Origin of the sequence: Streptomyces sp. NBC_00249 (assembly GCF_026342355.1) — a bacterium.
In the GTDB taxonomy this organism is placed as follows: Bacteria; Actinomycetota; Actinomycetes; order Streptomycetales; family Streptomycetaceae; genus Streptomyces.
The window spans coordinates 341,140-398,810 of sequence record NZ_JAPEMV010000003.1; the positions used below are offsets into that span (position 1 = coordinate 341,140).

Genomic DNA, 57,671 nt, shown 5'->3' on the forward strand with positions numbered 1-57,671 from the left:
CGGTGGTACGGAGATCACGGCCGTGGCCAATGCCGACGGCCGGATCGAGGTCTTCGGGACCAATCCCACCGGGGTCTACCACCGCTGGCAGACCGGCCTCTCCACCTGGTCCCAGTGGGGCTGGCTCAAGGACACCGCCGGACCGGCGATCAACTGAGGAGAAGGCAGATGAGAGCCACTCAGCGCGCTCGAAGAGCGCCCCATCGCATCATTCTGTCCGCGTTCGTCTCCCTGTGTGTGGCGGCGGGAATCATGGTCGGCGTCACACAGCCGGCCTCCGCCGCCGGGAGCGACCTGTGTGCGGAGGTCGGGTACAACGCGGGCTTCCGGGGCGAGAGCCTGGTAACCGCCGTCGCCGTCGCCCTGGCGGAGTCCAGCTGCAATCCGCAGGCGTCCAACGTCACGAACAACAGGCCCCCGTCCACCGACCGTGGTCTGTGGCAGATCAACGACTACTGGCACGCCGAAGTCAGCGACGCCTGTGCCTACGACGCGCAGTGCAATGCGAAAGAGACCTTCCGGATATCCTCCGGGGGCACGGACTGGAGCCCTTGGTCCACCTACAACCAGGGCCACCATCAGCGGCACATGGACACGGCGCGCGCCGCCGTGGACCGTCTTGGCCACCCCGGGCCTGGTCCCGCGCCGTTGGTGTATCCCGCGGAGTCGGGTCGTGTGGTGTCGGCGCGGTCGGGGGACGGGCGTCTTGAGGTGTTCGCGGCCGGGGCTGATGGTGTGCACCATGCCTGGCAGGAGAGCGTCAACGGGGCTTGGTCGGCGTGGGAGTTCGTCGCGGGGCCCAAGGGTGCGGAGTTGGCGATCGGGCCGAACGCCGATGGCCGGCTGGAGGTGTTCGCGATCAATGGCCAGGTTCTTCAGCACCGTTACCAGAACCAGCCCTCGGGTGGCTGGTCGGGCTGGGAGGACTTCGGTGAGGGTGGCCGTGATGTCGCTGTGGGCTCCAATGGTGACGGCCGGCTCGAGGTGTTCGCTTCCGGCCCGGAGAAGGTGTTCCACCGGTTCCAGACGGCCCCCAATGGTGGCTGGTCGGGCTGGGAGGGGACTGGTGGTGGTCCGGGGGAGAGCCGTATCGAGCTGGCGAAGGCGCCGGACGGCCGGCTTGAGGTGTTCGCCCTGAGTGGCGAGGTCTTCCGGCATCTGTATCAGGAGTCCGTGAATGGTGGTTGGTCCTCCTGGGAGGACTTCGGTATCGGTGGTCATGACTTGACGGTCGATCACAATCTGGACGGTCGGCTCGAGGTGTTCGCTTCAGGGCCCGTCGGTGTCTTCCACCGGTATCAGACCGGTCCGACCAGTTGGTCGGGCTGGGAGGAGACGGGTGGTCTGGCGAACTCGCAGTTGACGAGTCAGCGCACTGTGGACGGGCGGGTCGAGGTGTTCGCGATCAACGGCAGTGATGCCCAGCACATGTGGCAGACCGGGGTGAACACCCCCTACAGCCCGTGGGAGTCCTTCGGTGCCGGTGGTACGGAGATCACCGCCGTGGCCAACGCCGACGGCCGGATCGAGGTCTTCGGGACCAATCCCACCGGGGTCTACCACCGCTGGCAGACCGGCTTCTCCACCTGGTCCCAGTGGGGCTGGCTCAAGGACACCGCCGGACCCGCGATCAACTGACAGCAAACGTTCCTCTGGAGCCTTCTCGTGCATCCGTTCAGCAGGCGCCACCTGCTGCGCGCGGCCGGAGCGGGAGCCCTTGCGCTCCCGCTCACGGGCCGTGCCGCAGCGGCGACCTCCGTCCCAGGTCCGGCGTCCCAGTGGGTGGGCGCCGGTTCCTTCACCCACGTCTACGACCCCTCCACGCCAGGCCGGCGCCGCTACCTCAACGACCACGCCCTGATCCGGGCGAACGGCCGGTGGCACCTGTTCAGCATCGTCGGTGACAGCGCGGCGCCCGGCGAGGCACCGGACAGTGCCGCGGAGGTCTCCTTCGCGCACGCCTCCGCGCCCGCCCCGTACGGCCCCTGGACCACCCACGCCGACGCGCTGACCGTCGACCCGGGCTACCACGGCGAGGAGCACCTGTGGGCCCCGCATGTCATCGAGGCCGGCGGCAGGTTCTGGATGTTCTACGCGGGCGGCGGCGCGAGCGGCGCCGCGATCAGCCTCGCCACGTCGGACGATCTGTTCACCTGGACGCGCGAGCCGTCCGGCCCGCTGTTCCGCGGGATCGCGGCCCGCGACCCGATGGTGCTGCGGGCCGACGGCGAGTGGGTCATGTACTACACGGAACTCTCGAGCCCGGGCGGCCGGCACGTCGTGGCCCACAGGCGCTCCACCGACCTGGTGCACTGGAGCGAGCCGGGCGTCGCGTTCACCGACCCGACCACGCACGCGACCGTCTCGGTCACCGAGTCGCCGTACGTCGTCGAACGGGACGGTTGGTACTACCTGTTCATCGGTCCGAGGGGCGGCTACGAGGGTACGGACGTGCTGGTGTCCCGGGATCCCTTCCACTTCGACCTCGCCGGGTACGCGGGCCACGTGGCCGGTCACGCCGTGGAGGTGATCGCCGACGGGGAGGCCTGGTACGCCGCCGCCGCGGGCTGGTTCCGCCACGGGCTGCACGTGGCGCCCCTCCAGTGGCGGGACACACCACCGCCGTGGCAGAGCGCGGACAACCCGGTGGCCGGACTCGACGCCGCCGGCCGCCTCACGGTGTTCGCGCTCGACGCCTCCGACCACTCGATGCTCCGGCGCGTCCAGCTCGACCCGGACGCCGACACCTGGTCGCCGTGGGAGAGGTTCGGCGGGCCGGCCGGTGCGGTGCCCACGCTCGGCCGCAACGCCGGCGGCGCGCTCGAGGTGTTCTCGCTCGCCCCGGAGGGAGTCAACCTGCACCACCGGGTCCAGCGGCCGGACGGCGGCTGGTACGACTGGGAGGAGTTCGGCGGGCCGGCCGGCGCCGCCCCCGCCGTCGCCCGTGACGCCGACGGCAGGCTGGAGGCGTTCGCCCTGAGCCCCGGCGGCGCGTCCGTCGCCCGGCGGCGGCAAGCGGCACCGGGATCCCGGGCCTGGGACCCGTGGGAGGCGGGCTTCGGCGGCGCCGCGGGCGCGCCACCGGTGGTCGCGGCCAACGCCGACGGCCGCCTCGAGGTCTTCGCCCTCGCTCCCGGCGGCGCCGGGATCTTCCACCGGTGGCAGGAGACCCCGGGCGGCGCCTGGACTCCCGCGTGGCAGCGTTTCGGCACCGCGTCCGGTGCCGCGCCGCGCGTGGCCGGGGACGGCAGCGGCCGGCTCACCGTCGCAGCGATCGGACCGTCGGGCGTGGGAACCTTCAGCCGGCGGCAGTCCGTTCCGAACGGAGGCTGGGACGAATGGCTGCCCATGTTCGGCTGGAGCGCCGCCGCCCCGGCGTTCGCCGCCAACGCCGACGGCCGCCTCGAGGCGTTCTCGCTCACGCCCGGTGGCGCCCGGCTCGGCCACCGCCGGCAGACCGTCCCCGGTGGAAGCTGGGATTCCGGCGGGGAGTTCGGGGAGCCCGGTATCAGGCTCGCCGCCACGCCCGCCGCCGCGTCCGATGCCACCGGGCGCACGCACGTCTTCGCCGTCACCACCGAAGGCGGGATGCGCACCCGCGTCCAGCAGCGGCCGGGCGGCGGGTGGCGGCCGTGGACGGCCTTCGGCGACCGGACGGTCGCACCCGTCGTATCGGGCCGTCCCGCACTCTGAACCCGGAGTGCGGATCGCGCCAAGTGAAAGGGGCGAAAGGGCGGCTCCGCGGGGCCGTGACCGCCCCCGGGCACGGTGACCTTCCCCACCCCGGCAGGTCCCGTCTGCGACGTCCCGCGACCGGGGGCGCAAGGGCCGATCCCGCACGGCCGCCCGCGGTGTCGGTATGCCGCGCTCGCCCGCCGCGGCACGACAACTTCCCCCGAACCGCTCGCCAGAGAGTCGAAAACGACCCCAAACCGCCATCGCCGCAGGAGGGCCGGAGTGACCGGGGACACAGGCGGAGCCGCCCGCGAGGAGAGGGCCGGCGAGCCTCCCGGCAAGGGGCTCGGAGAGCCTCCCGGGGCAGCCGTTGCGGGCTGTCCGACCCGTCGGGCCGTCCCGGCCGAAGTGGCTGAAGTGCGCCGATGAACTCCCTTGAGAGATGAGTATTGTTCCACTCGTCGGTCCGGCACGACGCGTGGAACGGGGGGAGCGGTGAGCGGGGTAGTCGTCCATTTGCCGCAGGGGTGCAGTGGCGCCGACGACGGCGAACCGTACGGCGATGCGGTGACGTTACGGCTCGGACCGGGCGAAGTCGCCCGCTTCGGACGCGGATCCGCGCAGATCCCCGTGGAGCTCCGCCTCGCCGACGCGGCGATTTCCCGGCTCGCCGGGGAGATCCGCGTGACCGACGACCACTGGCAGTTGACGAACCACAGCACCACCCACAGCTACCTCGTGGAGAACCCGGAGGGCGCCGGGGAGTACCTGAGGGTCCCGCCCCGCCGGGTCGGGGCACCCGTCCCGTTCGAGTTCTCGCGCGTCGTGCTGCCCACCCGCAGCGACGTCCCCGTCTCCTTCCAGGTGTTCGCTCCCGATCACGTCTACCTGGACCCGGAGGCCATGGGCGCCCCCTGGGGCCGCCTCACGGTCACCGCCTACTCGCTGGACGAGACGGCCACCTACTTCCTCGTCCTCCTCGCGCTCTGCGAACCGCGCCTGCGCGACCAGTCCCGCGTCGCGGTCCCCACCACGCCACAGATCGTCGAACGGCTCAGGGGCCACGTCGCCTGCGCCACCCTGACCGCGCGAGCGGTCAGCTCGCACATCGACTACCTCGCCGAGGAGAAGCTGCGCATCGGCGCCTCGGACCCGCGCGAACCCGGCAAGGGCGACCGCCGCAACGGCAAGCGGGAGGAGATCGTCGGGCTCGCCCTGCGGTTCGGGCTCGTGCGCGAGGAGCACCTGACGCTGCTGCCACCCCTGACGGGGGCCGGCGGGCGGGAGCGGCAGACCACGCGATGACGACGCCCCACACCCTGCGCGACATCACGGAATGCGACGGTACGGACCTGCTCCCGCCCGGCCACCGGGTGCGGGGCTGGACGATCACCGACCTGATCGGGGCCGGAGGCTGGTCCACGGTCTACGCCGCACAGCCCGCCGACAGGTACCCGGACCGGACCGGCCGGGCCCCCGCGCACCCGTCCGCGGCACCCGCCGACATCGCTCTCAAAATCATGCCGACCGCCGGGTACGCCCCGCGCCAGACGCGCAGGATCGTGGAGTCCGCCCGCCGGGAGGTCGAACTGGGACGCGGGGCCGGGCACGCACGGCTGATCCGCCTGCTGGACTCCTTCGTCCTCGAGGCACCGGACCGCCCCGCCCTGGACGGCGCGATCGTGCTGGTCATGGAGCGGGCCGCGGGCAGCCTGCGGGAACTCCTCGACGCCGGGGTGGCCGAGGCCGACCGCGCCCGGCTGATCGCGGGGATCTGCGAGGGACTCGCCCACCTCCACCGGTCGGGTTGGGTCCACGCCGACCTCAAACCGGAGAACGTCCTGCTGGACGGCGGCCGTCGCGTGAAGCTCTCGGACTTCGGGCTCGCCACCCAGATGACGGGAACGTACGGGTACGCGCCCCCCATGGGCACCTTGGACTACCTTCCGCCCGAGCGCTGGCGGGCACCCCTCGGGGAGCTGGGCGTGAAGGTCCGGCCGAGTGCCGACATCTGGGCCCTGGGGATCATCATCCACGAGGTGTTCGGCTCCGGCGCCTCCCCGTTCTCCGGCGCCACGCCCATGGCGCGCGGCGCCGCCGTCCAGGAGTACGGCGAAGGGCGCGCGCCGCTGCGCATGGACCAGGCCGTGCCGCCGTTCTGGCGCGAGCTCGCCGCCGACTGCCTCGCCCCGACCCACGCGGCGCGTGCCCCGCACACCGCCGAGAGCCTGCTCGCCCGCATCACCGCCGAACAGGAGGCGCGCGGGAGGGGCGCGGGACGGCTGTGGGGCCGGGCCCGCGCCGCGATCCTCACCACCGCGCTCTGCGGGATCGCCGGTATGACCCTGTGGTCGGACGCGGCACGGTCGAGCGCCTCCGCACAGGACGGCCTGAAGGGCGCGGCGACCGGCACGATCCGGGTGTTCAATGCGGAGAAGGGCTGCCAGGAGCGGGCCGACCGGGACCCGCAGTGCAGTCTGGGCCTGGCGATCGACCCGATGCGCCAGTACACCGCGGACAACGTCGTACGGTCCCGGGTGTGGCACGGCGACGTCCTCGCGGTCGACTGCCAGCTGCCCGACGGCCGGGCCATCATCGACGAGGCGGACCTGCAGTCCACCCGCTGGTTCCACGTCCGCCTCCCGCCCGGCTCCACACCCCCCACGGCGTGGCTCCCCGCCGTCCGCACGAAGGACCGCCCGGCGCTGCAGGGGTGCCCGCACCCCGCGACCGGGCGCTGACGCTCCCGGCCCGTACCGTCACGCAAGCACGACCGAGTGAACTCTGGCGGGACCTTTCCTCCCGGCCCCCCGGGTACCGGCGTCGGGGACCGGCTGGTCTCCCTCGCTTACCGCGAAGGACCGCGCAGCAACTGGATCGGCCTGGAGCTCCTGGACGACCGCTACTGGCGGATCGGCCCGATGCCGGCCGACCTGGCCGACGGGTACACCGGACCGGCCCTGTTCCTGGCCCAGTTGGCGGCGCTCACCGGGGCCGGACACTACGCGGAGGTGGCCCGTACGGCCCTGGCGCCGGTGCCCGGGCTGCTCGACGCGCTGCGCGCCCGGCCCGCGGACCTCGGCGCGGTGGGCTCGGGGGCCTTCTCCGGACTGGGCGGCATCGCGTACGCGCTCGCCGAGACGGCACGGCTGCTGGACGATCCGGAGGTCGGCTCATGGGCGTTCGCCATGCTGCGGCTGGCGGGCGAGGCGGCTCTGTCCGAGAGGGAGCACGGGGTGGGCGCGGGCGTCGCGGGCGGGCTCGTCGCGCTGCTGGCCGCCCACCGAGCCGGCGCCGGTGCCGGGGCCGGGGACGAAGGGCAGGACACCTGGCGGGACGCGCAGGCCTGCGCGGACCCTCGTCCCCCTCACCCCCCGGTCCCAGCCCTTGATGACCTTGCCACTGCCCAGGGCGAACTTGTACGGCTCGCCCCGGTCCCAGGAGGCATCGAACTCCTTCCGACGAGGGCCTGCGCGCGGCGCAAGGGCCAGGCCTCAGAGCCAGCCGAGGCGCTGCGCCTGGGAACCCATCTGGAAGCGGTTCTCGGCGCCCAGGCGAGCCATCAGGATCTGGAGCCTGCGGAAGAAGGTACGGCGGCTGACGCCCAGTTCGCGGGCGACGACCTCGTCGCTCGCGCCGCCGGCGAGGAGGCGGAGCAGGCGGCGGTCGGCCGACGTCAGGCCGGCCGGCCGGGTGGCGCGGCCGTGCAGGGGGAGCGCCGCCTGCCAGGTCTGCTCGAACAGGGCGACCAGCGCGGACAGCAGACCGCACGGCTGCACCACCAGCATGGTGTTGTGCACGTCCGCCTCCCTGATCGACAGGGACACCAGTGCGTACGCCTCGTCGATGATCACCAGCTTGACCGGCACCGCCGGAGTCACCCTGGCCTGCTCACCGGCCTCGATGCACGGCTCGATCGCCGTCTCCAGCTGCCCGGGCACTTCCAGCGACGCCCTCGAGTAGACGACCCGCTGCGTCACCCCGCGGGCGAGCGTCGCCAGCGCGTCGTCGGTGGCGCCGGGCAGCGGGAAGTAGGGCGGTGAGTCCAGCTGCCGGATCTGCTCGCGGGCGCTGGCCCACGCGTGGCGCATCCGGGGTCCGACCGCGTCACCGGTCACCACCTCGACGAGGTTGTCGTTGTAGGCAGCGAGCCGCTGGCGGCGGAACGACTCGAACGCGCCGCCCACGGTGATGCGCGACTCCTCCAGCTCGGCCGCCCGGTGCCTGGCGAGGATCTCCAGGCCCGCGGCGGGCGGCACCGGCGCCACCACGTCCGCGCCCGCCACCGCGGCGCTGGCCAGTCCGGCATCGACCAGCTCGCCGTACGCCGCGGCGAGCCCGGCCCCGTCCAGTCCGGCCGCCTCCCCGATCGCGGACAGCGGAGCGGGGGCCAGCTCCAGCAGCGCCAGGTACACCCGGCCCGCCGGAGGATCGATCCCGAGCAGTCGCAGGGCCTCGCCCAGTCTCGCGTTCGCCATGCACCGCATTATCGGTGCTGCGAGGGCAACGAGTGGCCGATCAGTGCCACTGGCACGAGCAGACCCCTGAGGTGCACCGTTCCGCAGTACCGTCCGGGGGTCGCCGAGGCCCCTCGGCGCGGTCGAACCCGTCCGGAAGAAGGTGCACGGCATGGCGAAGGCCCGCAAGAACGGCCTCTACTCGGGGGTCTCCGGGGAACTGTCCGCTCTGATGAAGTCGGGTTGGGCCGACTCCGAGCAGCACGACCTCGCGCAGGACGAGCAGGCTCCGTACGCGGCCCGCCGCCGCGCCGCACTGTCCGCGCTGTTCCCCGGCGAGCGGCTGGTGATCCCGTCCGGCAACCTCAAGGCCCGCTCGAACGACGACACCTACCCGTTCCGCCCGTACTCCGGCTACGTCCACCTGACCGGCGATCAGGCCCGCGACTGCGCCCTCGTGCTCGAACCCCGCCCGGACGGCGGCCACGACGCGTGCTGCTACCAGCTGCCGCGGGACGGACGGGACACCGACGAGTTCTGGCTCGGCTACACCGCCGAGCTGTGGATGGGGCGGCGCCGCTCCCTCGCCGAGTCGGAACGCGTGCTCGGGCTGGCCTGCCGCGACGTCCGTACGGCCGCAGACGACCTGGGCGCAGCCCCTGACGCGCCCACCCGCATCGTGCGGGGCGTCGACCCGGTCCTCGAGGCGGCCGTCACCACCGACGCGGAGCGGGACGCCGAACTGGAAGAGGCGCTGAGCGGGCTCCGCCTCGTCAAGGACGCCTGGGAGATCGCCGAGATGCGCAAGGCGGTGGACTCCACCGTGCGCGGCTTCACCGACTGCGTGGGCGAGCTTTCGCGGGCGGTCGCGTCGTCCGAGCGGTGGATCGAGGGCACCTTCTTCCGCCGCGCCCGGCTGGAGGGCAACTCCGTCGGCTACGGCTCGATCTGCGCCGCCGGTGAGCACGCCACGATCATGCACTGGACCGACAACGACGGCCCGGTGCGCGTCGGCGACCTGCTGCTGCTCGATGCCGGCGTGGAGACGCACACGCTCTACACGGCCGACGTCACCCGCACGCTGCCGATCGGGGGCTCCTTCACGCCCGTCCAGCGCAAGGTGTACGACGCGGTGTACGAGGCCCAGGAGGCCGGCATGGCCGCCGTGAAGCCGGGGGCCGCGTACCGCGACTTCCACGTGGCGGCGCAGCGGTACCTGGCGGAGAAACTGGTCGAGTGGGGCTTCCTCGAGGGCCCGGCGGACCGCGCCTACGAACTCGGCCTGCAGCGCCGCTTCACCATGGCGGGCACCGGCCACATGCTCGGCCTGGACGTCCACGACTGCGCCGAGGCCCGCAACGAGGAGTACGTCGACGGCGTGCTGGAACCGGGCATGGTGCTCACCGTCGAGCCGGGCCTGTACTTCCAGCCGGACGACCTCACGGTCCCCGAGGAGTGGCGCGGCATCGGCGTCCGGATCGAGGACGACCTGCTGGTGACCGCCGACGGCCACGAGAACCTGTCCGGGGCCCTGCCGCGCTCGGCCGACGAGGTCGAAGCCTGGATGGCCCGCGTAGCAGGCTGACCGGCCGACCCGACGACCCGACGGCGCCTGACGGGCAAGAACCCCGGCCAGGCGCCGTTCCCTCGGCCGCCAGAAGCCACGGGGGTTGCCTCCTACTGCTTCGGCGCGCGCATGAAGTGCCCGTCGGCGGGCTCGGGTTCGCGCTTCAGCGCCTGGTCGGCGGCGTCGAGCGCCTCCTCGTGACAACGTAGAAGTGGGCAGGTCGGCGGGACATGTGGCGCATCATCACGGTCCGACCCGCTCCGGTGTGTCCCACCGCCACACGAGGCGACTACTGAAGAGCGACTCCGTCGGGCAGTTGGTGGCGCGGGTCGGGCTGTCCCTCGCCCAGCAGCTTTCGGAACAGGGTGCCGGGTCGGGCCCACAGGACGGAAGTGACGCGCGGGTTCGCCATCAGCGTCGGGCATTCCACCCGCTGCCAGGTGTTCCCTTTCCTGACGGCGTCGCCGAAAATGATCCGCACCTCACCTTGCGCGGCTTCGGAAAAACCCACTGAAGCGTTTCGCCAGAAAGCCGCGGCCCTTTCCGAGTAGTCGCAGTAGTACGGGGTGGGCAGGCCGAGGTCTTCGATCAGCATCATCATCGTCTGCCCGCCGTATTTCTCGGCACTGGCCTTCGCCGCCTGCTCGACCGACTTCCCCTTGTAGGTGCCGCTGTAGTACCAGAGGGCGGTGGGATCGCCGCGTTCCACGGCGCTGCGCATCTGCGCTCTCGTCACCCACCGGGACATGTCGTTCGTCTGCCCGGGAAGAATGACGCCGCCGCCGTTGGTCGGCCCCTCGTGCGCGAAGGGAACCGACTCGCCGACCGGCTCGGCCCTGATAGGCTCGTGGCCGGTCCGCCCGTGCGGCTGCCCGGGGGTGCCAGGGCGTGCCCTCACAGGTAGGCCGAGCGTTCGGGGGTGTCCGGCAGTGGCAGTCGCTGAACCACGGGGTTGCGCTTGCCGTTCGCGGTGAACAGGAAGTCGTCGTGCGGGCGGTGGCGCAGGCGAAAGCCCTGCCGGGTGCCGAAGTACGCGTCGAGACGGGTGTTGATGTCCCGTACGCAGGCCGCGGCGGCTTCCGCCGGGCCGACGGTCACGAGGTCGAGGGTGCCCGGTTCGTACTGGACGACCTGGAAGTCCGGCAGGCCGGCGGCGGCCAGCGCGGCCAGCAGCGCGTAGGGCGAGTAGACCGTTCCGTCGAGACCGACCAGGCTGGTGCGGGCCCGGCCCAGCAGACCGTCGGTCACGGTGCCGGGCAGGCCGCACCCGCAGGCGGTCGGCCGGGGCGCGAGGTCGCCCGTCACGTAGCGGATGACCGGCATGGGGGTGGACAGCAGCGGTGTCAGGACGACTTCGCCCGCCCGGCCGTCGCCGACCGGCTCGATCTCGGGCAGGACGAGGTCGTCCTGGAAGTGCATCCGCCGCTGCTCGCATTCGAAGGCCGCGTATCCCGTCTCGGACGTCGCGTACAGCATGGTCACCGGACGGCCGAACGCCTCCTCGACGATACGGCGGCCGCCGTCGGGCATGTGCTCGTACGTGGCGACGACGCCGTGCGGGCGCAGGGTGATGCCGCGGTCCAGGCAGTACCGGGCCAGGGCGACGACGCGGCTGGAGGAGCCGGTGATCTCGTCGACCGGGAAGCGGCCGACCACGGCCTCGTAGTCGGCGACGATGCCGGGCGTCCCGGGGTCGTAGCCGCGCAGGTTCCACTTGACGTAGGGGCGGGGCAGCATCACCGCTTCGACGAGCGGGGTGCCGGGGAAGAGCAGTCCCACATTGAGGACGGTGCCGCTGTCCGGCAGACCGAGGAAGGCGCTGAACCGCTCGCGGATCACCCTGTTCGACAGTCCGCCGGTCTCCGCGGTGGACAGCAGGGTGACGGGCTGCCCGGTGCTGCCGCCGGTCTGGGTGAGGAAGAACGCGCCGGGGGCCATCCGGCCGGTCCCGTCGCGGCTGATGAAGTCGGCGAAGTGCTCGCGCAGGTCGCTCTTGCGGGTCAGCGGGAAGTCGCCCAGGCCCAACTGCTCGCGGTCGCGGTCGCGAAGGGCGCGGTAGTGCGGGACCTGTTGCGCGGCGGTGGCCAGCAGCTGGTCGAGGCGCTCGCGCCCCCGGCCGGGATCGTAGGGAGCCAGGCTCTCGATCTCCCGGCGCTTCTCCCGGAACCAGGCGGACGATGCCTTGCGTGTGATGCGCTCGCGCAGCCGCTGGAAGTCGAGTGCCAGATCGCTCGGCGGGTTCAACACACAGTCCTCCTTGTGGACGAGGGCCGGGTGCCGGCGGCATGCGCCGGCACCCGGCCCGGGAGAGGCGACGTCAGATGCGCTCGAGACCGCCCGAGATGGCCTCCAGGTCCTCGTCGCCGACCTCGATGTCCAGCTCGTCGGACGCGGTCGCCGGGGTGGTGTTCTGGGTGTCGCTCATGATTCCTCCGCAAAAGGGTGCCAGCTGAATTCCGACGGAAACCGTTCGGGGAATGACCGCCCGGCCCTGTCGGCCCAAGTCGTCTCCGGGGCGGGACGATTCGAAGCTAGGACCCCCGGCACAAGACCCACAAGGATTTCCCGACGCATGCTCAGGAGCGTGCAGGGAAAGCGCTCGACCGTTTCACCGATTCGTGCCGCCGTCGGGCCGGCCCCTCAAGTGGGCGGCGGCTTCCGCCTGGCGGGGATGGTTCAGTTCCGTGAGGGCGCGGTGGGCCTTGACGAGAGCGGCGCGGGCCTCCTTGTGGCGGCCGAGGTGGTGCAGGGCGATCCCCAGGTCGAGGCGGGCAGGTGCGCTCCAGGCCGGCATGTCTGCCGCTTCGAAGGCGGTGAGCGCCTGGCGCAGAGGGGCTTCCGCCTCGGACCAGCGGGCGAGCTCGACGAGGTCGCACCCCAGGTGGTGGAGGGTGGCGGCCTGGTAGACGGCCATCAGGTCGGGTGACTGGCCGGGGATCCCCGCGCGGCAGATGGCCTCGCTGCTGCGGTGGATGGCGAGGGCCTGACCGGCCTGGCCGGTCTCGCGCAGCACGACGCCGAGGGTGTTGAGGGTGGTCAGCTCGGCGAGACGGCCTTGCGGGGTGGTGTTGTCGCGGTGGCAGGCGGCGGAGTCGCGCAGCCAGGCGATGGCCTCGTCGGTGCGGCCCAGGCGTTTCAGCGCGCCGGCCCCGTAGCCCAGGGCCCAGCCCATCTGGAGCCGGTCGCCGCTCTCCCGGGCCGCGGTGAGGGCCGCGTACGCGGTCTCCAGGGCGGCAGGGTGATCGTAGGCGCACATGTTGTAGGCCCAGGCGAGGTAGTTGAGGTGCACGGCCTCGTCCGCCCGGCTGCCCAGCGCGCGGGCGGCCGCGACGGAGAGCCGGAACACCTCCACCCACTGCTCCCAGTGCTGGGTGCGGTCGGAGAACCAGTGCATGGCCTCGGCCGTGTCGATGACCTGCCGGTGCCATCCGGCGGCCTGGGCGTGGTGGAGTGCCCAGAGCCATTGGGAGCGTTCGGCTTCCAGCCAGGCACGGGCCGGTTCGCGGCCGGAGGGGGCGGTCACGGGATCGGGGTCGTCGTCGGGGGCAGGGCGGTGCTCCGCGTCGAAATGGAGCGCCGCGGCCCTGGCACGGGCCAGCATCCAGCGGGCGGCGCGGTCGCGGGCGCCCGAGAGGGCGGCCGGGTCGTCGTCCGTGGCTAGCTGCTCGGTGGCGAACAGTTTCAGGAGATCGTGGAAGCGGTAGCGCTCGGATTCCGGATGGGGCTGGAGCAGACCGCGGTCGGCCAGGTCCTGGGCGCACAGCCGGGCCCGGCGCAGCGTGGTGCCGGCCAGCAGGGCGGCGGTCTCCGGGCTGAAGTCGGAGCCGGCCGCCAGGGCGGCGCGCCGCAGCACGGTACGGGCGGTCGGGGTGAGCCGGCGGTAGGACAGCGCGAACGCGGCCCGCATCTCCAGGCTGCCGGCCCTCAGGGCGTCCAAGCGGCTTTCCTCGTCGGCGAGTTGGGCGACCAGCTTGCCCAGTCGCTCCTGCGGCCGGACCGCCAGGCGCTGCCCCGCGATCCGGACGGCCAACGGCAGGTGGCCGCACAGATCGGCGAGGTCGCGGGCGGCCCGGGCCTCCTGGACGACGCGCTGTGCGCCGATGATCCGGGTGATCAGTTCGACGGACTCCTCGCTCCGCAGCAAGGCGAGGTCGATACGGTGTGCGCACTCCAGGCCGGCCAGCGCGTGGCGGCTGGTGACGACGGTCAGCGAGTTGCCGTGCCCCGGGAGCAGCGGGCGGACCTGGTCCTCGTCGGCGGCGTTGTCCAGCAGCAGGAGCAGCCGACGGGCGGCGGTGATCGAGCGGAACAGGCCGGTGCGGTCCTGGGTGTCGTGAGGGACGGCGCGCTCGGTCACGCCCAGGGCGCGCAGCAGGCGGCCCAGTACCTCGCGCGGGTCGGCGGGCCGTTCGTCCATGCCGCGCAGATCGACGGCGAACTGGCCGTCGGGGTGGTGCGGGGCGAGGGCGTGCGCGGCGTGGACGGCGAAGGCGGTCTTGCCGAGACCCGGCTGTCCGGTGACGACCGCGACGGGTGCCGGATCCCCTCCCGTGCGTTCCGCCAGGGCGCGCAGGCCGGCCAGGGCCTGGGTGCGGGCGGTGAAATCGCTGAGGTCGCGCGGCAGCGGCAGGGCGGCAGAGGGGGCGGCGGCCGGGCGTGGACGGGGCCGGCCGAGTGCCGCGACCCGTTCCAGGTCCCCGCGGTCCGCGGCGTCCAGGGCGAGCGCCCCGGCCAGGGCCTGCACGGTACGGCGCTGCGGCCCGCGCGTGCGACCGCGTTCCAGGTCGACGAGGGTGCGGACGCTCACTCCCGCGGCGTGCGCGAGCCGTTCCTGGGTGTGGCCGGTGCGGACGCGCAGGCTGCGCAGCAGCTCCCCGAAACCGCCGGGCGCGGATCCGCCGCCGCTCATGGTGCCGCTCCCCCCGGCAGCGGCCCACGGCCGAGGCCGGCGGGACCGGATGCTGGTGGATGGCCGTCGGCAGAGGCTCGGCAGGGCTGCCGCACGTGGAACGCTCCTCGTGGTGCCGCGCTCCCCCGGGGACGGCGCGAGCTGTACGACAGAAGTATGCCGGATGCAGTCCTGCGGATTGAACTGCCTGGTCAGCGCTGTCGGGTGCGTGCTCGACTGGGTCCGGCCCCGCTGCCGGGCCCGTCGGGTGACGGCGGTGACCACCGCCGCGCCGCACCGTGCCGGCCCCCTCGCCCGGACCGGCGCCCCCGTCGCGCCGGGTGTCCGGCGCCATCGCCCCGTTCACGCCCCAACGTCCGCCGGTCGGCCCCGGCCCGTGGAAGGACCCATCATGACATCGAGCCCCCTGCCCCGTACGAGCCCGGATCGTCCGGCTGCCCGCTACACCGTGGAGGAACTCTCCAGGATCGTCGGCATGTCGCCGAGGAACGTACGGGCGCACCAGTCCCGCAAGCTGCTGCAGCCGCCGGTCCGCAGAGGCCGGGTCGGCTACTACGACGACACGCACGTGCGCAGGCTGGAACACATCGTTTCGCTGCAGCGGCAAGGCTTCAACCTGGTGTCCATCAGCGCCATTCTCGGTGCGGAGAGCCACGACGACGACCGGGAGAAGCTCACCGCCGCCCTGCAGCGCGCGCTCCGGGAAAGGCCCGGCGTCTTCCACTCCCTGAACCGGCACGGCCTGCTCGGCTGGGACGAGGACGGCGCCGTGCGCATCGCCCGGCCGGGCGTCCTGCGTGCCGCCCTGGACCTCGTCCGGGCGGGAATCCCCGCAGCGGTCACCCTGCAGTGCCTGGCGCGGCTGCTGGACCGGATCGACGGCGCCGCCGAGGAGCTGATCAGGATCGTCGGCGCGGACATCCTCCCGCTCAACCTGCCGTCCCCCGACCGGGATCCGGCCGCCGGACCGGACGACCACAGCACCGGCGTATTCGCCCAGCACCTCGTGGAACTCCTGGCGAGCGTCTTCCGCGCGGCTGCCGAGAACCACGGCCGGGAACTGGCCGCGGACCTGCTGGCCAGCAGCCACGGGGCCGCGCTCTGGGTCGAGGAATCCGTCGTCGTCGAGAACGGCTGAGCAGCCCGGCCCCTCCCCGGGCGGACCGGTGACACCGATCCGTGCAGCGGTCGAACCGCTGCTGGTCACGGGATCGATCCTTTCGCCGGGGACCGGCCCCGTCCGCCGTACGGTCAGTGCCGGCCGGGTTGCCGCAGGCGTTGCGGGACGGCCGTACGCCGTTGCCGCATGCCGGCCCGTCCCTGTCCATTCGCCCATTCGTCGCACGACCGTCCCCGCGTCAGGATCGTGAAATCCATTGAATCGCACGTCCCCGCTGCCGCGCGCCGCCAAGGTCGAGAGCTATCGACTGCGCGTCGACGCACGGTTGACCAACGAGCCGGGCGGGTCCCTGGTACTGGAGCAGTCCCGCTACCGGCTGCGCCTCCCCCACCCGGAAGCCGGCCGGCGCGCGGTGCTGCTGCGCATGGCGGAGGGCTGGCTCAGCGATCTCCAGATGGCCCAGCTCGTCACCGGCCTGGAGGGCGAGGCCCGGATCCTGCCCGCCCAACTGCTGGTACGCCGACTGCTGTCGCACTCCTGGCTGGAGCGCCGCGTCGCCGCCGGAGCCCGGCCCCTGCTCGACGTGGTGCCCCGGGGGATCGGGGCGCAGAGCGCTCCCGCCCGGCGCCCGCACGGCGTCGGGGTGGTCTACCGGCTGTCCCGGTTCGCGGTGCTCCGCACCGATCAGGGGCGGATGCTGGCCCATTCCCCGCTGAGCAGCGTCGCCATCGGCTGCGCGCACACCCAGCTGGGCGCCGTCCTGGCGGGCGCCGCGGCGGACGGCGTCAGCCGGCTCGACGTGGCCAAGGGGCTGGAGGTGGACGAGTCCACCGCCGGCCACGTGCTGGACGAGTTGCTCACCGCCCAGGTCCTGGTGACCTCCGAGGAAGCCGAGGCCGAGCACGGCACCGCTCCGATGGGCCTGTGGTCGCCGGAGGAGCTGTGGCTGCACGACCGGACACGGCCGCAACGCCACGCGGCGCCGATCGGCGCCACCCACCGCTTCCGCGGTGTGCTGGAGCCGGAACCCGCGCAGCCGGGCGGGCCCACCACGCGCCCCGTGATCGAGCTGCCCGCGCCGCCCCCGGGCCCCGTCGACGCGACGCGGGACTCGCTCGCGGCGGTGATGTCCCGCCGCCGCAGCGTGCGCCACCAGGACGACGCCCGGCCGATCACCGCGGCCCAACTGGCCGAGTTCCTCCACCGGGTCCAGCGCTTCGAACCGGCCGCCGCCGGAGCCACCGCCGGAGCCACCGCCAGAGCCACCGACGGCGGCGTTGACGGCCCGGAGGCCGGCCGGCGACCGTACCCGGGGGCGGGCGGGATCGGCGAACTGGAGATCTACCCGTTGGTCTCGCGCTGCGCCGGCCTGGAGAGCGGGCTCTACCACTACGACTCGGTGCGGCACGGCCTCGCGGCCGTCGCCGCCACCGGCCCCGAGACCGCGAAGATGCTGTCGTTCGCGCGCGCGACGGCCAGCATGCCGGACGCACCGCAGGTGCTGTTCGTGATCACCGCCCGGATCGGGCGCCTGATGTGGAAGTACGAGGGGATTCCGTACGCCCTGGCGCTCAAGGACGCCGGGATCCTGACCGCGTGGATGTACCTGGTCGCCACCGACATGGGTCTGGCGCCGTGCGCGCTGGGAGCGGGGGACGTCGCCTCCTTCGCCGCCCTCTCGGGGCTGGACACGCTGGTCGAACCCGCCATCGCCGAGTTCGCCCTCGGCTCCTGCCCGTCCGACTCCGAGGAGCAGCCTTGAGATTCCGCAAACAGGCCCTGCGAAAGCTGGAATCACCCGAGCAACTCGACGAGATCGCCCGGCTGGCCTCGATACCCACCTGGTTGACGACGGTGGCGCTCCTGGTCGTGGTGCTCTCCGTCGGCACCTGGTCGGCGTTCGCCACCGTCCCGACGACCGTCGCCGCCCCCGGGGTGCTCACCCACGCGATGGGCGCCGTCACCCTGGACGCCACCCGGCAGGGACAGGTGAGCGCGGTCCTGGTGGTCCCGAACCAACGGGTCCGCAAGGAGCAGCCGCTCTACACCCTGACCGGCCAGGACGGCTCGACCGTGACGGTCACCGCGCCGTGGACCGCGCACGTCGTCAGCGTCCGGATCTCCGAAGGGGAGATGCTGCTGCCCGGGAGCAAGGTCGCCGTCCTCGAGCGGCTGGACACCCCCGGCGACCGGCTGCAGGCGATGGTCTACGTACCGGCGGCGCACGCACCGCTGCTGCGCGTCGGCATGCCGGTGCGGCTGTCGACCACGGTGGCGCCGGTGAGCGTCTTCGGCACGCTGTCCGGAACGGTCTCCGCCGTCGGCACCGCTCCGGAGACCGAGGAATCCCTGCACGCCTTCCTCGGCGCCGGCCGCGATGTGACGCCGTTCCTCACCACCGGTTCGGTCGTCGCGGTGACCGTCCACCTCACCCCGGACGCCGGGTCCGCGACCGGACTGCGGTGGTCGCGCTCCTCCCCGTCCTTCGCGCTGAACTCGCAGAGCGCGGTGACGGCGACCCTCACCGTGGCCGAGGAACACCCCCTGAACTGGCTGGTGAAGCGATGATCCCGACCCTCACGAAGCGCGGCACCGACCGGCCGACCGCCAAGCGGGTGCGCACCCCCACCGTGATCCAGATGGAGGCCACCGAGTGCGGGGCGGCCTCGCTGGGCATCGTGCTGGCCCACTACGGCCGCCACGTCCCGCTCGAAGAGCTCAGGCAGGCCTGCGGGGTGAGCCGGGACGGCTCCACGGCGGCCAGCGTCGCCAAGGCGGCGCGACGGTACGGGCTGACCGCCAGAGGCCGGCAGAGCCCTGTCGCTGACCTCGGCTCCGTGCGGATGCCCGCCGTTCTGTACTGGAACTTCGAGCACTTCCTGGTGCTGGAGGGCATGGGCCGCAAGGTCAGGCTCAACGACCCGGCCACCGGACCCCGTTCGGTGAGCTGGGAGGAGTTCGACGACGCCTACACCGGCATCCTGATCGCACTGGAACCGGGCCCCGCGTTCGAGCGCGGAGGACACCCGTTCAGTCTGGTCCGCACGCTGCGGGAACGCTGGCGCAACCTCGGCTCGGTCGTACCGCAGACCGCGATCCTCGGCCTCCTCGTCGCCCTGGTCGGCATCGCCGTGCCGGCCCTCACCCGGGTCTTCGTCGACCGGGTGCTGCTCGGCTCGGACTCGCGAACCTCGATCGCGCTGGTCGTGGCCATGGCCGTGGCCACCGTGATCACCCTCGTCGCCGGATGGCTCCAGCAGCGTCTGCTGGTGCGCGCCGAGACCGCGGTGGCGCTCGGCAGCGCGGCCCGCCTGATGCGGCACATGCTGCGGCTTCCGCTGGGCTTCTTCAACCAGCGCATGGCCGCCGACCTCGCCCGCCGGGTACGCACCAACGACGTGGTGGCCGACATCTTCACCCGGCGCCTGGCATCCACCGCGGTGGACATGGCACTGGCCCTGTCCTACGCCGCGCTGCTGTGCCAGTACGACCTCGTACTGGGGCTGTGCGCACTGGTCTTCTCCGGCCTCAACGTGCTGGTGCTGCGCTGGCTGTCCGCCATCCGCGCGACGGCCGTCGCGGGCCTGCAGGCGGAACGCGGCCGGCTCTTCGCCGCCGTGTACACCACCATCTCGATGATCGAGACCGTCAAGGCCAGCGGGCAGGAGGAGCTGAGCTACCAGCAGTTCGCCGCCCGCCAGGCGGCCGTCACCACCGGGCAGCAGAAAGCGGGCGTGCCCGCCGCGGTCGTGGCAGCGGTGCCCGCCCTGCTCGCCGCCCTGAACACCGCCGTGCTGATCGCGCTGGGCAGTCACCTGGTCCTGACCGGCACCCTCACCGTGGGAGTGCTCGTCGCCATGCAGGGCCTGGCCGTCGCGATGAACCGGCCCGTCACCAGCCTCGCCACGGTCAGCGCCCAGGTCGAGGAGATCGGCGCGGACCTGCAACGCCTCCAGGACGTGGAACGCTATCCGCTGCCGCCCGCACCCGTCGTCTCCGGCGCACCGGCACCGCTGGAAGGGCACGTGGTGCTCGACGAGGTCACCTTCGGCTACAACCCGCTCGTCCCACCGCTCCTGAAGGACTTCTCGCTCGAACTGCCTCCCGGCGCACGGGTGGCACTGGTCGGCGGCTCCGGCAGCGGGAAGTCCACCGTCGGCCGGCTGCTCGCCGGCCTGCACCAGCCCTGGAGCGGGCGGATCACCATCGACGGCCGGGAGCCGAACACGCTCGACCCGGGACTGTGGGCCGCCACCATGGCGATGGTCGACCAGGACAAGATCATGTTCGAGGGCACGGTACGGGACAACATCACCCTGTGGGACCCGACCATCCCCGACGAGGACGTCGTGCAGGCGCTCAAGGACGCCTGCATCCACCAGGAAGTGGCCGCCCGGCCCGGGGGCCTGGCCAGCCCGGTGCACGAAGGCGGACGCAACTTCTCCGGAGGCCAGCGCCAACGCCTGGAAATAGCCCGCGCCCTGGTCCGCAACCCCCGGCTGCTCATCCTGGACGAGGCCACCAGCGCCCTGGACACCGAGACGGAACGACGCATCGACTCCAACCTGCGCCGCCGCGGCGCCACCTGCCTCATCGTCGCCCACCGCCTGTCCACCATCCGCGACTGCGACCGGATCGTGGTGCTGCAGCACGGCCAGGAGGTCGAACGCGGCACCCACGACGACCTGATGGAACGCGACGGCGCCTACGCGGCCCTCATCCGGCACCACGCGAAGTCAGCGGGGGAAACCACATGAACACCGTCACCGCGCCCCAGGACTGGGGCCTGCTCGCCCGACTGGCGGGCCCCGGCTCCACCACTGCCCGCCGCATCGACGGGCGGCACACCGTCTACCTGGTCGAAGGCGGGCCGGCCGACATCTTCGCAAGCCGTCTCGCCCCCGACGGCGACACCTCCCGGCAGCACTTCGTCGCCCGCTGCCCCGCCCACAGCGCGATCCCCTCCTCGACCGCGACCGGCGAGTGGCAGCTCACCGCGGTGCCCCTGCCCGGCGGCCGGCTCCGCGGCGTCGACCACGACCAGCTCTCCAGACTGTGCCGCCAGGTCCAGCCGGAGGAGCCGGACGGCGCCCGGCCACCCGGTCCCGACGACCGGATCGCCGACGTGATCAGCGACGCCCTGGACCGTGCCCTGCAAGCCGTCTCCGACGCCGTACGCGCCACCGGCGCCCCCCGGGACGCCCAGGTCCTGCGCTCCCGGCAGATCGTCTCGCTCACCCGCGGCCGCACGGTCGTCGGAAGCGGCCGGCCGTGCTGGATCCGGCTGGCGGACGGGCGCATGAGCAAGAACGGCATGACCGACCGCATCGTCTCGGCCGGCCGCGAGGCGCTCTTCCTCGGCCTCCAGGACTGGACCCGCGCAGAGTCCGACTGTCTGGTCGAGCTCCTGAACACACCGGACCTACTGCGCTCCGGAGCCCTGTTCGAGGCGCTCGACCAGCAGATGGCCCATCTGGTGCGATCGCTCGGCGACCGGGCCCAGGACGCCGACACCGCGTTCCTGCACGCCCTCGACGTCCGCAAGCGCGCGGCCGAGCAGATGGTGGCGGCCAGTGCCCGACGGGCCCTGGGCGTACTCGGCGCCAACAGCGCCCGCGGCGGGCGGCTCGCCACCGACGGCGCCCAGGACGCCCGTGCCTGGGCGGTCGAGACCCTCCAGGTGGTCACCGAGGGCGCGGACGTCGCCGTCACCGAGCCGCCCACGCACACGCCGGGGACCAGCAACCCGGGCGACGAACTCCGGGCGGTCGCCCAGAGCTCGGGGCTTCACCTGCGCCAGGTCCGGCTGTCCACGAAGTGGTGGCACAACAACGTCGGACCGCTCATCGGCTGGCGCCCGGCGCAGGCCGCCGGACCGGAATCCGCCGATCGGCCGACGGGCACGCCGACCGGCGACCCGAAGGTGCCGGCCGGCACCGCGGGCGATGCCCGGCTGATTCCCTTCCCCCTCCTGTTCGCCCGCGGCAGGTACTGGATGGTCAACCCGCACACCCGGGCCCGCACCCCGGTGGACCGGCGGCGCGCACAGACCTTCAGCGGGAACGCCACCCTGGCCCAGCTGCCCCTGCCCCCGCACAGCAGCCTGCGGCAACTTCTGCGCCGCGGGGCCTTCGGCACCGCGCCGGAGCTGCGCTCCATGCTGGCCAACGGGGTCGCCGTGGCGTCGCTCAGCCTCGCCACCCCGCTGCTGATCGGCCAGGTGCTCAGCTCCCTGACCTCCGGAGGCCTCCAGGACCTCCCCTGGGCCACCGGGCTGTATCTGGTGAGCGCCGTCGCGGCGGCCCTGTTCACCGCGCTCCTGAACCTGCACGCGCTGCGGCTGGAGGACCGACTGGAATCGGGGGTCCAACTCGCCCTGTGGGACCGGCTGATCCGGCTCCCGTCCGACTTCTTCACCCAGACCACCAGCGGCGTCCTGGCCAGCAAGATGCTGGGCACCGCCTACGCCCGGCAGGCCCTGAACGGGCTGGCGACCCGGACCTTCCTCGCCCTGCTGACCGCGGCGGCCGGACTCGCCCTGACCCTGAAGATCAATCCCGTCGTCGGTCTGTACACCCTCGTGCTGCTGGCCGGCACCAGCGGCCTGGGCGTCCTCTTCGGCGTGGTGGTGATCCGCCGTCAGCGCCAGGCGCTGCCCGCCGAACACCACGCCGCGGCCGTGACCAACGAGATCTTCGGCGGCATCATGAAGATCAGGCTGGCCGGCGCCGAGAACGCCATGTTCAGCCGATGGGCGCAGGCCACCGTGGTGGCCCGCGCCCGGCTGCAACGCGTTCACCGGGTGCAGGGGGCCCTGTCCGCGGTCGCCGTCACCGTGCCCGTCGCCGGACAACTGATCCTCTTCGCCCTCCTGGCCGGCCCGCTGCGGGGCGAGGTGCCGGCGAGCGGTTTCTTCACGCTCAACGCGGCCTTCGCCCTCCAGCTCCAGGCCATGATCCTCCTGGTCACCAGCGGCGCCGAGTTCGTCGTCGTGCTCCCGCGCCTGCACGGTCTCTCCGAGGTACTGACCGCGCGCGCCGAGCGGGAACCCAGCCACGTCCAACCGGTGGACCTCCGGGGGGAGATCGAGATCGTCAACGCGACCTTCGGCTACCCCGGCCAGGAGACCCCGGGGCTCGACAAGGTGACGCTGCACGCCCGCCCCGGCCAGTTCGTCGCGATCGTCGGCCCCAGCGGCTCCGGCAAGTCCACCCTGCTGCGGCTGCTGCTCGGCTTCGAGCGCCCGCGCAGCGGCTCCGTGCTCTACGACGGGCAGGACCTCGCCGAGCTCGACGTGCAGGCCGTACGCCGGCAGTGCGGAGTGGTCCTCCAGGACGGGCGGCTGTTCAGCGGCACCATCCGGGAGAACATCTGCGGCGCCCAGCCCTACTCCGTCGAGCAGGTCTGGGAGGCCGCCGCCATGGCAGGGCTCGACGAGGACATCCGCCGGATGCCCATGGGCCTCAACAGCCTGCTGTCCTTCGGCGGCGGCGCCCTGTCCGTCGGCCAGAGGCAACGGGTCCTGATCGCCAGGGCGTTGATCTCCCGGCCGCGGGTGCTCTTCTTCGACGAAGCCACCAGCGCTCTCGACAACCACACCCAGGAGATCGTCACCGCCAGCACCCAGCAGCTCGCCGCGACCCGGATCGTCATCGCCCACCGGCTCTCCACCGTGATCAACGCGGACGTCATCCTGGTGATGGACCAGGGCCGGATCGTCCAGAGCGGCAACTACCACGAGTTGCTCGCGGACACGGGCGGACTGTTCCACCGGCTCGCCCAGCGCCAGCTCTGGGCGCAGTCGGCGAACCCGCTCGACGCGGCCGCCACCTCCCCGACTCCCTGACGGAAGAAGAAGGTTCTCACCATGGAAGAAGCCGAGCGCACCGATTTCACCGCCCGCTACCACGCAGTGGTCGCGGCCGTCTGGTCGGACCCGGGCAAGGAGCGGATGCTGTCCCGCGACCCCGGGGCCCTGCTCGCCGAACACGGAATCAGGGTCCCGGCGGGCACCGTGATCGAGGTCGTCCGCGATCAGCCGGCGACGGCCGGCGTCCTGGAATCCCAGATCCGGTCCTGGGAGGGGACTCCCGGCCGTGGCACGCTCAGGCTGCTGGTCCCGTACCCGGAACCCCTCGAGGCGACCGACCTCACCGAGGAGGAGCTGGACTCCCTCGTGGCCGGTCTCAGCCACCCCGCGCTGTCAGACATCGCGCGCTGACCGTCACCGCCGCACCCCCAGGAAATCGAAACCCCAGAACGCAGAGGAGAAGGACCGTGAACGAGGAAGACGAGACCTACGCCGCCGATCTCTCGGACGACGACCTCCAGGCCCTCGTGGCAGGGCTCAAAGGGCTGACCGTCACGAACGACGAATAGGGAGCACCTCCGGCGCCCACGGCGGCCGGCGGGCAGGACGCAGATCCGCCCGCCGGCCGCCGATCCGTATGCCTAGGGCCCCACCGGCAGACGACAGAACGGCCGTGCCGTCATCGGCACGACCGTTCTCCAGAACTCCGCCTTACTCCGCCTTCGGGCCAGGCCGGCTTCTCAGCCGTCCAGCACCTCGGCCAGCGCCGCGAGCGAGGGCACGGCTGTCGTGCGCACGGCCCGGAGCGCTTCGGTGCCGGGCGGGCGGACCGTCAGCGACAGGTGCACGGACAGGCCGCCGCTCCGGCCGACGGCCGAGTGCGGTGCTCCTCGCGGGATGTAGAGCACCTGTCCCGGCTCCACCGTGGTCTCCAGCACCACCGGCCCCGGGTGCGACGTATATCCGGCATCCCACTCACCGGTCGCCGGGACGCCGTGCACCTGCCACCGCTTGCTGCCGTTCAGCTGGACGACGAAGACGTCCGCATCGTCGCGATGCGTACCCAGCCCTTGTTCGCCCGGCGGCGTGACGAAGAGGAACGCCTCGACGGGGAAGCCGAGTTCGGCGCTGAGCCGGCCGGAGAGCGCCGCCGCCCCCGGATGCCAGTGATCGATGTTCCGCATCAGCAGGGTGGCCCCCGAGGAGACCCTCTTCAGCACCTTGTCCGGGTCGGCGTAACCGGGGAAATCGTGTGCGCCGACCCTTCGCGCCGAGGTGAAGTCACCCAGCTCCAGGTTCTGTCCGCCGCGTACCAGTTCCAGATAGGGCCTGCGGAGCAGGCCGCCGGTCAGCGCTGTGTCCAGGTCGGCCAGCGTGACCAGCTGTGCGGGCGGCGCGCTCGGGCGCAGTACACGAGCCTCACGTCGCCACGCCGCTGCGAGGAACAGCTCGGGGTCGCCCACCAAGGAGCGGAGAGTTTCCATCCGGTGATCACTTTCTCTTACGAAACGCTGCGGAGCGGTTGGACCTCGGCGCCCAGCGCCGCAACCGCGGTACGTACGGTGGAGAGCAGATCGCTGTGGACCGGCAGCCCCGGCCGCGCGCAGCGCAGCTGTGCCACCACGTCCGAGCGGCGCCGGTAACCTTCCTCGGCGCCCACCGCGATGGCCCGCCCCGTGGCCGCTGCCGCTCCCAACTCGTACAGGGCGATGGGCTGTTCGGGCCGGGCCGTGTTTCCGCTCGGAAACCAGAAGAGCACCAGGTCCGCCAGCGCCAGGTGCCGATGCTCCCAGGCCACCATGGACTCGTTGAAACCTGACGGCCCGGCGATGACCCGACGCGGGCTGAGCAGGGCCAGTGAGCGCCGGCCGGCGTCGCTGCCGGGCCAGACCTGCTCGAAGGCGGCCACCGCGTCGTAGCGCCAGTCGGGGCAGTTGTGCATCCCGCCGGCGAGGAAGACCTTCACCTCCTCGGCCCGGGGCTCGTATTCCTGCATGGACTCGATGACACGCACCTGCGCGGTCTCCCCACTCGCTCCCGGAAAAGGAACTGGTCGTGTGCCGGCGGCGTCCGCCGCCGGCACACGACCAGGATCGTGGCGTCAGATGACTTCCAGCCCTCCCGAAAGGGCCTCCAGCTCCTCGTCTTCGATCTCGAGGCCGGGCTCCTCCGACGCGGTCTCCGGCGCATTCTTCTGGATGTCGCTCATATCGCTGCTCCAATGTTTTTCGAGAATTCCCGAGACGTCATTTCTCCCGGGTGGGATGAGTCGAACCTAGAGGCGCCCCGAAGTAACCGACAAGCCCTTTCCGACAGTTGCTCCGCAGCATGCACGACCGCGACCGCACGGTTTCACCGATCCGTGCAACCGCCCGGCCCGTTCGGACAGAGGCGCTGCCGTTCTCCCGGATAGCCCGGCTGTCGCTCCCTCCCCGCTTAGGCTGCGGGCCCGGCGGCAGTCCGATCGACGTGACTGCTCATCGCCCGCAACCAGCCCTCTGTGAAAGGAGCGTCCAGATGTTCCTCGGTGTGGCCATCGACGCGGCCGGCTGCCACCCGGAATCCCGGTGGTATCCGCCCGTCGAGCTGCTGAACCCCGGGCACCATCCCCGACTCGTACAGGAAGCCGAACGGGGTGGCTTCGACTTCGTGACGTTGGACGACTCCATGGCGCTCCCGAACGGTCCTGCCGCCGCCGGTGGGCTCCCGGACGCGGTGACCGTGCTGGCCGGGGTCGCTCCGCTGACCACCACCATCGGCCTGGTGCCCACGGTGACGACCACGTACTGCGAGCCCGTGCACGTGTCCAGGGCACTGGCCACGCTCGACCACATCAGCCGGGGCCGCGCCGGCTGGCGCCGCCGCGTGGTCACCACGGAGGCGGAAGCCGCGCACTTCGGGCCCGAATCGCCTGCCGCTCCGCATGAACTGCGTGCAGAGGAAGCCGAGTTCACCGATGTGGTCGTCAAACTCTGGGACAGCTGGGAGGACGGTGCGGAGGTCAGGGAGGTGGCGGCCGGGCGCTTCCTCGACCGGTCCAAGCTCCACCACATCGACCATGCCGGACGGCACTTCCGCATCAAGGGCCCCTCGAACGTACCGAGACCGCCGCAGGGCCACCCCGTGCTCGCGGTCGACCTCGGTCCGCGGAGCGACGGGGTCACCGCTCACGGCGCCGACATGGTGTTCGTCGACGTCCGTGACGCATGGGAGGCACGCGCACGGGTGGGAGCGCACACCAGGGTCGTCGCCGAGCTGGACGTCCTGTTCGACGGCGACCACGGCGTGTCCAGCTGGGACGGCCCGGCAGGCGACGGCGCGTCGCACCGCTCCAGGTTCGCCGGATCACCGGCCGAACTCGCCGATGTGCTGGGCGACATGTGGAGTTCCGGAGACGTCGACGGATTCCATCTCCGACCCGCGTTCCTGCCCGCCACGCTGTCACGGTTCGTCGCGGAGGTCGTCCCGATCCTGCGCCGGCGGTCCTTGCTCCGCCCTCCTCGGGGAACCTCACTGCGCGAGCGGCTCGGCCTGCCCGAGAAGGCCCCGAACATGTTCTCGGCCTGAAAGGTGGCCCCCTCGATGAGCAAGCCCGTCAAGCAGATGCACCTCGCCGCTCTCTTTCCCGTCAGCCACATGACCGTCTGGCGCGATCCGCGCGCCGGGAGTCAGGTCGAGTTCGCCTCCCACTCCCACCTGGCCCGCACCGCGGAGCGGGGCAAGTTCGACGCCCTCCTCCTCGCCGACTTCCCGCGCCTGGTGGAGCACCGCGCCGAGATCTCCGACGTCGGCGTCGCCGGCCAGCTGGACCAGATCACCGTGCTGTCGGCGCTGGCATCCGTGACGCGGCGGATAGGGCTGGCCGCCACCGTCAACGCCACTTTCAACGAGCCCTTCGACGTGGCCCGCAGACTGGCCACCCTGGACCACCTCTCCGGCGGCAGGTGCGGCTGGAACGTCGTGACCACTCCTGACGCCTGGACGGGCGAGAACTTCCGCCGCGGCGGCTATCTGCCGCACGCCGACCGCTACCTCCGCGCAGCGGAGTTCGTCGACGTGGCCAGGCGCCTGTGGGGCAGTTGGGGACCGCACGGAGCCACCCGGTTCCACCACGAAGGGGCGCACTTCCGCCTCGGAGGCCGGTTCACCGTACCGACCAGCCCCCAGGTGTACCCGCTGACCATCCAGGCGGGGGATTCGGAGCAGGGCCGCGAGTTCGCGGCGGCGACAGCGGAAATGATCTACAGCCGCCGCCTGGGCCTGGCGGGCCAGGCGTTCTACTCGGACGTCAAGCGCAGACTGGCCCGCCACGGTCGTGCCCCGGAGCACGTGAAGATCATGCCCGGGGTGTCGTTCGTCCTCGGTGACACCGATGAGGAGGCCAGGGAGAACGCCGAGATCGTGCAGCGGCGGGCAGTGAGCCCCCAGCTCGCCCTCTGGTACCTGGAACGCGTCTGGGGACGCGACCTGTCGGCCTACGACCCCGACGGACCGCTGCCCGATGTCGACCCCGACCCCGAGGCGGCACCTCCCGAGTGGCCGGGGCTGGCCGACGCCGAGGTGCGGTCGCGCCGGGTGCAGAAGTGGCGGGCCCTCGCCGCCGAGCAGAACCTCGGCATCCGGGCGCTCGTGATGAAGCTGACGGCGGGCCGGCCCTTCATCGGCACACCCGCTCGCGTGGCGCGGCAGATGAACGACTACGTGCAGTCGGACGGCGCCGACGGATTCGTGGTGGTGCCCCGGTTCGCGCCCGGCGGACTGGACGAGTTCGTCGACCGGGTGGTGCCCGAACTCCAGGACCGCGGAGTCTTCCGCACCGAGTACACGGACCACACCCTGCGCGGCCACCTCGGGCTTCCGGCGCCCGCCGGGCACCCGCGGGGGGAGCTCCGCTGAACGGCCGCCGCAGTCACCTGTCGCCGATGCCCAGCCTGATCCGGTCGACCATCCGGGTGGTCGACCGCCCGTCGACATAGGGGAGGATCACCGTCCGGCCGCCCCAGCCGTCGACCAGGGCCGCTTCGGGCAGGTCGTCCACCCTGTAGTCGCCGCCCTTGACGTAGATGTCGGGCCTGATCCGACGCAGCGCCTCTTGCGGCGTGGACTCCGTGAAGACCACCACCCCGTCCACGGAGGCCAGCGAACCCAGGACCGCCGCGCGGTCCACGGCCGGGACGACCGGGCGCCGGGGTCCCTTCAGCCGGCGGACGGAGTCGTCGTCGTTGAGGCACACCACCAGGCAGTCGCCCAGCAGGCGGGCGCTCTCGAGGAGCGCGACGTGACCCGCGTGCAGCAGATCGAAGCAGCCGCCGGTCGCCACCACCGTGCCGCCCGCCTCCCGCACCCGGGCGACCGCCTCCAGCGGGTCGGCGGGTCCGGTGCCGGGCTTCCCTGCCGCCGTACCCGCCGTACCCGCCGTACCCGCGTTCCAGGCGGTCGCGCCGCCGGCCGCCACGAACTCCTCGGCGGCCCGGACGGCGCCGGTGACCGCCTCCGAGAGCAGCGCGCCGCCCGCGAGCAGCACGGCGGCCGACGCGGCGAAGCAGTCACCGGCGCCGCACGTGTCCGCCCCGACGGTGCGCCGTCCGGGAACGGCGAGGGGGGAGGACTTCGCCGTGTCCAGCAGGAGGGCGCCGTCGGCCCCTCTCGTGACGGCGACACCGACGGCCTCCCACAGGTCGACGAGCCGCCGCCCGCGCTCGATGTCCGACGCCAGGTCCGCGCCCGCGTACCCGGGCACGAACCCGGTCGCCTCCTTGCGGTTGGGAGTGACCAGCCGGGCACCGGGGACCGGCCGGGCCCCGCGCGGGTGCGGGTCCCAGACCAGCGGCGTCGCGGCGGCGGCGGCAGTCAGGGCCGCCCGGACGGAGGAGTCCTCGGTGAGCCCGCGCCCGTAGTCCGAGACCAGGACGGCGCTCGCGCCGACCACCAGGGCGTGTTCCTCGTCGGTGAGGGCGCGGCGCGGTCCCGGCACGGCCTCGGGGGCTTGACTGAACATCAGCACCGTTCGGCCGTCGGCACGGACCCGGCTCTTCACCGGGGTCGGTCCGGCGAGCCCGAGGTCGATCACCCGGATACCGGCGTCTCGTAGCAGCCCGCGCAGATCCCGGCCTTCCGGGTCGTCGGACAACGCCGTCATCAGGGTGACCGGCCGCGCACCGCGAGCGGCGAGCACGGCCGCGAGGCCGGCGCCGCCGGGCCGGGCAAGGACCTCGACGCGGTCGACGGCGACGACCGGCGCTTCCGGGGAGACCCGGTCCACGGTGCCCAGCAGGTCCCGGTCCAGGAGTGCGTCACCGACCACGACGAGCCCGCCCGGGGCCGGGGGAGTGGCCGCGGTGGGGGTCAGCGGCGGGCAGACACCGAGCGCGATGTCGACACCGGCGCAGAGGAGGTGCACGGCCACCAGGTGGCATTCCTGGACGGTCGCGGTGGGAGCGTCCACGCAGACCGCCTCGTCGGCGAGCTCGGTGAGCGGGTTCGGCGCCGCGCCGGTGAGCGCCCAGACCGTCAGGCCCCGCTCGTGGGCCGCCTCGGCCGCTCGCAGGACGTTTCCGCTACGGCCGGACGTGGACAGCAGCAGGAGGACGTCCCCGGGCTGGCCGTGGGCGCGGACCTGGCGGGCGAAGACCTCGTCGTACCCGTAGTCGTTGGCGATGGCCGTGACCGTGGAGGTCTCGGCGTGCAGGGCGATCGCCGACAGCGGCTGACGGTCGTCCCGGAGTCGCCCGACCAGCTCCGAGGTGAGGTGCTGGGCCTCGGCCGCCGAACCGCCGTTGCCGGCCGCCAGCAGGCGCCCGCCGCTTCGGAGCCGCGTGGCCAGCTCACGGCCCCAGGCCTGCAGCCGCTCGACCTCCAGCGCGGCGAGCGCCTGCTGGAGGTGATCGAGGTGGTCGGTGCCGTCGGCCAGCGGCTTCGGCTGCCGCGGGGTACTGCTCGGGGCTGTCACGAGGGGATCTCCTGGCCGGACGGGACGAAGGGAATTCAGGAGTGGATGTACCGGGTGCGTTCCGGGGCCTCCGTGACCTCCAGCCGCTGGACCACGGGATTGCGCTTGCCGCCCGCGGTGAGCACGAACCTCCCCTCCGGCCGGTGACGGAGGCGGAAACCCTGCCGTGGTCCGAAGTGCTCGCCGAGCCGCGCGTTCACGGACCGCACCGTGGCGCCTGCGGAGGCCGGGTCACCCGCCGTGACGAGGTCGAGCAGACCGGGTTCGTCCTGCACCACCTGGAAGTCCGGCAGCCCGGCGGCACAGAGCGCCGCCAGCAGCGCGTACGGCGAGTAGACCGCCCCGTCGACCCCGAGGAGGCTGCTCCCGGACCTGCCGAGCAGCCCGTCGGTCACCGTCCCGGGAAGTCCGCAGTCACAGGTGGTGGGCCGGGGCGCCAGATCGCCGGTCACGTAGCGGATGACCGGCATGGGAGTGGAGAGCAGCTGCGTGAGGACGATGTCGCCCACCTCGTCGTCGCCCGCCGGGGTGATCTCCGGCAGGACGAAATCGTCCTGGAAGTGCATCCGACCCCTGAGGCACTCCCAGGCCGTGTAGCCGGTCTCCGAAGTGGCGTAGAGCATCGTCACCCGACAGCCGAAGGTCTCCTCGACCAGGCGGCGTCCGCTGTCGGGCATGTGCTCGTGGGTGGCGACGACCCCCTGCGGCCGGAGCCGGATGCCGCGCTGGGCACAGTAGCGGGCCAGGGCGATCACCCGGCTCGACGAACCGGTGACCAGGTCGACCGGGAAACGGCCCACCACGGCCTCGTAGTCGGCGACGATCCCGGGCGAATCGGGGTCGAAGCCGCCGAGGTTGCACTTGACGTAGGGGCGAGGCAGCATCATCGGCTCCAGCAGCGGCGTGCCGCCGAAGAGCAGTCCTACGTTGAGGACCGTGCCGCTGTCCGGAAGGCCGAGGTGGGCACTGAAGCGCTCCCGGATCACGTCGTTCGACAGACCGCCGGTCTCCGCGGTGGAAAGCAGGGCGACCGCCTGGCCGGTGCTGCCGCTGGTCTGGGTGAGGAAGAAGCGACCGGGCTCCGTCAGGCCGGTCCTGTCACGGCTGATGGAGTCGACGAAATGATCGCGGAGATCGCTCTTGCGGGTCAGCGGAAAGTCGCTCAGCCCCACCTGCTCCCGGCCGCGCAGTGCACGGTAGCGCGGCACCCGTTCCTGGGCGGTGACCAGCAGCCGGCCCAGTCGCTCGGCTCCCCTGTCCTGGTCGTACCGGGCCAGCTCCGCTATCTCCTGGCGCTTCTCCCGGAACCAGGAGGACGACGTCTTGCGTGTCATCCGGTCACGCATTTTCTGGAATTCGTGGGCGAGGTCGCTCGGCGGATTCGGCACAGCTCTCCAAATGGATTCATCGGTTTCACTCGTGAAATGCCGGGAGATTTCCCGGTGGATACCCGATGGGAGATTCCGTGAATGCGGCTCCCGGGACGATCCGAACCTAGGGCTGCCCGGGAAGCGCCTGCAAGTCCCTTCCCGCGCTTGCTCCGGAGCGTGCAGAACAGGCGGAGGACCGTGGCATTGATTCATGTCACGAGCGTCGTCCCGCCGTCGGATGCACGGCCGGCGGAGGCGCTCTGAAATGATCGCGGCGTGACAACCGACTCCCACGAACGATCCGACCTGCCCCCGCACGAGGTACGCGTTCCCACTCCCGACGGCGGTCGGCTCTGGGCCGAGCGCAACGGCACCGGAAGCCCGGTCGTGCTCCTGCACGGCGCCGGCATGGACTCCCGCCTGTGGGACGGCGTCGTGGCCGAGCTGGCCCGCCACCACGACGTGATCCGCTACGACGCCCGAGGGCTTGGACGCTCCACACCCCCGGGCGAGCCGTTCAGCGACGTCGAGGATCTGCGTGCCGTCCTTGACCACTTCGGCCTTCGGCGCGCCTCGCTGGTCGGGTTGAGCATGGGCGGGGAGACCGCCCTGGACTTCGCCCTCGCCCACCCGGAGCGCGTCACCGCACTGGCCCTGGTCGGTGCCTCGGTCAGCGGTCACGTCTGGCCGCGCAGTCCCGAGCTGTCGGCCTATGCCACGGCCCGGCGCGAGCGGCAGACGGCCACCCTGGCCGAGCTGGAACTGTCGATCTGGGCGGCCATGGGCCGTACGGCTCCCGGAGGAGGGCTCATCGAGACGATGGTCGCCTCGAACGCCGAGCGGCGGGTCGTGAGCGAAGAGCACTGCGTCGTCCCCCCGGCCCGTGATGCCGAACCGCACCTCGCGGACATCGCCGCGCCGACGCTGGTCATCCACGGCGACCACGACCACCCGGAGATCGCGGTGATCGCCGAACGGCTTGCCGCCGACATCCCCGGCGCCCGCGCCGAGACGATCCCGGACGCCGACCACTACCTGCCGCTCCGCACACCCGGACGTCTCACCGAACTCCTGCTGTCACACCTGTCCTGACGCCCACCGAGGGTCGCGCCCGTCGGCCGAGCAGCGCTCCAGTGCCGCGCAGTGGCTTGACGGGGCACGCCGGCCGATCGGACACCCTTCTTCAGGACCGAGGAGTCAGTGCAGGCCGGAGAGCTTGAATACGGTGCGGGCGGTCTCGCGGTCGATGCGTGCAGCCAGGCGGCGCAGGGCTGTGGCACCGCGGAGCAGGGTGCCCCGCCGGATCGAGGTGCGGGTGTCCTCGTCGAAGCGGTGCCACATGGCGGGGTTGCGGACCAGGACGGCCGGGTCGATCTCGACCACGCCGCCCTCCGTGTCGCGCAGGATCATGCGCTGGGCCACGCCGTCGGACCACCGGATCGAGACGAGGCTGTCGGTACGGACCGTGTGCCGCGTGAGCAGGCCGCGGGCGCTCAGTACGCCGGGGGCCGTCGAGACCCGGGGCGGCAGCAGGACCACGAAGACGAGGGTCGCCAGGCCGGTCCAGAGGGCGCCACGCGTCATGTCGAGGGTGCCGAAGCCCGCGTCCGCGGCGAGCAGAGCCGTGTACAGGAGGCAGGTCACGCCGATGGCGGTGCGCCGCTCGTCGGCCCAGTGGATGTCGTGGGCGAGGGGTCCTGGAGGCTCCGCGACGGCGGTCTGCGCGCCGGTCGATGACCGCGTGAATCGTCGTTCCATGGGGCGACGGTAGGGCGGGCTCCGGGCTGTGGACCGGATTCTGGCGCACCGTTGACGTGGCGGCCACGGCATTTTGATGGTGCCGGTTCGTATGCGGCTCACGTGCGTACCGCCGTCGCATCGCCCGATCGTGCCGTGGCTCGTGTGCGTCCGGTGACGTGGTGGACGTATTCGCGGGTCAGCCGGAAGCCGGCCGTCCAGGCCAGCAGCCGGCTGGGCCGGTTGTCGCGCGAGCAGCACCAGCTCGCCGTGCGTCCACGCGCCCGGACATCGGAGGTCAGACCCGCGACGCAGGCCAGGGCCAGGCGTTCGCGGCGCCGGTCGGGCACGGTGACCACCGCGATGTCCTCGTACGCGCCGCCGCGGAAGTAGCTGCAGGCGACGGAGAGGACCGCCCCCTTGGCGAACGAGGCCCAGCCGTACCCGGAAGCGGCGAGCCCCGCCGGACCGCCCCAGCTGGTGTGTATCCAGGCGTTCTCCGGGTGGAGAGCGGCCAGCGCCGGCGCGTCCTCGCGGGTCAGGCGGCGCACCGTCACGCCGCGCGGCGCCCGGGGGAGGGGCACCGGGACCTGGTGGACGTACAGCATCCGCTCCCAGGGCACGACCCGGTCGAAAGCGGCGGCGAGGGACGGGCCGAACGGTGCGGGAGCTTCGACGTACCGGCCGGCGAACCGTGCCAGCGCATCCGGTGCGAGGAGGCCCGGCTCGCCGCGCAGCAGGACGTGGTCCGCGCAGCTGACGGCGAGCACGCGGGGCCGGTCGGGGCGGTCGGTCCACCACTGCCCGTGGCCGGTGGCCAGCACGTGCTCGGCGAGCGTGCCGGGACCGGGTGTACCGGCGGGGAACCAGCGGCTCAGGGCCGGTAGCTGCTGCGGTGCGATTTCGAACATGGGGCCTCTCCAGGCTGTGCCCGGGACGGTCCGGACGGAGGGAAGCAGGGGACCGCCGCTGCGAACGGGTGGGGCCCCGCGCCTGCCGGGACGGCGGTGGGCACGGGGCGGAAGCGGTCGCGCGCGGTACGGGAGTGTCAAGGTCACGCCTGTGGGCGTATGGACGTCGTCAGACGGGCCTTCTTTTGCGGGAGCGCTTGGACATGAGGGCGTGCCCCTTCAGGCGGTGTGGCCGACGAGGAGGCCGGCGAGCTTGTTGAGGCGCTTGACGGTGCGGTCCTCGGTGGCGGCCGGCGCCGGGGCGACGCGCTCGGAGCGGTCGTAGTAGGCGCCGTTGACGATCTCGATCGCCGGGTCGCAGAGCCGCACGACGTGCTCGGCACCGGCGGCGGCCGGCGCACCCTCGTGTCCGTAGAGCGGAAGGAGACCGGTCGCGCACACGCCGGGATTCACGGAGACGGCGGTGACGCGCAGGTCGGCGGCGAAGACCGTCAGGGCCAGCTGCGACTGCGCGTAGGCGGCGAGGCGGGAGTAACGCCGCACCCGCTGGGGGTCGTTCCACTGGATGGCCCCGGAGCGGTGGAGCGAGGAGGACACGTTGACGACGCGGCCGCCCGGGTCGCTCGTGAGGGCGGGCTCCAGGAGGTTGGTGAGGAGGTAGTGGGCGAGGAAGTTGACCTGGAAGGAGACCTCGTTGCCGTCGGCCGTGAGCGTGTGGCGCTCGGGTGCGGCGATGGCCGCGTTGTTGACGAGTACGTCGAGACGCGGGTACTCGCGGACGACGGCGTGCGCCAGGTTCTCGACCTCCTCCAGGCGGACGAAGTCGGCGGCGAGCGGCCGCAGCAGCCCGCCGTCGATGCCGTCGGTGGCGATGAGGCGGTCGGTCGCCGCGCGCGCCTCTTCGGCGGTACGCCCGTGGAGCAGGACGACGGCGCCGCGCCGGGCGAGCAGGCGAGCGGTCTCGTAGCCGATGCCGGCGGTGGCGCCGGTGACGAGGACGGTAGGTCCGGACAGGGATGCAGACATGTGGGATTCCTGGAAACGGGCATGGCTGACGCGCCCTGCGCCCCGGCGTCAGGCAGGGGCGTGGGCGGGCTCAGGCCAGGCGGTGAAGGTGGGAACGCGTACGGAGCCCCGATGGCCGGAGTCCGTCAGGACGCCGGAGGCTGGTACGAGCAGGACGCGCGGCCGAAGTCAGAGGGCCGGGCGGACGGCGGGCGCCGTCGGCTGCACCGGATTCGGTGGCCGATCGTCGTAGCGCGGACCGCTGTTCATGACCCCATCCCAGCGCATCGGAGGCGTGGCGGGCAAGTCCGCGGACGCTCCTTGACGGCCTTCTGATGCCCGTCCGTCAGGGCGGTGTCAAAGACCGATTTCCGGGCGGAAGGAACCCGTCAAGGTGTCCTGTCCTGCGCGCCCACGGGGCAGACTGGTGTGGCGAGGGAGCCGGACGGCTCGCGTGCGCGTGGGCCCGTACCGAGGATGTACGCGGTCAGGTGACCGCCGAGGTCGGGAGTTCCGCGGCGACCGGTGGAGCGCTGCCCGCCATGGGGAGGGTGATGACCATGGTGAGGCCGCCTCCGGGGGTGTCCTCGGCGGTGAGGGTGCCGCCGATGGCCTCCGTGAAGCCCCGGGCGACGGCGAGGCCGAGGCCGACTCCGGCGCCCCGCGGGGCGTCGCCGTGGCGCTGGAAGGGTTCGAAGATGCGGTCCTTGGCCTCGTCCGGGACCCCGGGGCCGCGGTCGACGACGCGCAGTTCGACGCGGCTGGCGAGGGCGCTGGCCGAGACGTTGACCGGTTGGCCGTCGGGGCTGTACTTGACGGCGTTCTCGACGATGTTGGCGACGGCCCGTTCCAGGAGGCCGCGGTCGACCGCGACCATGGGGAGGGTTTCGGGGATGTCGAGTTCGACGCTGCCCTCCGGTACGCCGCCCAGCGCCATGGGAACGACCTCGTCGAGGTCGGTCTCGCGGATCAGCGGGACCACGGTGCCGGTGTTGAGGCGGGACATGTCGAGGAGGTTCCCGATGAGGGCGGCGAGGCGGTCGGCGCCGTCCTCGATGCCTTCGAGGAGCTCGGCCCGGTCCTGCTCGGACCATTCGACGTCGGCGGAGCGCAGGGAGGTGACGGAGGCCTTGATGCCGGCGAGCGGGGTCCGCAGGTCGTGGCTCACGGCGGCGAGCAGCGCGGTGCGGATGCGGTTGCCCTCTGCGAGCGCCCGTGACTTCTCGGCCTCGTCGACGAGGCGCTGGCGGTCGAGGACCACGGCCGCCTGCGCGGCGAAGGCACCGAGGACACGGCGGTCCTCGGCGGGCAGCACCCGGCCGGTGAGGGCGAGAGCCATGTCGTCGCCGATCGGCAGGTCCACGTCCGCGTCCTCCGGACGTCCGACCGGGCTGGTGCCGACGGACGCCGCCGTCGTCCACGGGTCGACTTCGCTGGTGCGCTCCAGGAGGGCGACCGACTCCATGGAGAAGGTCTCGCGCAGGCGCTCCAGGAGGGCGTCGAGGGAGTTCTCGCCGCGCAGAACGCTGCCGGCGAGGAAGGAGAGGATCTCGGACTCGGCGCGCAGCCGGGCGGCCTGGTGGGTGCGCCGGGCGGCCAGGTCGACCACCGAGGCGACGGACACCGCCACACCGACGAAGATCGCGATGGCGACGATGTTCTTCGGGTCGGAGATGGTGAACTCGTGCAGTGGCGGGGTGAAGAAGTAGTTCAGCAGCAGGGACCCGAACGCCGCCGAGGCCAGGGCGGGGAGCAGCCCGCCGAGCAGGGCCGCCGCCACCGTCAAGGTGAGGAAGAGCAGCATGTCGTTGGCGAGGCCCAGGTCCGGCACGACCAGGTTGAGCAGCACGGCGAGCAGCGCGGGCCCGGCGATGCCGGTGAGCCAGCCCCAGATGGTGCGGGAGCGGCTGAGGCGTGCGCCACGCGCGGCCGGCAGGCTGCGGCGGCCCTTGGCGGCCTCGTCGTGGGTGACGATGTGCACGTCGAGGTCCGGGCCCGATTCGCGGGCCACCGTGGCGCTGACACCGGGGCTGAAGACGGACTGCCAGGAACGGCGGCGGCTGACCCCCAGCACGATCTGGGTGGCGTTGCACCCACGGGCGAATTCCAGGAGCGCGTCGGGGACGCTGTCGCCTATGACGTGGTGGAAGGTGCCGCCGAGGTCCTCGACCAGGGTCCGCTGGACGGCCAGCTCCTTGGGGGAGGCGGAGGTGAGACCGTCGCTGGCGGCGATGTAGACGGCCAGCACCTCGCCGCCCGCGCCCTTCTCCGCGAGGCGGGCAGCACGGCGGATGAGCGTACGGCCCTCCGGTCCGCCGGTCAGCCCCACGACGATGCGCTCGCGGGCCTGCCACGTGGAGCGGATGTTGTGCTCGCCCCGGTACTCCTGGAGGTACTCGTCCACGCGGTCGGCGACCCACAGCAGCGCGAGTTCGCGCAGCGCGGTGAGGTTGCCGGGCCGGAAGTAGTTCGAGAGCGCCGCATCGACCTTGTCCGGCTTGTAGACGTTGCCGTGGGCCATGCGGCGGCGCAGGGCCTGTGGGGACATGTCGACCAGCTCGATCTGGTCGGCGCGTCGGGCCACCTCGTCGGGGACCGTCTCGCGCTGGCGGACCCCGGTGATCGTCTCGACCACGTCGCCCAGCGATTCGAGATGCTGGATGTTGACGGTGGAGACGACGTCGATGCCTGCTTGGAGGAGCTCCTCCACGTCCTGCCAGCGCTTGGCGTTGCGCGAGCCCGGCACGTTGGTGTGCGCCAGCTCGTCCACCAGCGCCACTGCGGGGCGCCGCGACAGGATCGCGTCCACGTCCATCTCGGTGAAGGTGGAGCCCCGGTATTCGATCTCGCGCCGTTCGACCAGTTCAAGGCCGTGCAGCATCACCTCGGTGCGGGGCCTGGAGTGGTGCTCGACGAAGCCGACGACGCAGTCGGTGCCCCGCTCGATCCGGCGGTGCGCCTCGGACAGCATGGCGTACGTCTTGCCGACGCCCGGCGCCGCGCCGAGGTAGATGCGGAGCTTGCCGCGTCCCATGTTCCGTCTCTTCTTCTGTGCTGGGGAGTGGGTGGCGATCAGGGTTCGAAGCGGTATCCCATACCGGGTTCGGTGATCAGATACCGGGGGTGGGAGGGGTCCGCTTCCAGTTTGCGCCGGAGCTGGGCCATGTAGACGCGCAGGTAGTTGGTGTTCTCCCCGTACGTGGGCCCCCAGACCTCCAGCAGGAGCCGGCTCTGTGTGATCAGCCGCCCGGGGTGGGTGATGAGGATCTCCAGCAGGTGCCATTCGGTCGGGGTGAGACGTACGGTGTGCCCGCCCCGGTGCGCCTTCTTCGCGACCAGATCGATGCTGAACTCCTCCGTCGTGACGACGGAGACCTCGGGGGCCTGGGAGGCCGCGGATGACTCCTGTCTGCGGGTGGCCGCCCGGAGGCGGGCCAGGAGCTCGTCCATGCTGAACGGTTTCGTCACGTAGTCGTCGGCACCGGCGTCCAGGGCCCGGATCTTGTCCTCGGAGGTGTGGCGGGCGGAGAGGACCAGGATGGGGACCCGGCTCCAGCCGCGGACACCCCTGATGACTTCGATGCCGTCCATGTCGGGCAGGCCGAGGTCCAGCACTATGACGTCCGGCTTGCGCGCCGCCGCGAGCCGCAGGGCCGCGCCGCCGTCGCCGGCCTCCTCGACCTCGAACTTGCGCGCCTGGAGGTTGATCCTCAGCGCGCGGACGAGCTGCGGGTCGTCCTCCACCACCAGCACCCGGGTCATCGGTGTGCAGCCTTTCCTTCGGTACGGGCACGGCGGGAGCCGACGGGGCGTTGCCGGCCCCCGGCCGAGGCCGGGGGAGCGGCGCGCCCCGCCGGCTCCCGGTCCGTGCGTTGTGGAACGTCAGCGCTTGGACAGCGTCTTCAGGGCGACGTTGAGTTCGAGGACGTTGACGCGCGGTTCGCCCATGAAGCCGAGGGTGCGGCCGGTGCTGTGGTCGGCGACGAGCTTCTCGACCTGCTTGACGTCGAGCTTGTTCTGCTCGGCGACCCGGTGGACCTGGAGCTTCGCGTACTCGGGGGAGATGTTCGGGTCGAGGCCGGAGCCGGAGGAGGTGACGGCGTCGGCGGGGACGTCCTGCGGTTTGACCTGGTACCCGGCTGTGGAGTTGTCCGCGATGACGGCTTCCTTGGCGGCGACGACCTGGGCGCAGAGGGTGCCTTCCTCCGCGTCCTTGGTGCAGACCCCGTTGACCGCGCCGTTGTCGGCGGACCGGTTGGTGGCGCCGGAGAGGATCAGCGAGTACTGGGTGTTGACGCTGTTGCTGCCCAGGCCGTTGGACGGGCGCGGCTGGAACCACTTGAGGTCCGGCTTCGCGGCCTCGTCGGCGTCGTTCCCCGTAGTTGAATCAGAAGGGGTCTTCTTCGGCAGGTTGTAGCTCTGGCCGATGAGGGAGGAGCCGACGACCTGGCCGTCCTTGTCCTTGATCTCGGAGCCGTTGGCCTTGTCGTTGAAGAGGGCCTGGGCGATGCCGGTGACGGCGAGCGGGTAGATGACCCCGCAGATCACGGTCAGGACGAGAAGGGCGCGCAGGCCCGCGCCGATCAGGCGGAGGGTGCTGGATACGGAGTTGTTCATCGCAGATCAGCCGATTCCGGGGATGAGGGAGATGAGCATGTCGATGATCTTGATGCCGATGAACGGGGCGATCAGGCCGCCGAGTCCGTAGATCCCGATGTTGCGGCGGAGCATCTTGTCGGCGCTGGTCGGCCGGTACTGGACGCCCTTCAGGGCGAGCGGCACGAGCGCGATGATGACCAGCGCGTTGAAGATGACGGCGGAGAGGATGGCCGACTCCGGGGATGCCAGGCCCATGATGTTGAGCTTGTCGAGGCCCGGGTAGACCACCGCGAACATGGCCGGGATGATCGCGAAGTACTTCGCGACGTCGTTGGCGATGGAGAAGGTGGTCAGGGCTCCCCGGGTGATGAGGAGCTGCTTGCCGATCTCGACGATCTCGATGAGCTTCGTGGGGTTGGAGTCGAGGTCCACCATGTTCCCGGCCTCCTTGGCGGCCGAGGTACCCGTGTTCATCGCCACGCCCACGTCGGCCTGCGCGAGCGCCGGGGCGTCGTTCGTACCGTCTCCGGTCATCGCGACGAGCTTGCCGCCCGCCTGCTCCCGCTTGATGAGGGCCATCTTGTCCTCGGGGGTGGCCTCGGCGAGGAAGTCGTCGACGCCGGCCTCCTCCGCGATGGCCTTGGCGGTGAGCGGGTTGTCGCCCGTGATCATGATCGTCTTGATGCCCATGCGGCGCAGTTCGTCGAACCGCTCGCGCATGCCCTCCTTGACGACGTCCTTGAGGTGGATGACACCGAGGACGCGGGCGCCCTTGTCGTCCTTGACGGCGACGAGGAGCGGGGTGCCGCCGGCCTCGGAGATGCGGTTGGCGAGGATGTCGGCGTCGTCGGATACCTGGCCGCCCTGCTCCCGCACCCAGGTGATGACCGAACCGGCCGCGCCCTTGCGGGTCTGCTTGCCGTCCACGTCGACACCCGACATGCGGGTCTGGGCGGTGAAGGCGATCCAGTCGGCGCCCGTCAGCTCGCCCTGGTGGCGTTCGCGCAGCCCGTACTTCTCCTTCGCCAGGACCACGATGGAGCGGCCCTCGGGGGTCTCGTCCGCGAGGGAGGACAGCTGCGCGGCGTCGGCCAGCTCCGCCTCCGTGGTGCCCTTGACGGGGACGAACTCCGAGGCCTGGCGGTTGCCGAGGGTGATGGTGCCGGTCTTGTCGAGCAGCAGGGTGGAGACGTCACCGGCGGCCTCGACCGCGCGGCCGGACATGGCCAGGACATTGCGCTGGACGAGGCGGTCCATGCCGGCGATACCGATGGCCGACAGGAGCGCGCCGATGGTGGTGGGGATCAGGCAGACCAGCAGCGCCGTGAGCACGATCATGGACTGCTCGGCGCCGGCGTAGATCGCGAAGGGCTGGAGGGTGACGACCGCGAGCAGGAAGACGATGGTCAGCGAGGCGAGCAGGATGTTGAGCGCGATCTCGTTGGGCGTCTTCTGCCGGGCCGCGCCCTCGACCAGGCTGATCATGCGGTCGATGAAGGTCTCGCCGGGCTTCGTGGTGATCTTGATGACGATCCGGTCGGACAGCACCTTCGTACCGCCGGTGACGGCCGAGCGGTCGCCGCCGGACTCGCGGATGACCGGGGCGGACTCGCCGGTGATGGCGGACTCGTCGACGGACGCGACGCCTTCGACGACGTCACCGTCGCCCGGGATGATGTCGCCGGCCTCGCAGACGACCAGGTCGCCGATGCGCAGCTCCGCCCCCGGGACCTGCTCCTCGCTCCGGCCGTCCTCGGTCAGGCGGCGCGCGACGGAGTCGGTCTTGGCCTTGCGCAGGGTGTCGGCCTGCGCCTTGCCCCGGCCCTCGGCCACCGCCTCGGCGAGGTTCGCGAAGATCGTGGTGAGCCACAGCCAGGCGGTGATGGCCCAGCCGAACCAGTCCGTGGGGTCCTTGATCGCCAGGACGGTCGTCACGACCGAGCCGATCAGGACGACGAACATGACCGGGGACTTGATCATGACCCGGGGGTCGAGCTTGCGCACCGCGTCAGGGAAGGACTTCATCAGCTGTTTGGGGTCGAAGAGGCCCCCGCCCACGCGCCCGCCGCCCGGCTTGTGGCCGGTGGGCACGTCCTGGTGCGGAGCCCTTGTGGGGGTGGCGGTGCTCATGAGGCGAGCCCTTCGGCGAGCGGTCCCAGCGCCAGGGCCGGGAAGTAGGTGAGGCCGGTGATGATGATGATCGTGCCGACGAGCAGGCCGGCGTAGAGGGGCTTGTCGGTGCGCAGGGTGCCCGCCGTCTCGGGTACGGGCGTCTGTTCGGCGAGGGAGCCGGCCAGGGCGAGGACGAAGACCATGGGCAGGAAGCGGCCGAGCAGCATGGCGATGCCGATGGTGCTGTTGAACCACTGGGTGTCGGCGTTCAGGCCCGCGAAGGCGGAGCCGTTGTTGTTGGCGCCGGAGGTGTAGGCGTAGAGGATCTCGGAGAAGCCGTGCGCCCCCGAGTTCGTCATCGAGCCCGCCGGGGTGTCCAGGGCCATCGCCGCGGCGGTGAAGCCGAGGACCAGGGCAGGGGTGATGAGGATGTAGCAGGCGGCGAGCTTGATCTCGCGGGTGCTGATCTTCTTGCCGAGGTATTCGGGGGTGCGCCCGACCATGAGGCCGGCGATGAACACGGCGATGATCGCCATGACGAGCATGCCGTAGAGGCCGGAGCCGACGCCGCCGGGTGCGATCTCGCCGAGCTGCATGCCCAGCATCGCGATGCCGCCGCCGAGGCCGGTGTAGGAGGAGTGGAAGGAGTTGACGGCGCCGGTCGAGGTGAGGGTGGTCGCGACAGCGAAGATCGACGAGCCGCCGACCCCGAAGCGCGTTTCCTTGCCCTCCATCGCCCCGCCGGCGACGTCGAAGGCCGGGCCGTGGTGGGCGAACTCGGTCCACATCATCAGCACGGTGAAGACGACCCAGATGATGCCCATCGTCGCGAGGATCGCGTAGCCCTGGCGCAGGTTGCCGACCATGCGGCCGAAGGTGCGGGTGAGAGAGAAGGGGATGAGCAGGATCAGGAAGATCTCGAAGAGGTTCGAGAAGGGCGTCGGGTTCTCGAAGGGGTGCGCGGAGTTGGCGTTGAAGTAGCCGCCGCCGTTGGTGCCGAGCTCCTTGATGACCTCCTGCGAGGCCACCGCCCCGCCGTTCCACTGCTGCGAGCCGCCCATGAACTGGCCGACCTCGTGGATCCCGGAGAAGTTCTGGATCGCGCCGCAGGCGACGAGGACCAGCGCGCCGATCACCGACAGCGGCAGCAGGATCCGGACGGTGCCGCGCACCATGTCGGCCCAGAAGTTGCCCAGTTCACCGGTGCGCGAGCGCGCGAAGCCCCGTACGAGGGCCACCGCGACGGCCATGCCGACCGCCGCCGAGAGGAAGTTCTGCACCGCGAGGCCGCCGGTCTGCACGACGTGGCCCATGGCCTGCTCGCCGTAGTACGACTGCCAGTTGGTGTTCGCCACGAACGAAGCGGCGGTGTTGAACGCCTGGTCCGGGTCGATCGCCACGAAGCCCAGCGAGCCGGGCAGGACGCCCTGGGCGCGCTGCATCAGGTAAAGGAAGAGGACGCTCACGGCCGAGAAGGCGAGGATGGCCCGCAGGTAGGCGGGCCAGCGCATCTCGGCGGCCGGGTTCGCACCGATGGCCTTGTAGATCCACTTCTCCGGCTTGTAGTGCTTCTCGGAGGAGTAGACGCGGGCCATGTAGTCGCCCAGCGGGCGGTAGGCCAGCGCGAGTGCGGCGATCAGCGCGAGGAGCTGGAGCACTCCAGCGGTTTCGGGGCTCATATCAGTGCTCAGAACCTCTCCGGGTACACGAGGGCGAGGATGAGGTAACCGAGCAGGGAGACGGCGACCAGCAGGCCGACGATGTTCTCGACCGTCACAGCTTGGTCACCCCCCGGGCGATGAAGGCCACCAGCGCGAAGACCGCGACCGTGGTGACGACGAAGGCCAGATCGGCCATCGTGAGCTCCTGGATGAAGAGGGAAGTAATGAATCGGCCAGATGGCCGATGACGAGATAACCGTGTCTTCATTCCGGCGTTAAGACGTTTTGACGGGCTCCATACGGGTGCTGGGGAACTCTTGATGTCGTCCTTACGCGAAAGGCCGTGAACCGCCGCTCGGCCCCGGTGGGACAGGCCGGCCGTGTCCAGGGCGGCGCCTGCTTCTTGACGCACCTCATGCGGCATGAGGCCCCGGCGTCAGGAGTGCGTGAAGACTGCGGCGGTGGGCGTATGGATCGCGCCAAACACTCTGGCCGTCCGGCCACGGCATTCGGACGCTGTCCTCACTTTGTCCAACGGAGGAACAGCGAAGATGGCACTGCACATGGGAAAGCCGGCCACGGCAGGACAGGCTCCGGGCACGGAGGAACCTCCTGATACCGGCGTTACGGCACCCGCCGCGGGGGACCGGCACCGACTGACCGCCCTCCAGGGCCTGGCCGCGCTGTCGCTGGACGCGATGGCCTCGGTCGCGTACGGCCCTGAGTCGATCGTGCTGGTCCTGGCGGCGGCCGGTGGCTACGGCCTCGGGTTCACCCTGCCCGTCACCCTGGCGATCGCGGCGCTGCTGGCCGTGCTGGTGGCCTCGTACCGGCAGGTGATCGCGGCGTTCCCGGACGGCGGGGGATCGTACGCCGTCGCGAAGAAGCACCTGGGCCGGCGTACGAGCCTGGTGGCCGCGGCCTCGCTGATCCTCGATTACGTCCTGAACGTCGCCGTCTCCGTCACCGCCGGCGTCGCCGCGCTGACCTCCGCCTTCCCCGAGCTGTACGGGGAGCGGGTGTGGATCTGTCTCGGGGTGCTGGTCCTGGTCACGGCCGTGAACCTGCGCGGTGTCGTCGACTCCGCGAAGGCCTTCCTCGTACCGACCGCCGTGTTCGTCGGGTCGATCCTGGCCATGGTCGTGGTCGGCCTGTTCCGTGACGGGCCGGTGAGCACCGCCTCGGCCGCCGGGCACGCCTCCGCCCTCGGCGAGGACGCCACCACCGTCGGCGCGCTCCTGCTCCTGAAGGCCTTCGCCGCCGGCTGCTCCGCCCTGACCGGCGTCGAAGCCGTCGCCAACGCCGTTCCGTCCTTCCGCGCACCCGCCGCCCGGCGCGCCCAGCGCACCGAGGTCGCCCTCGGCGCCCTCCTCGGCGTCATGCTGATCGGGCTGTCGGTCCTGATCGGCCGATTCCACCTCCAGCCGGTCGAGGGTGTGACCGTCCTCGCCCAGCTCGCGGACGCCTCCTTCGGTCACAACGCCGCTTTCTACGTCGTCCAGTTCGCCACGATGGTGCTGCTGGCGCTGGCCGCGAACACCTCCTTCGGTGGTCTTCCAGTACTGATGAGCCTGCTGGCGCGGGACAACTACCTGCCGCACGTCTTCGCCCTCAAGGCGGACCGCCAGGTCCACCGCCACGGGGTGGTGTGGCTGGCGCTCGTGTCGGGGGTCCTGCTGGTGTTCTCCGGCGGCGACACCAACACCCTCGTTCCTCTCTTCGCGATCGGCGTCTTCGTAGGCTTCACCATCTGCCAGGTCGGCATGGTCCGGCACTGGAACGGCGAGCGCCCCAAGGGCTGGCAGGCGAAGGCCGCCCTCAACGGCTCCGGCGCCCTGCTCACCGGCGTCGCGGCGGTCGTCGTGACCGCCACCAAGTTCACCGAGGGCGCCTGGCTGATCGTCCTCGCCCTGCCGGTGATCGTCCTCGGCTTCGAGAAGGTCCGCCGTGCGTACGCGCAGATCGGCGAACGTCTGGAGCTCGGCCGCATCCCGCAGCCGCCGCACCGCTCCCGTTCCCTGGTCGTGGTACCCGTCTCCGGGCTCTCCCGGCTGACCTGCAAGGCGCTCACGGCCGCCCGCTCACTCGGCGACGAGGTCCTCGCCGTGACCGTCACGCACTCCGCTCCGGAGGACCGGCAGGCAGCCGAAGCACTGCGCCGGGACTGGGAGTTGTGGAAACCCGGGGTCGAACTGACCGAGATCACCTCGCAGAGCCGCTCGCTGGGCCGGCCCGTGTCCGCCTACGTGCGCGAGCTGACGCGGAGCCACCCCGACGCTCAGGTGACCGTCCTGATCCCGGAGACGGAACCCGCCCGCCTTTGGCAGCGGATGCTCCAGAACCAGCGCGGCTCCGTCGTCGCCCACGCGGTACGCCGTGACACCGACGCCGTGATCTGCCGGCTGCGCTTCCGCATCACCGGCGACACACGCTGACCCGCGTTGACGTGCCCTTGACGGCGGCCTGACGCCCTTCGGGCGCCGGCGTCAAGAAGGCGCCAATTCCCCTTACCGCATGGGGAATCGCCCGCGAACGGGCAGTAGCTTCCTGCCTGTTGCGCCGCCGGGGACCTCGATCACTCACATGACGGCCGAGGGGGTCCATGCGAGACAGTCCCCGGCGGCGACACCCCCTCTCCCGCACCCCGTTGATCTCGTCAGAAGGTCGCTCCATGCCTCCCGCCGCCGCACGGCACATTTCCCCGGCTCTCGGCACACCTCCGGGGACCCCGGTCAACCGGCCGTCCCGGAAACGCTCCGGTCAAGTGAACGTGCTGGAGCCCGAACTCCTCGCCACCTCGGCCCGGGAGGCCGTCGCCAAGCTCCACCCGCGCGAACTGGTCAAGAAGCCGGTGCTGTTCGTCGTCGCCGTCGGATCGGTGCTGACCACGCTCTCGGCGCTGATCCACCCCTCCGTCTTCACCTGGGTGATCAGCGTCTGGCTCTGGCTGACGGTCCTCTTCGCCAACCTCGCCGAAGCGGTCGCCGAAGGCCGCGGCCGCGCCCAGGCCGAGTCGCTGCGCAAGGCGCGTACCGACACGGTCGCGCTGCGCCTGAACCACTGGACGTACGGTGCGAACCTGCGCCACACCGAGACCGAGGTGGTGACCCCGGCCGAGCTCCAGCCCTTCGACTTCGTACTCGTCGAGGCGGGCGAGGCGATCCCGGCCGACGGCGACGTCGTCGACGGCGCCGCGATGGTGGACGAGTCCGCCGTCACCGGCGAATCGGCCCCGGTCCTACGGGAGTCGGGCGGCGACCGGTCCTCGGTGACCGGCGGTACGACGGTCCTCTCCGACTCGATCGTCGTACGGGTCACCTCGCGCTCCGGGAACAGCTTCATCGACCGGATGATCGCGCTGGTCGAGGGCGCCTCCCGGCAGAAGACCCCGAACGAGATCGCGTTGAACATCCTGCTGGCCGCCCTGACCGTGATCTTCATCCTGATCGTGGTCAGCATCCAGCCGATGGCCGCCTACGCGGGCGCCGCCCAGTCGACGACCGTGCTGGTCGCGCTCCTCGTCACCCTCATCCCCACCACGATCGGCGCCCTGCTCTCGGCCATCGGCATCGCCGGCATGGACCGCCTCGTCCAGCGCAACGTCATCGCGCTCAGCGGCCGCGCCGTCGAGGCCGCGGGTGACGTGAACACCCTCCTCCTCGACAAGACCGGCACCATCACCCACGGCAACCGCGAGGCCGCCGAGCTCATCCCGCTCCCCGGGACCGACCACACCACGCTCGCGGACGCCGCCCAGCTGTCCTCCCTCGCCGACGAGACGCCCGAAGGCCGTTCCGTCCTCGTCCTGGCCCAGCGGTACGGACTCCGGCCGGTCACCGCGGAGGAGCTCAGCAACCCCCGGTTCACCGAGTTCAGCGCCCGCACCCGGATGAGCGGTGTCAACCTGAGCTGGGACAACGGCGCCGGCTGCGCCATTCGCAAGGGCGCGGTGACGCAGGTCTGCGACTGGGTGGCGATGCGCGGCGGGACCGTACCGGCGGAGGCCGCCGCATGGTCCGCTCAGGTCTCGCAGTCCGGCGGGACCCCGCTGCTGGTCGCGGTCCACGACTGGGACGGCCCGCGCGTCCTCGGCATCATCCACCTCAAGGACGTCGTCAAGGACGGCATCCGGGAGCGCTTCGCGGAACTGCGGGCCATGGGGATCCGTACGGTCATGGTCACCGGCGACAACGAGCTGACGGCCCGCGCCATCGCGGCCGAAGCCGGGGTCGACGAGTACCTTGCCGAGGCGACGCCCGAGGACAAGATGGCCCTCATCAAGCGGGAGCAGGCGGGCGGCAAGCTCGTCGCCATGACCGGCGACGGCACCAACGACGCCCCGGCCCTCGCCCAGGCCGACGTGGGCGTCGCGATGAACACCGGCACCTCGGCCGCCAAGGAGGCCGGGAACATGGTGGACCTCGACTCCAACCCCACGAAGCTCATCGAGATCGTCGAGATCGGCAAGCAGCTCCTCATCACCCGGGGAGCCCTGACCACCTTCTCGATCACGAACGACGTCGCGAAGTACTTCGCGATCATTCCGGCCATGTTCACCGCGGCCTATCCCGGCCTGGAGGCCCTCAACATCATGGGCCTGAGCAGCCCGACCTCCGCGATCACCTCGGCGATCATCTTCAACGCCCTGATCATCGTCGCCCTCATCCCGCTCGCCCTGCGCGGCGTCCGCTACAAGCCGGCCTCCGCGCACGACCTCCTGCGCCGCAACCTCGGCGTCTACGGCCTCGGCGGTCTGGTGCTGCCCTTCGTCGGCATCAAGCTCATCGACCTGGTGGTGTCCACCGTCCCCGGCCTCGGCTGATCGTCCCCCGGCAGTCCGCTGGTTCGTCCGCGTTAAGGACGCGTCAGTATTGCCTCACTCCCGTGCAAAAAGGATCTCGCTGCGTACGCTGACTCAGCCGTCGATGCAGATGGCTGATTCTTTGCCGTACGACAGGAGCCCCCCACGATGGCCACCCCTGCCCGCACGTCGCGCCTGCGCGCGTGGATGCTGGAAGGCTTGACCGCCGAGAACAGTTCGCCCGCCGCCAAGGAGGCGGCGGCCCAGCCGCACGGCCGGCCGTGGTGGCGCGTCATGTGCCTGACGGGGCTCGACTACTTCTCCACCCTCGGCTACCAGCCCGGCATCGCCGCCCTGGCGGCTGGACTGCTGTCGCCGCTGGCGACCATCGTGCTCGTGCTCCTCACCCTCTTCGGGGCGCTGCCCGTCTACCGTCGGGTGGCCGAGGAGAGCCCGAACGGCGAGGGCTCCATCGCCATGCTGGAGCGGCTGCTGACGTTCTGGAAGGGGAAGCTCTTCGTCCTGACCCTGCTCGGGTTCGCGGCGACCGACTTCCTGATCACCATCACCCTCTCGGCCGCCGACGCGACCGCGCACCTGGTGGAGAACCCGCACCTCACGAGCACCCTGCACGGTCACGAAGTACTGATCACCCTGATCATGATCGCGCTGCTCGGCGCCGTCTTCCTCAAGGGGTTCAGCGAGGCCATCGGCGTTGCCGTCGTGCTGGTGGCCACCTACCTGGGACTGAACGTCGTCGTGGTGGCCGTCGGGCTGTGGCAGGTGGTCACCGAACCGCACGTCGTCACCGACTGGACGACCGCGCTGACCACCGAGCACGGCAATCCGTTCATGATGATCGCCATCGCGCTCATCGTGTTCCCGAAGCTCGCCCTCGGCCTCTCCGGCTTCGAAACGGGCGTCGCGGTCATGCCGCACGTCAAGGGTGACCCCGAGGACACCGCGGCGAGGCCCGCGGGCCGGATCCGCGGCGCCAAGAAGCTCCTGACGACCGCGGCCGTCATCATGAGCGTCTTCCTGATCTGCTCCAGCTTCATCACCACGCTCCTGATCCCGGCCGACCAGTTCCAGCCGGGCGGCGAGGCCAACGGACGCGCCCTCGCCTACCTCGCCCACGAATACCTGGGCTCCGCCTTCGGCACGCTCTACGACATCTCCACGATCCTCATCCTCTGGTTCGCCGGCTCCTCCGCCATGGCGGGCCTGCTCAACCTGATGCCGCGCTACCTTCCCCGCTACGGCATGGCCCCGCACTGGGCCCGCGCCCTGCGCCCCATGGTCATCGTCTTCACGCTGATCGCCTTCCTGGTGACCTGGATCTTCGACGCCGACGTGGACGCCCAGGGCGGCGCGTACGCCACCGGTGTCCTCGTCCTGATCACCTCCGCCGCCGTCGCCGTGACCATCGCCGCCCGCCGGGCGGGGGAGCGCGGCTGGACGATCGGGTTCGGGACCATCTCGGCGGTCTTCATCTACACCACCGCCGTCAACGTCGTCGAACGCCCCGACGGCGTGAAGATCGGTGCCTGCTTCATCGGAGGCATCATGGCGCTCTCCCTCCTCTCCCGCCTCGCCCGCGTCTTCGAACTGCGCGTCACGGACGTGGAACTGGACGACATGGCGCAGCGGTTCATCCGCGACACCGCCAACCGCACCATCCGCTTCATCGCGAACGAGCCCGACCAGCGGGACCGGACCGAGTACCGCGAGAAGGTCGAGCAGATCCGCGCGGACAACGACATCCCGCCCGGCGACGACGTCATGTTCGTCGAGGTCACGGTCCTGGACGCCTCCGAGTTCGAGTCCGGCATGAGGGTGCGCGGCGAGGTGCTCCACGACCGCTACCGCGTCCTGACCCTGGAGAGCTCCAGCATCCCCAACGCGCTCGCCGCCCTCCTGCTGCACGTCCGCGACGAGACCGGCCAGCGTCCCCACATCTACTTCGAGTGGACCGAGGGCAACCCGATGGCCAACTTCCTCCGCTTCTTCCTCTTCGGCCAGGGCGAGGTCGCCCCCGTCACCCGCGAGGTCATCCGCGAGGCCGAACCCGACCGCACCCGCCGCCCGCACGTGCACGCCGGCTGACAGACGCATGCGCAATGATCGTTGCGCGATCCTGGGACAAGTGGCCGTCGGGTGCGCCGAAGCGGCCGGGAAGGTGGACGGGGGACATGAGGGAAGGGGATCAGCCGGTGATGCCGGAAGTGGTGGACACTCCTTCAGCACGTGCGGAGCCGGCCAGTGGGCTGGCACGGTGGCTGCTGCGCCACCAGGTGCAGCCGGTGGGGCCGGCGGCGGACGAGGGGCACACGGTGCCGCAGCCGTGGTGGAAGGTGATGTGCCTGACCGGGGTGGACTACTTTTCCAGCCTGGCCTATGTTCCGGCCATCGCGGCCCTGGCCGCCGGGGCGGTCTCGCCGCTGGCGACGCTGCTGATCGTGGCGCTGACCCTGTTGGGAATGCTGCCGATGTACCGGCGGGTGGCGAAGGAGAGCCCGCACGGTGCCGGGTCGGTGGCGATGCTGGAGGACTTGCTGCCGTTCTGGTGGGGCAAGCTGTTCGTGCTGATCCTCCTGGGCTTCGTGGCCACCTCGTGGATCATCACCATCACCCTCTCCACCGCGGACGCCTCCGTGCACGTGGTGGAGAACCCCTTCTTCCCCGCCGCCCTGCACGGCCACGAGGTCGCCCTCACGGTGGCGCTGCTGCTGGTCCTCGGAGGGGTGTTCCTGCTCGGGTTCAGTGAAGCCGTCAGCGTGGCCATCCCCCTGGTCGCGGTTTTCCTCGCACTGAACGCGATCGTCATCGGCGTCGGCCTGGCCCACGTGTTCACCACCCCGGGGGCCTGGTCGGCATGGACCGCCGCCCTCGCCGAGGGCGGCGGCGGCTTCGGCGACCTGATGGGCCCGGCGCTGCTGGCCTTCCCCCTGCTGGTGCTGGGCCTGTCGGGCTTCGAGACCGGCGTGAGCATGATGCCGCTGGTCGCCGCCGACGGGGCGGACGAGGAACAGCGACTGCGCTCGCGGATCCGCAACACCCGCAGGCTGCTGACCACCGCCGCTCTCGTCATGAGCGTCTACCTGCTCTCCGCCGGCTTCGTCACCACCCTCCTCATCCCGCACGAGCTGTTCGAACCGGGCGGAGCCGCCAACGGCCGCGCCCTGGCCTGGCTGGCCCACGAACACGTCGGAGAGGCCTTCGGCACCGTCTACGACATCAGCACCATCCTGATCCTGTGGTTCGCCGGCGCCTCCGCCATGGCGGGACTGGTCAACATCGTCCCCCGCTACCTGCCCGACTACGGCATGGCCCCCGAATGGGGCCGCGCCGTCCGCCCGGTGGTCCTCGTCTACACCGCCCTGTGCATCGTCATCACGATCGCCTTCGACGCCGATGTCGACGCCCAGGCCGGCGCCTACGCCACCGGCATCCTCGCCATGATGGTCTCCGGCGCCTTCGCTGTCACCGTCTCCGTCGCACGCCGCCGCCGGCGCGCGACGACCGTCGGCTTCGCCCTGCTGACCACCGTCCTGCTCTACGCGCTGGTCGCCAACATCATCGACAAGCCCGACGGCATCGTCATCTCCGGGTTCTTCATCGCCGGGATCGTCCTGGTGTCGCTGATCTCCCGCGTCTCCCGCACCACCGAACTGCGCGCCGACCGCATCGTCTTCGACGGCGACGCCCGCCGTTTCATCGACGACACCATCGCCCACGACAACGCCATCAACATCATCGCCAACCGCCGCGAGGCCGGCGACCTCGCCGAGTACAGCGACAAGGAACGCGAACAGCGCGGGGTCAACCCGGTACCCGGCCCCGCCGACGTGCTCTTCCTCGAGATCGACGTGGTCGACCCCTCGGACTTCAGCGACACCCTCACCGTCCGCGGCGTCGAGGTGGACGGCTACCGGATCCTGCGCGCCGACGCGCCCGCCGCCCCGAACGCCATCGCCGCCGTCCTGCTGGCCCTGCGGGATGCCACCGGTGTTCAGCCGCACTGCTACTTCGCCTGGGCCGAAGGCAGCCCGCTGGTGCACATGGTCCGCTACTTCCTCCTGGGACGCGGTGACACCGCCCCCGTCACCCGCGAGATCATCCGCAGCCACGAACCCGACCCCGCCCGCCGCCCCGGCATCCACGTCGGCGGCTGACCGGGCCGCGGGGCCCGTCAGTGCAACGCGCCATTGCATTCGACTCCAGGGTCATTGCATCAATTTGCCGCCATCCACCTGCAGTTATGTGGTCCAGCGGATTGCAGTCACCTTGAATGCAACGTAGCTTTCGAGCCGCATCGAACGCGCACTATCGCGAGGCGAGGAATGGTCATGGACGAGTCCCTGCACACTGTCACGACGCTGCCGACGGAACGCCGGCCCGGCTGTCCCTTCGACCCGCCGGCAGAGCTGACCGAAGCCCGCAGCCACGGCCCCATCAGCCGCTACACCCACCCCGGCGGGAAGCCCGGCTGGATGATCACCGGACACGACCTGGTCAGGTCGGTCCTGGCCGACCCGCGGTTCAGCTCCCGCAAGGACCTCCTGAACGTGGTCGACTTCGACCTCCCCCCGGCGCCGCCCGGCGAGTTCCTCCTCATGGACGAACCCCAGCACAGCCGCTACCGCAAGCCCCTGGTGGGCAAGTTCACCGCACGGCGGATGCGACTGCTCACCGAACGCATCGAGCAGATCACCGCCGACTGCCTGGACGCGATGGAGAACGCCGGACCGTCGGCGGACCTGGTGACCGCGTTCGCCAAGCCCATCCCCACCATCATCATCTGCGAGCTGCTGGGCGTGCCCTACGAGGACCGGGACTCCTTCCAGGAACAGATCGACACGTTCATGAGCGGCGAGACGGGCGACGAGGAGCTGATAGCGGCCTACACCGCGACCCAGACCTACCTCGCGGAGCTGGTCGCCGCCAAGCGCGCGAACCCCACCGACGACGTGCTCAGCGAACTCACCGACAGCGACCTGACCGACGAGGAACTGCAGGGGATCAGCCTGATCCTGCTGGCGGCCGGGTTCGACACCACCGCCAACATGCTGTCCCTCGGAACCTTCGCGCTCCTGCAGAACCCGGCCCAACTGGCCGCGCTGCGCGCCGATCCCGCGCTCGTCGACCAGGCCGTGGAGGAGCTGCTGCGGTACCTGAGCGTCGCCAAGTCGTTCATGCGGACGGCGCTGGAGGACGTCGAGGTGGGCGGGCAGACCATCGAGGCCGGCACGACGGTCGTCCTCTCGTACAACACCGCCAACCGCGACCCCGAGCGCTACGCGGACCCCCACGCGCTCGACCTCGGCCGGGACTCCGGCGGCCACCTGGCCTTCGGCCACGGCATCCACCTGTGCCTGGGCGCGCAGCTGGCCCGCATCGAGATGCGGGTCGCGTTCTGCGCACTGCTGGCCCGCTTCCCCACGCTGCGGCTGGCCGTCCCGGCGCAGGAGGTCGTCCTGCGCCCGGAGACGGCGGACATCTACGGGGTGAAGAGCCTCCCGGTCACCTGGGACGCGTGACCGAGAGCCGGTTCACACCTTGTACGCGAGGAGCTGGACTTCCTGGAACTGCCGCTGGTCGGTGGGGAGCGGCTCGATGACCAGGCGGGCCGACTCCGCCAGTCCGTGGGCGCGCAGGAGCCCGGCGAAGCGGTCGGGGGACCAGCGGTAGGCCGTCACCACCGCGTGGTCGTAGGCCTGTGTCCCGTGCTGGGGGCCGTCCGTGGCGGGGAACTCGATCAGCAGGTGCCCGCCGGGAGCCAGGACCCGGGCGATCTCGGCCAGGACGGCGGGCAGCTCCTGCGGCGGGGTGTGGATGACGGACCACCGCGAGAGCACCCCGCCGAGCGTGCCGTCCTCGATGTCCAGCGCGGCCATCGAGCCGACCTCGAACCGCAGTCCGGGGTTGGCCGCGCGAGCGAGGCCGACCATCACGGGGGAGGCGTCGACGCCGAAGGCGTTCAGGCCCAGCCCGTGGAGGTGAGCGGTGACCTCGCCCGGTCCGCAGCCGAGGTCGGCCACCTGGCCGTCGCCGTTCGCCCGTACCAGCTCCGCGAAGGCGCCGAGGAGGGCGCGCTCCAGAGGACGGCCGCCCAGAGAGCCGTGGAACAGCTGCGCGTAGGTGGGGGCGATGGCGTCGTAGGCCTCGCGGGTGGCGTGCACGGTGTCGGGTTCGGTCACCCGGAGATCCTAACGGGAGGAGAAGCGCGGAGTCCCTACGCGAGGGACCGGATGCGGGTGGCGGCGGCTTCGGCCTCGCGGACGACACGGGCGGTGTCGACGTCGACGAGACGGCCGCCGAGTTTCAGCGGCCGGCCGTCGACGAACACGGCGTCGACGTTTTCGGGGCGTCCGTTGAAGACGATCTGGCCGACCCAGTCGAAGCGGGGGGCGAAGTTGAGGGCGGCAGGGTCGAGGACGACGAGGTCGGCCCTCTTGCCGGGCGTGAGCGAGCCCACCCGGTCGGCGATGCCGAGGGCTTCCGCGCCGCCCAGGGTGGCCATCCGCAGGACGTCCTCGACCTGCGGGAAGACCCCCGCGTCCGTGGAGCGGGCCCGCTGGAGGCCGATGGCGGCCTTCATCAGGGCGTGGAAGTCCGAGGTGTCATTGGTGCCGCCGTCCAGGCCGAGAGCGACCTTGACGCCCTTTCGCCGCAGCCCGGGCAGCGGCATGATGCCGGACGCCAGGCGCATGTTGCTGAGCGGGCAGTGGACGGCCCGCGCGTCGTGGGCGGCGACCGCGGCGATCTCGTCCTCCGTGAGGTGGATCGCGTGGTTGAGCAGGAGGCGCGGGCCCAGGGCGCCGATGTCGGCGAGGACGCCCAGGGGGTCGTCGGCGCGCTGCTCGGGGCGTTCGAGGACGTGGGAGTTGAGCATGACGCCCAGCTCCTGGGCGGTTTCCCAGTGCGCGTGGTTGAGGTGGCGGATGGCGCGTGCCGCGTGGGTGGCGACCTGGAAGGAGCCCAGCGGCACCGGGTCCACGAGCTCCCGCTTCACCCGGGCGACCAGCTCCCCGTCGGGCTTGGGCGGGAACATCGCGTACGTGAACCGGACACCGGTGCCGGCCAGGGCCCGGACGTAGCTCTCGACCAGGTCGTACGCGAAGATGTCCACCCAGTCCACCAGGGTGGTCACCCCGCTCTGTACGGCGTCGAGGGCGGCGAGCCGGACGAAGCTGTGCAGGGTGGCGGGGGTCAGTCTGGCGCGCTGGGCGTCCGTACATCTCTGTAACCAGCCGAACAGGTCGCCGTCGGTACAGCCGCCCCGGATGGCGGACTGCCACAGGTGGGTGTGCGCGTCCACGAAGCCCGGCATCACCAGCTTCCCGGACACGTCCTGGACCCAGGTGCCCGCGGGAGCCTGGAGGCCCTGCCCGACGGCGGCGACGGCGCCGCCCCGGATCAGCACGTCGGCGTTGTCCAGAGCGCCCAGCGGGCCGTACCCCAGGGCCGGGTCCATGGTGAGCACCAGGGCCGCCCCGCGGAGCAGGACCGTACGGGAGCCGGTCGCGCGGGGCGTGACGGGGCGGGCCCGTACGGCCGTCGTACGAGGGGAGGCGCCGAGCATGAGCGGGGCCGAGGCGGCCAGGCCGAGGCCGGCGAGCAGGTTGCGGCGGCTGGGGGCCTGGGGCGTGGTGGGGGCTGCTGACTGCATGGCGTGGTACCTCCCGGGGGGAATGACGGAAGGCCCGCCCGGGCACCGCTGTGACGCAGCGTCAGCCAGGGGCGGGAGGGTGTACGTACCATTCCCAACGAACGGGATTTCGATAGCCGTTGGTGGAATTATTTTTCCGCTGGCGTCAGGTGTTTGCCGTCTCCCGGTGGTGGCCGTGGGCCCGGGCCGCCCCCCGCCCGCACGGCCGGCGGGCAGGGGACGGGGCGTGCGGTCAGAGGCGGAAGGGGTTGCCTCCCTGGGCTGCCAGGAGGAACCAGGCGGTTGCCCCGGTGTGGCGGGAGGCGTAGTAGATGTCCCCTTCCCCGGTGGTGAGCCCGTCGCTGGAGGCGGCGACGATGGCCCGGCCGTCGGTGTTGGGGGCCTCGTTCTGGGCGCGCTTCAGGGTGTCCAGGAGGGTGGCCGCCCTGGTGCCGTCGTCGGGTGCGCGGCGCTGGTTGTAGGCGGCGAGCATGTGGGCGGTGCCTTCGAACCAGACCTTGGAGGTGTCGGTGCGGCCGAAACTGACACCGGTGTAGGGGCCGTCGGTGGCCGCCAGGTTCGTGGCCGCCCAGTCGATCGACCGGGAGTACGCCGGATCGAGCGTGGCCAGGTAGCTCCAGGCCTGGATGTCCTCGGGGACGGTGTCGCGGTTCTGCGTGACACCGTCGTTGCCCGTTCCGGTCCAGAGCCGGCCGTCGTCGGCCTGCATGCTCCGCACGAAGGCGAACGCGTTGTCCGAGCGCTGCCTCCAGGCCGCCTCGCCTGTGACGCCGGCGAGCATGGCGAAGAACGATCCGGTGTCGATGTTGTGTTCGGTGGCCTTCCAGTCGATGTGCTGCATCTGCGCACCGGTCTCGTCGGTGTTGCGAAGTCCGCCGGTGTAGCCGCCGATGCCACGGCTGTCGGCCGCGTTCGTCTGGATCCAGTTCGCGGTCCTCAGTGCGCCGTCGAGGAACCGCTGTTGCCCGGTGGCCTTGTACAGGCGGGTGAAGGCCATGCCGGCCCAGGCCATGTTGCCGGTGTAGACGGAGAACCCGCCGACGTAGGGAGAACCCGTCGCGGTGACGAAGGGGTTGGGCTCGTACGAGGCGCGGATCCGGCCGTCCGGATCGATGTCGTGGGCCTGGGCGTAGAGCAGGCTGTCGCCCAGGGCGACGGCATGGGAGATGTCACCGCTGGTGCCGCGCTTCAGGAAGGCGGCGATGATCAGGGCGTTGTCGTAGGTGAAGGAGGCCTGGTAGCCGTCGGGGCCGAACTCCTCGCCGGGGGCGAAGTGTCCGCCGGCGTAGCTGCGCGGTACCCGGAGCGCGGAGTTG

General features: G+C 71.5%; 41 protein-coding genes and 3 pseudogenes (2 of these 44 only partly in view). 21 read left to right on the plus strand and 23 right to left on the minus strand.

Annotated features, from left to right (window positions below):
- The 6 genes and pseudogenes from OOK31_RS15815 to OOK31_RS39395 all read left to right on the plus strand — a co-directional run.
- Nucleotides 1-157: the 3' end of a peptidoglycan DD-metalloendopeptidase family protein gene (locus tag OOK31_RS15815; protein WP_267013161.1), read on the plus strand. 1,403 nt of this gene lie to the left of the window's left edge; the window shows 157 of its 1,560 coding nt (coding positions 1,404-1,560); its start codon lies off the left edge, out of view; its stop codon occupies nucleotides 155-157.
- 11 nt (nucleotides 158-168) lie between these two features.
- The gene (locus OOK31_RS15820) at nucleotides 169-1,638 is read left to right on the plus strand and encodes a hypothetical protein (protein ID WP_267013162.1); all 1,470 of its coding nucleotides are present in this window, start codon (nucleotides 169-171) and stop codon (nucleotides 1,636-1,638) included.
- Nucleotides 1,639-1,665: 27 nt separating this feature from the next.
- A complete protein-coding gene (locus tag OOK31_RS15825; RefSeq protein ID WP_267013163.1) occupies nucleotides 1,666-3,693 on the plus strand; it encodes a family 43 glycosylhydrolase in 2,028 nt (675 codons plus the stop codon).
- A gap of 477 nt (nucleotides 3,694-4,170) precedes the next feature.
- Entirely contained in the window at nucleotides 4,171-4,980 is an 810-nt protein-coding gene (locus tag OOK31_RS15830) for a serine/threonine protein kinase (RefSeq protein WP_267013164.1), read from the plus strand.
- Nucleotides 4,977-6,416 (plus strand): serine/threonine-protein kinase, encoded by a 1,440-nt coding sequence (locus OOK31_RS15835; RefSeq protein ID WP_267013165.1) that lies wholly within the window; start codon nucleotides 4,977-4,979, stop codon nucleotides 6,414-6,416. Before OOK31_RS15830 ends, OOK31_RS15835 begins: the two co-directional genes overlap by 4 nt.
- A gap of 180 nt (nucleotides 6,417-6,596) precedes the next feature.
- Nucleotides 6,597-6,899, plus strand: a pseudogene (locus OOK31_RS39395) (lanthionine synthetase LanC family protein); the annotation flags it as partial.
- A 105-nt stretch (nucleotides 6,900-7,004) separates the two neighbouring features.
- Here OOK31_RS39395 and OOK31_RS15845 read toward each other — a convergent pair.
- Together OOK31_RS15845 and OOK31_RS15850 are read right to left on the minus strand one after the other, a co-directional pair.
- Nucleotides 7,005-7,133 (minus strand): annotated as a pseudogene (locus OOK31_RS15845) (FKBP-type peptidyl-prolyl cis-trans isomerase); the annotation flags it as partial.
- Between the two features lie 36 nt (nucleotides 7,134-7,169).
- Complete coding sequence (locus OOK31_RS15850; RefSeq protein ID WP_267013166.1) at nucleotides 7,170-8,153, minus strand: LuxR family transcriptional regulator; 984 nt, start codon at nucleotides 8,151-8,153, stop codon at nucleotides 7,170-7,172.
- A 151-nt stretch (nucleotides 8,154-8,304) separates the two neighbouring features.
- Here OOK31_RS15850 and OOK31_RS15855 point away from each other — a divergent pair, with 151 nt between their 5' ends.
- Nucleotides 8,305-9,717 carry an aminopeptidase P family protein gene (locus OOK31_RS15855; RefSeq protein ID WP_267013167.1) on the plus strand — a complete coding sequence of 471 codons (1,413 nt, stop codon included), beginning with the start codon at nucleotides 8,305-8,307 and terminating at the stop codon, nucleotides 9,715-9,717.
- A gap of 271 nt (nucleotides 9,718-9,988) precedes the next feature.
- Here OOK31_RS15855 and OOK31_RS15860 read toward each other — a convergent pair whose 3' ends face one another.
- The 3 genes from OOK31_RS15860 to OOK31_RS15870 form a co-directional block, all read right to left on the minus strand.
- On the minus strand, nucleotides 9,989-10,420 hold the full coding sequence (locus OOK31_RS15860; RefSeq protein WP_267013168.1) for a hypothetical protein: 432 nt from the start codon (nucleotides 10,418-10,420) through the stop codon (nucleotides 9,989-9,991).
- Nucleotides 10,421-10,593: 173 nt separating this feature from the next.
- Nucleotides 10,594-11,946 carry a phenylacetate--CoA ligase family protein gene (locus tag OOK31_RS15865; protein WP_267013169.1) on the minus strand — a complete coding sequence of 451 codons (1,353 nt, stop codon included), beginning with the start codon at nucleotides 11,944-11,946 and terminating at the stop codon, nucleotides 10,594-10,596.
- A 361-nt stretch (nucleotides 11,947-12,307) separates the two neighbouring features.
- Complete coding sequence (locus OOK31_RS15870) at nucleotides 12,308-14,608, minus strand: helix-turn-helix domain-containing protein (RefSeq protein ID WP_267013170.1); 2,301 nt, start codon at nucleotides 14,606-14,608, stop codon at nucleotides 12,308-12,310.
- Nucleotides 14,609-14,999: 391 nt separating this feature from the next.
- Between OOK31_RS15870 and OOK31_RS15875 the strand changes: the two genes are divergently transcribed.
- The 6 genes from OOK31_RS15875 (at nucleotide 15,000) to OOK31_RS15900 (ending at nucleotide 23,949) form a co-directional block, all read left to right on the plus strand.
- Nucleotides 15,000-15,746: a MerR family transcriptional regulator gene (locus OOK31_RS15875; RefSeq protein ID WP_267013171.1), complete on the plus strand. Its 747-nt coding sequence runs from the start codon at nucleotides 15,000-15,002 to the stop codon at nucleotides 15,744-15,746.
- Nucleotides 15,747-15,984: 238 nt separating this feature from the next.
- The gene (locus tag OOK31_RS15880; protein ID WP_267013172.1) at nucleotides 15,985-17,490 is read left to right on the plus strand and encodes a SagB family peptide dehydrogenase; all 1,506 of its coding nucleotides are present in this window, start codon (nucleotides 15,985-15,987) and stop codon (nucleotides 17,488-17,490) included.
- A complete protein-coding gene (locus OOK31_RS15885; RefSeq protein WP_267013173.1) occupies nucleotides 17,487-18,296 on the plus strand; it encodes an HlyD family efflux transporter periplasmic adaptor subunit in 810 nt (269 codons plus the stop codon). Before OOK31_RS15880 ends, OOK31_RS15885 begins: the two co-directional genes overlap by 4 nt.
- Entirely contained in the window at nucleotides 18,293-20,485 is a 2,193-nt protein-coding gene (locus OOK31_RS15890; RefSeq protein WP_267013174.1) for an NHLP family bacteriocin export ABC transporter peptidase/permease/ATPase subunit, read from the plus strand. The genes OOK31_RS15885 and OOK31_RS15890 overlap by 4 nt, the downstream gene beginning before the upstream one ends.
- Nucleotides 20,482-23,574, plus strand: coding sequence for an ATP-binding cassette domain-containing protein (locus tag OOK31_RS15895; RefSeq protein WP_267013175.1), 3,093 nt, complete (start codon nucleotides 20,482-20,484; stop codon nucleotides 23,572-23,574). Before OOK31_RS15890 ends, OOK31_RS15895 begins: the two co-directional genes overlap by 4 nt.
- Nucleotides 23,575-23,595: 21 nt before the next feature.
- Nucleotides 23,596-23,949: a hypothetical protein gene (locus tag OOK31_RS15900; RefSeq protein ID WP_267013176.1), complete on the plus strand. Its 354-nt coding sequence runs from the start codon at nucleotides 23,596-23,598 to the stop codon at nucleotides 23,947-23,949.
- 329 nt (nucleotides 23,950-24,278) lie between these two features.
- Here OOK31_RS15900 and OOK31_RS15905 read toward each other — a convergent pair whose 3' ends face one another.
- Complete coding sequence (locus OOK31_RS15905) at nucleotides 24,279-25,022, minus strand: cupin domain-containing protein (RefSeq protein WP_267013177.1); 744 nt, start codon at nucleotides 25,020-25,022, stop codon at nucleotides 24,279-24,281.
- Between the two features lie 17 nt (nucleotides 25,023-25,039).
- Nucleotides 25,040-25,534, minus strand: a complete 495-nt coding sequence (locus OOK31_RS15910) for a nucleoside 2-deoxyribosyltransferase domain-containing protein (RefSeq protein ID WP_267013178.1) — start codon at nucleotides 25,532-25,534, stop codon at nucleotides 25,040-25,042.
- Between the two features lie 521 nt (nucleotides 25,535-26,055).
- On the opposite strand from OOK31_RS15910, the gene OOK31_RS15915 reads away from it, so the two are divergent.
- Entirely contained in the window at nucleotides 26,056-27,105 is a 1,050-nt protein-coding gene (locus tag OOK31_RS15915) for an LLM class flavin-dependent oxidoreductase (RefSeq protein WP_267013179.1), read from the plus strand.
- Nucleotides 27,106-27,120: 15 nt separating this feature from the next.
- Nucleotides 27,121-28,434, plus strand: coding sequence for an NtaA/DmoA family FMN-dependent monooxygenase (locus tag OOK31_RS15920; RefSeq protein ID WP_267013180.1), 1,314 nt, complete (start codon nucleotides 27,121-27,123; stop codon nucleotides 28,432-28,434).
- Between the two features lie 13 nt (nucleotides 28,435-28,447).
- Here the strand turns inward: OOK31_RS15920 and rfaE2 are convergent, their stop codons facing one another.
- The 3 genes and pseudogenes from rfaE2 to OOK31_RS15935 form a co-directional block, all read right to left on the minus strand.
- Nucleotides 28,448-29,944, minus strand: coding sequence for a D-glycero-beta-D-manno-heptose 1-phosphate adenylyltransferase (rfaE2, locus tag OOK31_RS15925; protein WP_323188227.1), 1,497 nt, complete (start codon nucleotides 29,942-29,944; stop codon nucleotides 28,448-28,450).
- Nucleotides 29,924-30,448, minus strand: a pseudogene (locus OOK31_RS15930) (SIS domain-containing protein); the annotation flags it as partial. The pseudogene OOK31_RS15930 and the gene rfaE2, both read right to left, overlap by 21 nt.
- A gap of 74 nt (nucleotides 30,449-30,522) precedes the next feature.
- Nucleotides 30,523-31,821, minus strand: coding sequence for a hypothetical protein (locus OOK31_RS15935; protein WP_267013181.1), 1,299 nt, complete (start codon nucleotides 31,819-31,821; stop codon nucleotides 30,523-30,525).
- A gap of 312 nt (nucleotides 31,822-32,133) precedes the next feature.
- Here OOK31_RS15935 and OOK31_RS15940 point away from each other — a divergent pair, with 312 nt between their 5' ends.
- Nucleotides 32,134-32,949: an alpha/beta fold hydrolase gene (locus tag OOK31_RS15940; protein WP_267087875.1), complete on the plus strand. Its 816-nt coding sequence runs from the start codon at nucleotides 32,134-32,136 to the stop codon at nucleotides 32,947-32,949.
- Nucleotides 32,950-33,054: 105 nt separating this feature from the next.
- On the opposite strand, the gene OOK31_RS15945 is transcribed toward OOK31_RS15940, so the two are convergent.
- From OOK31_RS15945 to OOK31_RS15990, 10 genes are all read right to left on the minus strand, one after another.
- Complete coding sequence (locus OOK31_RS15945) at nucleotides 33,055-33,615, minus strand: hypothetical protein (RefSeq protein ID WP_267087876.1); 561 nt, start codon at nucleotides 33,613-33,615, stop codon at nucleotides 33,055-33,057.
- 98 nt (nucleotides 33,616-33,713) lie between these two features.
- The gene (locus OOK31_RS15950; RefSeq protein ID WP_267087877.1) at nucleotides 33,714-34,505 is read right to left on the minus strand and encodes a GNAT family N-acetyltransferase; all 792 of its coding nucleotides are present in this window, start codon (nucleotides 34,503-34,505) and stop codon (nucleotides 33,714-33,716) included.
- A 219-nt stretch (nucleotides 34,506-34,724) separates the two neighbouring features.
- The gene (locus OOK31_RS15955) at nucleotides 34,725-35,531 is read right to left on the minus strand and encodes an SDR family NAD(P)-dependent oxidoreductase (protein ID WP_267087878.1); all 807 of its coding nucleotides are present in this window, start codon (nucleotides 35,529-35,531) and stop codon (nucleotides 34,725-34,727) included.
- 466 nt (nucleotides 35,532-35,997) lie between these two features.
- Nucleotides 35,998-38,544, minus strand: coding sequence for a sensor histidine kinase KdpD (locus tag OOK31_RS15960; RefSeq protein WP_267087879.1), 2,547 nt, complete (start codon nucleotides 38,542-38,544; stop codon nucleotides 35,998-36,000).
- Nucleotides 38,545-38,582: 38 nt separating this feature from the next.
- Nucleotides 38,583-39,272, minus strand: coding sequence for a response regulator (locus OOK31_RS15965; protein ID WP_267087880.1), 690 nt, complete (start codon nucleotides 39,270-39,272; stop codon nucleotides 38,583-38,585).
- Between the two features lie 120 nt (nucleotides 39,273-39,392).
- Nucleotides 39,393-40,127, minus strand: coding sequence for a potassium-transporting ATPase subunit C (locus OOK31_RS15970; protein WP_267087881.1), 735 nt, complete (start codon nucleotides 40,125-40,127; stop codon nucleotides 39,393-39,395).
- Nucleotides 40,128-40,133: 6 nt separating this feature from the next.
- Entirely contained in the window at nucleotides 40,134-42,239 is a 2,106-nt protein-coding gene (gene kdpB, locus OOK31_RS15975) for a potassium-transporting ATPase subunit KdpB (protein WP_267087882.1), read from the minus strand.
- Complete coding sequence (gene kdpA, locus OOK31_RS15980; RefSeq protein WP_267087883.1) at nucleotides 42,236-43,900, minus strand: potassium-transporting ATPase subunit KdpA; 1,665 nt, start codon at nucleotides 43,898-43,900, stop codon at nucleotides 42,236-42,238. Before kdpA ends, kdpB (OOK31_RS15975) begins: the two co-directional genes overlap by 4 nt.
- An 8-nt stretch (nucleotides 43,901-43,908) precedes the next feature.
- A complete protein-coding gene (gene kdpF / locus OOK31_RS15985; RefSeq protein ID WP_267087884.1) occupies nucleotides 43,909-43,998 on the minus strand; it encodes a K(+)-transporting ATPase subunit F in 90 nt (29 codons plus the stop codon).
- A complete protein-coding gene (locus tag OOK31_RS15990) occupies nucleotides 43,995-44,306 on the minus strand; it encodes a hypothetical protein (RefSeq protein WP_267087885.1) in 312 nt (103 codons plus the stop codon). Before OOK31_RS15990 ends, kdpF begins: the two co-directional genes overlap by 4 nt.
- Nucleotides 44,307-44,433: 127 nt before the next feature.
- Between OOK31_RS15990 and OOK31_RS15995 the strand changes: the two genes are divergently transcribed.
- From OOK31_RS15995 to OOK31_RS16015, 5 genes are all read left to right on the plus strand, one after another.
- Nucleotides 44,434-46,317: an APC family permease gene (locus tag OOK31_RS15995; protein ID WP_267087886.1), complete on the plus strand. Its 1,884-nt coding sequence runs from the start codon at nucleotides 44,434-44,436 to the stop codon at nucleotides 46,315-46,317.
- A 236-nt stretch (nucleotides 46,318-46,553) separates the two neighbouring features.
- The gene (gene kdpB / locus OOK31_RS16000) at nucleotides 46,554-48,704 is read left to right on the plus strand and encodes a potassium-transporting ATPase subunit KdpB (RefSeq protein ID WP_267087887.1); all 2,151 of its coding nucleotides are present in this window, start codon (nucleotides 46,554-46,556) and stop codon (nucleotides 48,702-48,704) included.
- A gap of 147 nt (nucleotides 48,705-48,851) precedes the next feature.
- The gene (locus tag OOK31_RS16005) at nucleotides 48,852-50,789 is read left to right on the plus strand and encodes an APC family permease (protein WP_267087888.1); all 1,938 of its coding nucleotides are present in this window, start codon (nucleotides 48,852-48,854) and stop codon (nucleotides 50,787-50,789) included.
- Nucleotides 50,790-50,875: 86 nt separating this feature from the next.
- Nucleotides 50,876-52,858 carry an amino acid transporter gene (locus OOK31_RS16010; RefSeq protein ID WP_267087889.1) on the plus strand — a complete coding sequence of 661 codons (1,983 nt, stop codon included), beginning with the start codon at nucleotides 50,876-50,878 and terminating at the stop codon, nucleotides 52,856-52,858.
- Nucleotides 52,859-53,032: 174 nt separating this feature from the next.
- Nucleotides 53,033-54,223, plus strand: coding sequence for a cytochrome P450 (locus tag OOK31_RS16015; RefSeq protein WP_267087890.1), 1,191 nt, complete (start codon nucleotides 53,033-53,035; stop codon nucleotides 54,221-54,223).
- A 12-nt stretch (nucleotides 54,224-54,235) separates the two neighbouring features.
- Here the strand turns inward: OOK31_RS16015 and OOK31_RS16020 are convergent, their stop codons facing one another.
- The 3 genes from OOK31_RS16020 to OOK31_RS16030 form a co-directional block, all read right to left on the minus strand.
- Nucleotides 54,236-54,883 (minus strand): class I SAM-dependent methyltransferase, encoded by a 648-nt coding sequence (locus tag OOK31_RS16020; protein ID WP_267087891.1) that lies wholly within the window; start codon nucleotides 54,881-54,883, stop codon nucleotides 54,236-54,238.
- 35 nt (nucleotides 54,884-54,918) lie between these two features.
- Complete coding sequence (locus OOK31_RS16025) at nucleotides 54,919-56,355, minus strand: amidohydrolase family protein (RefSeq protein ID WP_267087892.1); 1,437 nt, start codon at nucleotides 56,353-56,355, stop codon at nucleotides 54,919-54,921.
- 232 nt (nucleotides 56,356-56,587) lie between these two features.
- Nucleotides 56,588-57,671, minus strand: the end of a protein-coding gene (locus OOK31_RS16030; RefSeq protein WP_267087893.1) for a hypothetical protein. 1,832 nt of this gene lie beyond the right edge of the window; 1,084 of the gene's 2,916 nt are visible here — the last part of the coding sequence; its start codon lies beyond the right edge, outside the window; it ends in the stop codon at nucleotides 56,588-56,590.

What these genes read in the sequence shown, in the direction of transcription:
- OOK31_RS15820 (WP_267013162.1), top strand. Translation starts at nt 169, where the DNA reads ATGAGAGCCACTCAGCGCGCTCGAAGAGCGCCCCATCGCATCATTCTG.
- OOK31_RS15835 (WP_267013165.1), top strand. Translation starts at nt 4,977, where the DNA reads ATGACGACGCCCCACACCCTGCGCGACATCACGGAATGCGACGGTACG.
- OOK31_RS15850 (WP_267013166.1), bottom strand. Translation starts at nt 8,153, where the DNA reads ATGGCGAACGCGAGACTGGGCGAGGCCCTGCGACTGCTCGGGATCGAT.
- OOK31_RS15855 (WP_267013167.1), top strand. Translation starts at nt 8,305, where the DNA reads ATGGCGAAGGCCCGCAAGAACGGCCTCTACTCGGGGGTCTCCGGGGAA.
- OOK31_RS15860 (WP_267013168.1), bottom strand. Translation starts at nt 10,420, where the DNA reads ATGCGCAGCGCCGTGGAACGCGGCGATCCCACCGCCCTCTGGTACTAC.
- OOK31_RS15870 (WP_267013170.1), bottom strand. Translation starts at nt 14,608, where the DNA reads ATGAGCGGCGGCGGATCCGCGCCCGGCGGTTTCGGGGAGCTGCTGCGC.
- OOK31_RS15875 (WP_267013171.1), top strand. Translation starts at nt 15,000, where the DNA reads ATGACATCGAGCCCCCTGCCCCGTACGAGCCCGGATCGTCCGGCTGCC.
- OOK31_RS15890 (WP_267013174.1), top strand. Translation starts at nt 18,293, where the DNA reads ATGATCCCGACCCTCACGAAGCGCGGCACCGACCGGCCGACCGCCAAG.
- OOK31_RS15895 (WP_267013175.1), top strand. Translation starts at nt 20,482, where the DNA reads ATGAACACCGTCACCGCGCCCCAGGACTGGGGCCTGCTCGCCCGACTG.
- OOK31_RS15900 (WP_267013176.1), top strand. Translation starts at nt 23,596, where the DNA reads ATGGAAGAAGCCGAGCGCACCGATTTCACCGCCCGCTACCACGCAGTG.
- OOK31_RS15905 (WP_267013177.1), bottom strand. Translation starts at nt 25,022, where the DNA reads ATGGAAACTCTCCGCTCCTTGGTGGGCGACCCCGAGCTGTTCCTCGCA.
- OOK31_RS15910 (WP_267013178.1), bottom strand. Translation starts at nt 25,534, where the DNA reads ATGCAGGAATACGAGCCCCGGGCCGAGGAGGTGAAGGTCTTCCTCGCC.
- OOK31_RS15915 (WP_267013179.1), top strand. Translation starts at nt 26,056, where the DNA reads ATGTTCCTCGGTGTGGCCATCGACGCGGCCGGCTGCCACCCGGAATCC.
- OOK31_RS15920 (WP_267013180.1), top strand. Translation starts at nt 27,121, where the DNA reads ATGAGCAAGCCCGTCAAGCAGATGCACCTCGCCGCTCTCTTTCCCGTC.
- OOK31_RS15935 (WP_267013181.1), bottom strand. Translation starts at nt 31,821, where the DNA reads ATGACACGCAAGACGTCGTCCTCCTGGTTCCGGGAGAAGCGCCAGGAG.
- OOK31_RS15945 (WP_267087876.1), bottom strand. Translation starts at nt 33,615, where the DNA reads ATGGAACGACGATTCACGCGGTCATCGACCGGCGCGCAGACCGCCGTC.
- OOK31_RS15950 (WP_267087877.1), bottom strand. Translation starts at nt 34,505, where the DNA reads ATGTTCGAAATCGCACCGCAGCAGCTACCGGCCCTGAGCCGCTGGTTC.
- OOK31_RS15955 (WP_267087878.1), bottom strand. Translation starts at nt 35,531, where the DNA reads ATGTCTGCATCCCTGTCCGGACCTACCGTCCTCGTCACCGGCGCCACC.
- OOK31_RS15960 (WP_267087879.1), bottom strand. Translation starts at nt 38,544, where the DNA reads ATGGGACGCGGCAAGCTCCGCATCTACCTCGGCGCGGCGCCGGGCGTC.
- OOK31_RS15965 (WP_267087880.1), bottom strand. Translation starts at nt 39,272, where the DNA reads ATGACCCGGGTGCTGGTGGTGGAGGACGACCCGCAGCTCGTCCGCGCG.
- OOK31_RS15970 (WP_267087881.1), bottom strand. Translation starts at nt 40,127, where the DNA reads ATGAACAACTCCGTATCCAGCACCCTCCGCCTGATCGGCGCGGGCCTG.
- kdpB (WP_267087882.1), bottom strand. Translation starts at nt 42,239, where the DNA reads ATGAGCACCGCCACCCCCACAAGGGCTCCGCACCAGGACGTGCCCACC.
- kdpA (WP_267087883.1), bottom strand. Translation starts at nt 43,900, where the DNA reads ATGAGCCCCGAAACCGCTGGAGTGCTCCAGCTCCTCGCGCTGATCGCC.
- OOK31_RS15990 (WP_267087885.1), bottom strand. Translation starts at nt 44,306, where the DNA reads ATGCCGCATGAGGTGCGTCAAGAAGCAGGCGCCGCCCTGGACACGGCC.
- OOK31_RS15995 (WP_267087886.1), top strand. Translation starts at nt 44,434, where the DNA reads ATGGCACTGCACATGGGAAAGCCGGCCACGGCAGGACAGGCTCCGGGC.
- kdpB (WP_267087887.1), top strand. Translation starts at nt 46,554, where the DNA reads ATGCCTCCCGCCGCCGCACGGCACATTTCCCCGGCTCTCGGCACACCT.
- OOK31_RS16005 (WP_267087888.1), top strand. Translation starts at nt 48,852, where the DNA reads ATGGCCACCCCTGCCCGCACGTCGCGCCTGCGCGCGTGGATGCTGGAA.
- OOK31_RS16010 (WP_267087889.1), top strand. Translation starts at nt 50,876, where the DNA reads ATGAGGGAAGGGGATCAGCCGGTGATGCCGGAAGTGGTGGACACTCCT.
- OOK31_RS16015 (WP_267087890.1), top strand. Translation starts at nt 53,033, where the DNA reads ATGGACGAGTCCCTGCACACTGTCACGACGCTGCCGACGGAACGCCGG.
- OOK31_RS16025 (WP_267087892.1), bottom strand. Translation starts at nt 56,355, where the DNA reads ATGCAGTCAGCAGCCCCCACCACGCCCCAGGCCCCCAGCCGCCGCAAC.